Here is a 52,429-nt window from a genome sequence, read left to right on the forward strand (position 1 = left end):
CGACCGCCGAGGGCGAGACCGGCCACGCCCATGGCCATCTCGAATTCCTCGAGGAGACTGGCGATCCGGCGACCGGAGAGCCGATCGGCGACACGATCAAGAACCTCAAGGCGTCGATCGCGGGCGAGACCCACGAATATACCGACATGTATCCGGGCATGGCCAAGTCCGCCCGCGACGAGGGCTTCGACGAGATCGCCGACTGGTTCGAGACGCTCGCCAAGGCCGAGAAGAGCCACGCCGGCCGCTTCACCAAGGCGCTCGAAACGCTGGCGTGATGCCTTTGCCCTAGTTCCTCCCCGGTATGGGGAGGGGGACCGCACGAGGTGCGGTGGAGGGGAGGCCGTCGCAGACCGCGCTTACGCGCCACCCCTCCACCATCCTGCGGATGGTCCCCCTCCCCTGCAGCGCAGGGGAGGAATGCCGGCTGTTGCGACACATCCAAAAGGGAGAGCCCATGCGCGAAGGCAGCCTCGAAGCCCCGACCCGCCATCCCATCCCCTGGCAGGAGGAGGGCTATTATGACGAGGCCGCGCTGGATGCCGAGCTGCGCCGGGTGTTCGACATCTGCCATGGCTGCCGGCGCTGCTTCAACCTGTGCGACAGCTTCCCGCGCCTGTTCGACCTGATCGACGAGAGCCCGACCGGCGAGCTGGACAGCGTCGAGTCGAAGGATTTCAAGCCGGTCGTCGATGCCTGCACCCTGTGCGACATGTGCTTCATGACGAAGTGCCCCTATGTGCCGCCGCACGAATTCGATCTCGATTTCCCGCATCTGATGCTGCGCGCCCGCGCGATCGAGTTCGCCAAGGGAGAGACCAGCTTCCCCGACAGGGAACTGGCGAAAACCGATCGCAACGGCCAGCTCGCCAGCCTCGTCGCGGGGCCCGCCAACTGGGCGACGAAGCGCGGCAACATGCTGACCCGGCCGATCCTCCAGGCGGTGGCGGACATCGATGTCCGCGCCGACCTTCCCGCCTTCGCCGACGCGACCTTCGAGGAGCAGGCCGCCGCATCGGGCGCCGCGATCAACGCTCAGGCGCCTGCCTATGGCCGCAAGGCGCTGCTTTATGCGACCTGCTATGTGAACTTCAACACGCCCGGCGTCGGCCTCGCGACCCAGAAGGTGCTCGCGCATAACGGCGTCGACATGGCCGTCGCCCATCCCGGCTGCTGCGGCATGCCCAAGCTGGAGAATGGCGACCTCGCCGGGGTGGCGGCGCAGGCGCGGCTGGTGGCGGCGGCGCTGGAGCCGGCGATCGACGCGGGCCGCGACATCATCGCGCTGACGCCGAGCTGCGCGCTGATGCTCAAGTTCGAATGGCCGCTGATCCTGCCCGAGGATCCCCAGGTCAGGAAGCTGGCCGCGGCGACCTTCGACATCGCCGAATATGTCGTCGACATCGCCAAGAAGGAGGGGCTGGCCCCGGGGCTGGGCGACCTCGCCGGGCCGGTGGCGATGCACTTCGCCTGCCATTCGCGCGCGCAGAACCAGGGGCCCAAGGCGGCGGAGATGCTGCGGATGATCCCCGGATCGCAGGTCTCGGTGGTCGAGCGCTGCTCGGGCCATGGCGGCAAATGGGGGATGTTCACCAAGAATTTCGACGTCGGCATCAAAATCGGCAAGCCTGCCGGCCGGGCGCTGGCGAAGGACACTCCGGCGCATGTCGTGTCCGAATGCCCGCTGGCCGGCGTCCATCTGCGCCAGGTGATCGAGACGATCCCGGCCGCCCCGGTGCCCGATCGGGTGGGCCACCCGATCGAGCTGTTCGCCCGCGCCTATGGCTTCTGAAAGAGTCTGACATGCCCGCCAGCAAGCGCCGAATCGAGCCCAACGACATATTGCCGGCCCGCGACTATGCCGCCCACCGCAAGGACTATCGCGCCGCCCGCATGGCCAACAAGCCGAAGCGCACCCTCCATGTCGGGCCCTATGCGACGATATTGTTCGAAAGCTATGACTCGATGTGGCTGCAGGTGCAGGAGATGCTCTACATCGAGAAGGGCGGCGACGAGCAGCTCGCCGACGAGCTGGCCGCCTATAACCCGATGATCCCCGACGGCACCGAGCTGACCGCGACGATGATGCTGGAGATAGAGGACGCGGGCCAGCGCGCGCGGGTGCTGGCGACGCTCGGCCGGATCGAGGACCATGTCGCGATCCGGATCGGCCCCGATCGCATCGCCGCGCGGCCCGTGGGCGAGGAGGAACGCACCAATGCCTCCGGCAAGACCTCGGCAGTGCATTTCTTCCGCTTCCCGTTCAGCCCGTCGCAGATCGCCGCCTTTCGCGAGCCGGGCACCCCGATCCTGTTCGAGATCGATCATCCGAATTACGGCCATATCGCGATCGTCGGCGATGCGATGCGGGCCGAATTGCTGAAGGACTTCGCATAAGGGGACAGGAGGGCCGGGCATGGTCGAGGAGCAGACACTCGATCCCGCGCGCCGCTGGTGGGTGCCGGCGGTCACGGCGCCCTGCCGCGACTGGGCCGGGCGGCCCGGCTGCCGCAAGGGCGCGCGCTATCTGGTCGGCGAAACCAGCTTCGCCGCGACGACCGAAGGCTATCCGGTGTTCGAGAGCCGCGCCGATTGCCTGATGTGGATCATGCGCCACCGCACCGAACTGGCCCACGCCGCGCCGGATACGCCGGTGCAGGCGGTCGATCTGGCGAAGTGGATGCTGGGGCTGAGCTGAGGCCGTCCGGCGATTCCGGTTGCGCCGGTCCCGAATATCGCCAAGCTCGTTTCATGTCCGATCCGGCCCTCCCCGCCCGCCCGTCGCCGCTCCAGCGGCTGAAGGCCTATGCGGCGCATCCCGATCCGCTGGCGGAAAGCTGCAACTGGATCGCGCTGGTGGTCGCGTCGAACCAGCCCATCTATCCGCTCTATCTGCTGTGGATCGTCGGCGGGGACTGGTGGATATCGGTGTGGACCTTCCTGTCGACGCCCTTCTTCCTTGCCGTCCCGGCGGTCGCGCGGCGCCATGCCGCGATGGGCCGGGCGCTGCTGCCGCTCGCCGGGATCGGCAACGGCATCGTCAGCGCCAAGGCGTTCGGAGTGGCCTCGGGTGTCGAGCTGTTCCTTGTCGCGTGCAGCCTGATCGGGCTGCTCGCTTTCCGCCGGGGCGAGGGGCGCTGGACGCTCGGTATCTTCGCTGCAGCGGCCGCCGCGCTGCTGCTCCACGATCATTATGGACCGCCGCTCGGCCGGTTCGACGCCGGGCAATATGCCGCCTTCTTCCGGCTCAACGCCTATAGCGTCGCGGGCCTTTGTTTCGTCATCCTGTGGAGCCTGGGCCGTCTCCGGCTGGGGAAGGGGAGGCCGGTCAGCGGCTGAGGCGGGCAGCGATACGCCGCGCTGCCTCGCCGGGCGCGGTGGCGGTGGTGTCGATCACCAGATCGGCCGCCGGCATCGCCGCCATGCAGCGCGCGAAATCGCCGTGGAGCGCATCGAACATGTCGAGCGAGCGCAGCTTGCCGAAGGCGGCGCGGCCCTCATCGACCAGCCGGCGGCGCTGCTCCTCGGGATCGATCTCCAGCGCCACGGTCAGCACGCTGCCGCCCCGCCGCCCGACCATGGCGATCAGCCGCTGGGGAAAGTCCGTCGCGACGCTGGGCTCGGGCGCGAAGGTGAAGATCAGCGACCGGCCCTCGGCGGCGGCGGCATCGATCGTCTCCAGCCAGAAGCACTCGCGCAGCGTGACGAAGGAATCACTGCCGAACGGGAAGACCGCCATCACCGCATCGACGACAAGATGGTTGTGGAACAGCGGCAGGCCGGTGATCGCCGCCAGTTCGCGCGCGACGGTGAGCTTGCCCGCCGCCGCCTGGCCATAGAGGAAGACCAGCTGCATCGGCGCGCTCAGCCCTGCCTCGCGCTCGCGCGCAGATTGCCGCCGAGCCGGGTCAGCAATTGCTGGAGGCGGGTCAGGTCGTAGCTCGCCATGCCCGTTGCCTCGAGCAGCTCCGGCGAGATGCAGGCTTCCTCGGCGGCGGCGGCGCGGCCCTTGTCGGTCAGCGAGACGCGCACCACCCGCTCGTCGTCGGTGTCGCGCCGGCGGGTCACGAAGCCGGCCGCCTCGAGCCGCTTGATCATCGGGGTCAGCGTGTTCGATTCGAGGAACAGCCGGTCCCCCAGTGCGCCCACCGTCTGCCCGTCCTCATGGGCGAGCGCCAGGATCAGCAGATATTGGGGATAGGTTAGGCCGAGCCTGTCGAGCAGTGGCTTGTAGACGCGGTTGAAGGCGAGCCCCGCCGAATAGACGGAGAAGCATAGCATCCTGTCAAATGGTCCGGAGGACGTGGTCATACCCGGATTATATATCGCACACGATTAAATCGCAAGGTTGACAACCCCAACTAGCGTCCCTAGATAAATCGTACACGATTTAATTGTGCACGATATAAAATGCCTCCAACTGATAAGGATACTCCCATGGCCACCACCAGAATTCTCTACACCACCACTGCGACCGCCACCGGCGGGCGTGACGGTCGCGCCCGCACCGATGACGGTTTCGAGGTGGTGCTCGGCACCGCGAAGGAACTGGGCGGCAACGGCCAGGGGCATAATCCCGAGCAGCTGTTCGCATCCGGCTACGCCGCCTGTTTCCTGGGCGCGCTGAAGTTCGTCGCCGCGCAGGGGCAGCACGCCAAGGTCCCGGCGGACGCGACCGTCGAGGCTACGGTGGGTATCGGCCCGCGCGCCGACAAGGGCTTCGGCCTGGCCGTCCGCCTCAAGGTCAGCCTGCCCGGCGTCGATCGCGATGCCGCCGAGGCGCTGGTCGCCGAAGCCGACACCATATGCCCCTACAGCCACGCGATCCGGGGCAATATTGCGGTCGAGCTCGGCGTTGCCTGAGCGCGGCACCTGCCGGAAACAAGAAGGGCGGCCCGTCCGGGTCGCCCTTTTCGCGTCAGCGCTGCGGCGGCTTGCCCTTGGGAGGCGCGCCTTCCGGGCGGCCACCGCCTTCGGGACGCGGCTGGCGCGGCGGGCGGCCGCCCCGGACATGGCCGCGTGCCGGGCCCTTCGGCGCGCGCGGCGCGGGCTGGGGCGGGCGGTTGGTCCCCGCCACCTTGGGATTGAGGACGGTATAGCCTTCGGACTGGAGCCGGGTGAAGGCGGCCCGCACGCTCGACTGGATCGACGCCTGCAGGTCGGCCGGCAGGTCCTGGAAGGTGGTGTTGAGGTGGATCGCGCCGATATCGCGCAGCATCGCATTGGGCACGCCCTTCGATGCGGTGCGCAGCGCCCCGAGCCCGTCGATCACGGCGCTGAGGATAACCTCATGCATCACCTCGGCGGCTGACTTGGTCACATCGACTCTCCGGATCACTTTCCACCTGCCGCTATACAGGCTCGGCGATATGGCGGAAGCAAAATGCGATGGCTCCGCGCCACGGTGGAAAATCGGGGCGATATCGCCTATGTGGCCGGCATGAATCACCCGCAGCCTGTCAATATGCCGATTCCCGGCCACATAGATCCTGTGCCCGTCCCGCGCGACCTGAAGCCGCGCCAGGACGGGCGGATCGACCTGCTCGGCCTGTCGCGCGACGATCTGCGCATGGCGCTGGAGACGGCGCAGCTCGAGCCGAAGCAGGCCAAGCTGCGCGCCAAGCAGATCTTCCAGTGGATCTACAATCGCGGCGTCACCGCCTTTGCCGACATGACCGACATCGCCAAGGACATGCGCGCCTGGCTGGAAATGCGCTTCGTCGTCTCGCGCCCCGAAGTCGTCGAGGCGCAGGTGTCGACCGACGGCACCCGCAAATGGCTGCTCCGTTCGGATGACGGCCAGGATTATGAGATGGTGTTCATCCCCGATGCCGATCGGGGCACGCTGTGCGTCTCGTCGCAGGTCGGCTGCACGCTCAACTGCCGCTTCTGTCACACCGGCACGATGAAGCTGGTGCGCAACCTGACCCCGGGCGAGATCGTCGGCCAGGTGATGCTGGCGCGCGACGCGCTCGGGGAATGGCCCAGCCAGCCCGAAGGGCGGATGCTCACCAACATCGTGATGATGGGCATGGGCGAGCCGCTCTACAATTTCGACAATGTCCGCGATGCGCTGAAGCTGGTGATGGACGGCGATGGCCTCGCCCTCTCCAAGCGCCGCATCACCCTGTCGACCGCCGGCGTGGTGCCGATGATGGCGCGCGCGGGCGAGGAGATCGGGGTCAACCTCGCCGTCTCGCTCCACGCGATCACCAAGGAGGTGCGCGACGAGATCGTGCCGCTCAACCGGAAATACGGGATCGAGGAGCTGCTCCAGGCCTGCGCCGATTATCCGGGCGCCAACAATGCGCGGCGTATCACCTTCGAATATGTGATGCTCAAGGACAAGAATGACAGCGACGACGATGCGCGCGAGCTGGTCCGCCTGATCAGGAAGTACAAGCTGCCGGCCAAGGTGAACCTGATCCCGTTCAACCCCTGGCCGGGTGCCGCCTATGACTGCTCCGATCCCGAGCGGATCGCGCGCTTCTCGGACCTGATCTTCAAGGCCGGCATCTCCGCGCCGGTGCGCACCCCGCGCGGCCGCGACATCATGGCCGCGTGCGGCCAGCTCAAGTCGGCCGCCGAGAAGAAAAGCCGCGCCGAGCTCGACCGCATGGCCGCCGAAAAGCAGGCCGCGCTGGGCTGATCCGGCCGCGATCACCGACAGCGCGTTTAACGGTTAAATCCGTAGCGCTAAGCCACTTGCAAGACGGGATAAACCGGGTTTCTATGCACCTTCCCCGAGGGTGCATCCAATGTCGCTATTCGATCGGTTCGTCGGCCACCTCTTCAAGCGCGGCGAGATCACGATGATCCTGGCCGACGGGACCGCCAAGGTCTTTGGCAGCCCCGATGCGGCGCTGAAGCCCGTCACCATCCGTTTCGTGGACAAGGGGGTGCCCGCCTTCATCGCGCGCAACCCCCATCTTCATGCCGCCGAAGCCTATATGGACGGCCGGCTGGTGATCGAACAGGGCGACATCCGCGACCTTGTCGATCTGGTGCGCGCCAACGGCAAGTGGGAGGAGGGGCGGGTCACGCTGCGCGGCACGCTGTCCAGCCTCGTCCGCGATCGGCTGCGCGCCCGCATCCAGGCGTTCAACGACGCCCGCCGCGCCAAGGCCAATGTCGCCCATCACTACGACCTGAACGACCGGCTCTACGATCTCTTCCTCGACGTCGACCGCCAATATAGCTGCGCCTATTTCACCGATCCGGCCAACGACCTCGATACCGCCCAGGCCGACAAGAAGGCGCACATCGCCGCCAAGCTGCATCTGAAACCGGGCCAGCGGGTGCTCGACATCGGCTGCGGCTGGGGCGGGATGGCGCTCTATCTGAACCGCGCCGCCGACGTCGACGTGCTCGGCGTCACCCTGTCCGAGGAGCAGCTGAAGGTCGCGCGGCAGCGGGCCGAGGCGGCGGGCGTTTCCGGTCGGGTGAAGTTCGAGCTGATCGACTATCGCGCACTGGACGGCCGGTTCGACCGGATCGTCTCGGTCGGCATGTTCGAGCATGTCGGCGTGCCGCAATATGAGGCTTTCTTCCTCAAATGCCGGGAGCTGCTGGCCGATGACGGTGTGATGCTGCTCCACACGATCGGGCGGTTCGGCGTGCCGGGCAAGACCGATGCCTTCACGCTCAAATATATCTTCCCGGGCGGCTACAACCCGGCGCTGTCGGAGATCGTCTCCGCCAGCCAGCAGGCCAAGATGATCGTCGCCGATGTGGAGACGCTGCGGCTCCACTACGGCCTGACGCTCGATCGCTGGTATGATCGCACCATGGCGGCAAAGGACGCGATCGTCGCGCTCTACGACGAACGCTTCTTCCGGATGTGGACCTTCTATCTGGCCGGTGCGCGCGCGGCCTTCATCCACGGCAATCTGTGCAACTACCAGATTCAGTATATCCGCGATCGCCGCGCACTGCCGATCACCCGCGACTATATGGCGGAGGCAGAGAAGGCCCTGCCGCGATGATCGCGCCTCAGCGCGTATAGGGCACGAACTTGCCCAGCCCGCACGCCCCATAGGTGATCGGCGAATCCGCCTCGGCGATGGTGATCAGGTCGTTGCCGCACAGCTGGCTCGAGGGGGTTCGGGTGATGATGATGCGGCGCGGGTTGAGCATGTCGCAGCGGCCGCCGTCAGGCTGGTTGACGTACCAGCGGCGCGCGCTTTCCTTGTAGATCACCGCGGTCGCGTCGACGATCTCGGACGATCGGATGCGGGTCAGCCGGATGCAGCTGACAGGTTCGCCGGCGGTGCGCCCGGCCAGCTCCTTCATAGCTTTCGGCGACAGCGGCGCGGGCGCGTCCGAAGCGCCGAGCAGCAGCGGCAGCGCGAGCAGGGGCAGCAGCGATCGGGCCGGGATCATGGCAGCTCTCCTCATCCGGATATCACGCCCACAACGCAACCGGCAGCGACTCGGCTTCACGGCCAAGACGGATGGCGATGATATCGCGATTCAGCCCTTGAACACATCCTTGGCGGCGCGGCGCTCCGCCAGCTCCCCGGCCGAGCCCGCGCGCATGAAGGGATTGGTCGCGCGTTCCAGCGCGATCGTGGTCGGAACCGTCGCCTCGCCCGCCGCGCGGGCCGCGTCGACCTCAGCCATGCGCTGTCTCAGCGCGGCATTGTCGGGCTCGGCGACCAGCGCGTAGCGGCCGTTGCTCTGGGTATATTCATGCGCGCAATAGACGCGGGTCTCGGGCGGCAGCTGCTCCAGCCGCTTCATGTTGCGGAACATCTGCTCGGCCGTCCCTTCGAACAGCCGGCCGCAGCCCATCGCGAACAGCGTGTCGCCGACGAACGCGGCCCCGGCCTCGGGCAGGTGGATCGCGATATGGCCGGCGGTGTGCGCGGGCACCTCCATCACCCTGCCCTCGACCGCGCCGATATGGACGTAGTCGCCTTCCTTCAGCGCGACGTCCAGGCTGGGAATCTTCGCGGCCTCGGCGGCCGGCGCGCTCACCGTCGCCCCGGTCGCCGCCTTGATCGCGTCATTGCCGCCGATATGGTCGGCGTGCCAGTGGGTGTTCCAGATCTGGCCGATCGTCCAGCCGCGCTTCTCCGCCTCGGCCAGCACCGGCTCGGCCACCGCCGGATCGACGGCCACCGTCTCTCCGGAGGCGTCGTCGTGGAGCAGCCAGACATAATTGTCGCTGAGCACCGGGATACGGACAACCTCGACCGCCATCACCAGACGCCTATGTTCGGCATCGATGCCCAGGGCTCGGCCGGATCGAGCCGGCCGTCCTGCAGCAGCTCGATCGAGATATTGTCGGGGGTCCGGACGAAGGCCATGTGCCCGTCGCGCGGCGGCCGGTTGATCGTCACGCCGGCGTCCATCAGCCGCTGGCAGGTCTCGTAGATATTCTCCACCTGATAGGCGAGGTGGCCGAAATTGCGGCCGCCGTCATAGCCCTTCTCGTCCCAGTTGTGGGTGAGTTCCACCTGCGCGCCCTCGTCGCCGGGCGCGGCGAGGAAGATCAGGCTGAAGCGCCCCGCCTCATTGTCGAGGCGCTTGATCTCGCGCAGCCCGAGCAGCTCGAAGAAGCGGATGGTGGCCTCGGGATCCGAGACCCGGATCATGGTGTGGAGATATTTCATGGAGCGAGAGATAGGGCGGTGGCCGTCCCCTCTCAACCCTCCCCACGACGTCGCCCCAGCGCAGGCTGGGGCCCATGTCTGTCACCTCATGCGATGATCCTCAGATGGAGATCAGCCCATTCCGGATTGGTCACGCCGATCGGGTCGAGGTTCCAGTCCCGCTTCCACGTCTGGTCATGATCGACGTAGCCGCCTTCCATCGGGCGGCACCACGCGTGATGACAGACATGGATGCCAGCCTTCGCTGGCATGACGGTCAGGGTTTCACGGGTGCTTCCCCACTCTGCAACGCCAGCGCTGCCGCCTTGCCCGCATTGCTCTCGGGTGCCGTCTGCGCTGCCCTGGTCCAGGCCGCCTTCGCGTCGGCGATATTGCCGGAGGCGGCGGCGATGTTGCCGGCTTCATAGGCGATCGACGGATCGCTGGGGGACAGTGCGGCGGCCTGGCGGATCGCGCTGAAGGCGAGCGGAAGGTCATTCATGCGCCGGGCGAGATTGGCGCGCAGCAGCCAGCCGAGCGGGTCGGTCGGCACCAGCTTGGTCGCCTCGGCGAGGTCGGCCTTCGCGCCGGGCAGGTCGTTGACGTCGACCCCGGCGCGGGCGCGGTCGAGATAGACCTCGCCCTTCATCTCGTTGGACAGGCCGGGCAGCGACAGCGCCTTGTCGAAGGCGGCGCGGGCGCGGGCCGGCTCGTCGCCCGCCAGCGCGGCGTTGCCGGCCTGCATCCACAGCACCACCGCCATCGGGCTCTGCCCGATCTGGGCGTCCTTGGCGGCGCCCTCGAAGGTGGCGGCGGCGGCGGGCCATTGCTCCTGCGCGGCCTGGGCGATGCCGAGGCACTGGCGCGCCGCCATGCCGCCCCCGGCGATGCCCCAGGCGCGGGCCTCGTCGATCGCGCGGGCGGGATCGCGCTTGGCGAGCGCCGCGCAGCGCTGGCCGCGCGCGCTATGCTCGGCCTGGCTGGGGGGCGCGGGGGGTACGACGGTGGCGGCCGCGGCCGCGGCGGCGAGCAGGGCGAACATCAGGGCTCCATCAGCTGCGCGACGGTCGCGATCAGCAGGGCGATGTCGCCGGGCCGCGACAGCCGGTGGTCGCCGTCCTTGACGAGGATCGTCTGCACATCGGCTGAACGCAGCGCCCGGCCGAGCCGGAGCGCGATCGACACCGGCACCGTTTCGTCCAGCTGGCCCTGGAGCAGGCGCACCGGCATATCCAGCGCGATCTCGCCCTTCTCTCCTTTGGCGAGCAGCAGGTTCGCCTGCCCCGATTCCCAGAAGGCCAGCGTCGTCACATAGGGTTCGTCGTCATAGGGCGTGGGCCGCTCGATCCGGGCTTCCTCGCGCAGCAGCTCGATCTGGTCCTCGGTGAAGCCCCATTCGGTGAAGTCGGGTGCGGCGGCGATGCCGACCAGTGCGTGGCACCGCTCCGGCAGCGCCAGCGCCACCAGCAGCGCCAGCCAGCCGCCCATCGACGACCCGACCAGCACCAGTGGCCCCTGCGCCGCGAAGGCCGCGATCATGTCGAGCGCGTCGTCGCGCCAGTCCGCCAGGGTGAAATCGGCGAAGCGCCCTTCGCTGGCGCCGCAGCCGGCATAGTCGAAGCGCAGCATCGCCCGCCCCTCGCGCCCCGCCCAGGCGTCCAGCGCGGTCGCCTTCTCGCCCTCCATGTCGGACATGTAGCCGGGGAAGAAGACGATCGTCGGCGCCCGGCCGGGGCGGTAGCGATAGGCGAGGGCGGGCTTGTCCGGGCGGGTGAGAAGGGCGGTCATGGATCGCGCTTTACAGCGGCCGGGTTCAGAATCGAAGGCTGAAGTCCCTGTCCGGTTTCGCCTTGCCGCACATCGCGCGCACCGCCGCCCATTGTTCGGGGTCGAGCGCCGGCCGGGTCGCCCCCATCGCCTTCGCCGCCGCGTCGAAGCGCCGGCGCCGCTCGGCCGAGGGCGGGTGGCTCGCCATATAGGCGAGGACGCCGGGCATGCCCGCCTCCTCCTTGCCCAGCCGTTCGAACAGCTTCGCGGTGGCGGCGGTGCTGATCCCGGCGGCGCGCATATGGTCGATCGAATAATCGTCAGCCTCGCTCTCGGCGGCGCGGCTGTAGCGCGAATCGATCAGCGCCTGGCCATAGTCGGCGGCGGTGCCGCCCGATCCGATCAGCAGCCCGATGCCGAAGCGGCGCAGCAGCGCGACCAGCACATGGCGATGCTCGACATGGCCGATCTCGTGCGCCAGCACCCCGGCCACCTCGTCGGGCGACCGCGCCTCGTCGATCAGCCCCCGGAAGATCAGGATGCGCCCGCCCGGCAGCGCCACGGCGTTGACGGCGGGGATGTTCACCACGCCCACCCGGATCGGCCGGCTAAGCGGGGAGAGCCGGCGGGCGAGCCCGTCGAGCGCCGCCTGCCCGGCCGGCGCGCGGCAGGCATATTCGCCGAAATCGCCGCTGATCGCGTCGCCCAGTCTCTGTTCCCAGCCATAGGGGATGGCGCGGGCGAGCAGCCCGAAGCCCTGGATCGCGGCGACCAGCACGGCCGCCGACAGCAGCAGAAGCACGATCGCCGCGCGCCAAAGCCCGATCCGGTCGATCAGCCCCCCATAGTGCGCCGCGGCCGGCAGCCGCCACAGGATCGCGGAGGGCGGCTCGACATCGAAGCCCAGCCGCCAGCCGGCCAGATCCCTGCGGCCATAGAGCAGCCCCGCCCCGTCTAGCCGGCGCAGCGAAGCGAGCGGCACCGGATCGAACCCCTCGATCGCCAGCCGGTCGCCATCGATCGCGACGGTGACGTCGTGGCGTAGCGCCGACCGGCCGTCATGCAGCCAGGCCGGTGCGCGCCGGTCTTCGGGATCAGAAGGCGCCGACATCGAAGGCGTCGAGCAGCCCCTCACCCTGCTTGGGTTCCTCGGTTTCGGACTGCATCAGGCTCGCTAGCTCCACCTCGCCGCTCGCTTCCATATGGCGGATGAAGAAGGCCCAGTGGCGATAGCTGAGGAAGACGAAGCCGAGGCCCAGCGTGCACACCAGCAATGCGAGATCGCCGAGCAGCAGCTTGGCGATGTCGAACGATCGGGCGGTGAAGGCGAAGTCGATCCGGTTGAGCGTCATTCCGCCGATGGCGAGGCGCAGGAACAGCGCATAATAAACCGTGAAGAGCACGAGCAGACCGACGGCCAGCGCGAATGGCAGCAGGAAAACCGCCAGCCACCCGGAAATGGCCGTCAGGCCTCCGATCAGCAAAGCTGCCACGATCGCTACTCCAAAACAGATCAGCAGCCGCATCAGCAGCGGCTTATATTCCGCCCCCGCCGTAAAGCTGTGCGAACCAAAGCTCATCTCGTTCCAGCGCTGATTCCACAGCTCGATCATCGACCAGGGCAGCATCAAGCCGAAGAACAGGCCGCCGACGATCGATTTCCAGAGATAGGACCAGCCATAGGCCAGCCCCTTCTGGTCGCAGCCGCCGCGAATGCCGTGCCAGTGCGTTCGGCTCAGCCGGTATCGCAGCGCGCGGAAGCGGGCGACGCCCATCACGAACAGCAGCGCGAAGGGAAAGAAAAATGCGGTCAAGCCGACAAGCCAGATCTGCCCCCGGAAGATCAGCCCTTGGATGACGAGCTGCATCACGAACAGCGGCACGCCGAAGATCAGGATCGCCATGACGAAGCCGATGAACAGCTCCTTGCCCGTCCCCGTCCACTCCAGCGGATCGCCGATGAAATCGGTGCGGCTCCACAGATAGCGGCGCTCGCGGGCCTTGGCCCAGAAGCGGTAGATGCCCAGCGTGACGATGATCAGCAGCAGGTTGGTGAAGGCGATCGGCGCGAACTCGCGCCAGTGGCCGTTGAACCGGAAGGCGCTGCCGGCCTGTTCGTCGCTCATGTCCCCGTCTCCCCCTTGCCCCGGCGGGATCGGACAATGTGCGGCGCGCGCCGTCAAGCGCAGATCGCTCCGATGTGATGCGAAGCCTTCCCCTCGCCTTCTATCGCGGGCATAAGCCGCGCTCCGCAAAACCGAAGGATTCAGCTTTTCCCATGTCCGATCTTCTCACCATCACGCTTCCCGACGGCTCGGTGCGCGAAGTGAAGACGGGCACTACCCCGGCGGAGATCGCCGCCGCGATCGGTCCGGGCCTCGCCAAGGCGGCGCTCGCGGCGAAGGTGGACGGGGAACTGCGCGACCTCGATCGGCCGCTTGTAGCGGATGCTACGCTGGCGCTGGTGACGGGCCGCGACGAGGCCGAGGCACTCGATCTCGCCCGCCACGACTATGCCCATGTGCTGGCGGAGGCGGTGCAGAGCCTGTTCCCCGGCACCCAGATCACCTTCGGCCCCTCGACCGACGACGGCTTCTATTACGACTTCGCGCCCGCGCCCGATCGCGGCCCCTTCACCGATGAGGAGCTGCCGGCGATCGAGGCCGAGATGCGCCGCATCATCGCCGCCGACAAGCCGCTGCGCCGCGAGGAATGGAGCCGCGAGCAGCTGATCTCGCGCTGGAAGCAGCAGGGCGAGAGCTTCAAGGCCGAATGGGCCGCCGAACTGCCCGGCGACGAGCCGCTGACGGTCTACTGGTCGGGCGACGACTGGCTCGACATGTGCCGGGGCCCGCACCTTCCCTCCACCGGCAAGCTCGATCCCGCCGCCTTCAAGCTGACCCGCGTTTCGGGCGCCTATTGGCGCGGCGATCAGAGCAATGCGATGCTCAGCCGCATCTACGGCACCGGCTGGCTCAACAAGAAGCAGCTCGACGCGCACCTGACCCGGCTGGAGGAGGCCGCCAAGCGCGACCATCGCAAGCTGGGGCAGGAGATGGGCCTGTTCCACCTCCAGTCCGAGGCGCAGGGCTCGGTGTTCTGGCATCCCAAGGGCTTCCGCCTGTGGCGGGTGCTGGAGGCCTATATGCGCCGCAAGCTCGACGCCGCCGACTATGTCGAGGTTAAGACGCCGCAGCTGATGGACGCGCGCCAGTGGGAGCAGTCCGGCCACTGGGGCAAATATCGCGAGAACATGTTCGTCGTTCCCGACGAGATACCGAGCACCGAGGATGAGGGGCCGGTGCTGTCGGGCGAGGGCGATCTGATGGCGCTCAAGCCGATGAACTGCCCCGGGCACATCCTGATCTTCAAGCAGGGGATCAAGAGCTATCGCGACCTGCCGATCCGCATGGCCGAGTTCGGCTGCTGCCACCGCAACGAACCGCATGGCGCGCTGCACGGCATCATGCGCGTGCGCCAGTTCACCCAGGACGACGCGCATGTCTTCTGCCGGGCCGACCAGCTGGTCGACGAGGTGCGGATCTTCTGCGACCTGCTCGACTCGATCTACAGGGATCTCGGTTTCGAGAAATATGCGATCAAACTGGCGCTGCGGCCTGAGAAGCGCTTCGGCAGCGATGAGATGTGGGACTGGTCCGAACAGTCGCTGCGCGATGCGGTCGCCGCGACCGGCCGCGCGACGGAAGAATATGGCTGGGACGAACTGCCGGGCGAGGGCGCCTTCTATGCGCCGAAGCTCGAATTCCACCTGACCGACGCGATCGGCCGGACCTGGCAGTGCGGCACCTTGCAGACCGACACGGTGCTGTCCGAACGGCTCGACGCCTCCTATGTCGGCGAGGATGGCGAGCGGCATCGCCCGATCATGCTCCACCGCGCGATCCTCGGCACCTTCGAGCGCTTCATCGGCATCCTCATCGAGCATCATGCCGGCCGCTTCCCGCTGTGGCTGGCGCCGGTGCAGGCGGTGGTCGCCACCATCGTCTCCGAGGCCGACGATTATGCGCGCGAAGTCGAGGCGAAGCTGGCGGCGGCGGGGCTGCGCGTCGAGAGCGACCTGCGCAACGAGAAGATCAACTACAAGGTGCGCGAGCATTCGGTGGCCAAGGTCCCCGCGCTGCTGGTGGTCGGCAAGCGCGAGGCCGAGGAGGGCACCGTCGCGATCCGCCGCCTTGGCGAACAGGCGCAGACCGTGCTGCCGATCGACGAGGCGATAGCCGCGCTGCTGGCCGAGGCGACCCCGCCCGACCTTCGCCGATGACCGTAACGCGGCGCGAGGCGATGGCCGGCGGCGTCGCCATCGCCATGCTCGCCGCCGGGCCCGGCTTCACCGCACCGCAGGAGAATGCGACCATGTATGGCCTGATCGGCAAGATGACCGCCAAGGAGGGCCAGCGCGACGCGCTGATCGCGATCCTGACCGAGGGATCGGGCAGCATGCCCGGCTGCCGCTCCTATATCGTCGCGAAGGACGCGAAGGACCCGAACGGCATCTGGGTGACGGAGGTGTGGGACCGCAAGGAGGATCACGCCGCCTCGCTCAAGCTGCCGTCGGTCCAGGCGGCGATCGGGCGGGGCAGGCCGCTGATCGCCGGCTTCGACAGCTATTTCGAGACCGAGCCGGTCGGCGGCACCGGCCTGGGCGGCTAAGTGATTTCCAGGCGGATTGAAAATCCGCCGGCTCGGAGATCATGGCGAGAAAAGGAATTTCAGACCTGATCCGATTCGATCTGAAACGGATCGGGTCCGATCGCCCCGTCCGGGCGATGGGAAATATTGCGCGCGTCCCCCCCACAGGCTACTCGCCCGCCCATGCTGCCCGCCCTCGGCCATATCGACGCCTGGATCTTCGATCTGGACAACACGCTCTATCCGGCGTCGGCGGACCTGTTCGGGCTGATCGACGCCAAGATGGGCCTTTATGTCGAGCGGCTACTCGGCGTCGATCCGGTCGAGGCGAAGCGCATCCAGAAGCAGATGTTCCGCGAACATGGCACCACCCTGTCGGGCCTGATGCGGAGCCACGCGATCGACCCGCACGAATTCCTCGCCTTCGTCCATGATATCGAGATGGACGTGCTGGCGGAGGACCGGCTGCTCGTCGAGGCGGTGGCGAGGCTTCCGGGCCGCAAGCTGATCTTCACCAATGGCGACGCCGATTATGCCGGGCGGGTGCTGGCGCGGCTGGGCCTGTCGGAAAGCTTCGAGGCGATCCACGACATCCACGCCTGCGCCTATCAGCCCAAGCCGCATGTCGCCTCCTATGAATCGATGGTCGCCGCCTTCGGCATCGATCCCACCACCTCGCTGTTCGTCGAGGACATGGCGCGCAACCTGAAGCCCGCCAAGGCGATCGGCATGACCACCGTCTGGGTGAACAACGGTTCCGAGCTCGGCAATCACCAGGCCGATGCGAGCTTCATCGACTATGAGATCCACGATGTCGGCCAATGGCTGCACGAAATCACGGGGGAATGACATGAGCACCGATCTTCAGACCATCATCGAAAAGGCCTGGGAGGAGCGCGACGGCATCACCTTCTCGACGAAGGGCGAGGTCCGCGACGCGGTCGAGGCGGCGCTGCTCGCGCTCGATTCGGGCGAGCGCCGCGTGGCCGAGAAGGGGCCGGCCCAAGACGGCAAAAGCACCTGGACCGTCAACCAGTGGCTTAAGAAGGCGGTGCTGCTCAGCTTCCGCCTCAACGACATGGAGCTGATCCCCGGCGGCCCCGGCGGCGCGAGCTGGTGGGACAAGGTGCCGTCGAAGTTCGCCGGCTGGGGCGAGGCGCAGTTCCGCGCCGCCGGCTTCCGCGCGGTGCCCGGATCGATCGTCCGGCGCGGCGCCCACATCGCCAAGGGCGCGGTGCTGATGCCCAGCTTCGTCAACCTCGGCGCCTTCGTTGACGAGGGCACGATGGTCGACACCTGGACGACGGTCGGCAGCTGCGCGCAGATCGGCAAGAATGTCCACCTGTCGGGCGGCGTCGGCATCGGCGGCGTGCTCGAGCCGCTCCAGGCCGGGCCGGTGGTGATCGAGGACGACTGCTTCATCGGCGCCCGCTCGGAAGTGGCCGAGGGCGTGCTGATCGAGCAGGGCGCGGTGCTGTCGATGGGCGTCTATCTCGGCGCCTCGACCAAGATCGTCGACCGTGCGACCGGTGAGGTGTTCGTCGGCAGGGTGCCGAGCTATTCGGTGGTGGTGCCGGGCACCCTGCCGGGCAAGGACGGCGGGCCGGGCCTCTACTGCGCGGTGATCGTCAAGCGCGTCGACGCGCAGACCCGGTCGAAGACGGGGATCAACGAACTGCTGCGCGATTGAGGCGATTCGGCGGATGGCTGCTGCCGTCCGCCGGCCCCATCAGGCGGCGAAGCGGGAGGCGAGGCCCAGGATCGAACGGGCCGAACGCAGCAGATAGCGGCGCGGGCTTTTCGCGGGCCGGCCGACCGACGCATGGTTGATCCGCGATGCATAGCGGTCGGCCTGGTCGATGAAGGCCCGTCGCGTCTCGTCGGATGATGCCGACCCCGCGCTCATCAGGCTCAGCTGGTGGCGATAATAGAGCTGGTTCAGATCCATGGCGGGCTCTCCTTCCTGCCAGCGGGAACACAATAACCTTACGTCATCGCGGGCTCTCTGCCTCATCGACGACGACTCCTGCTTAGCAGAAGCGGGCGGCGGAGTCGCAATCAATCGACTCCGGACCGGGCACGCGACACCGCAAAGGACCGGGCCGTCGCCGGGGGCCGGGCGCCGCCCGTTGCTCCGCACGGAAGAGGCCCCGGCGCGACGTCAATGGACTTTTCCCGGTACCGCGCTATAATCGGCGGCGCTAAAGTCGCCTGCTGCGGACTCGACGCCCGGCACGGGCATCCCTTCCTCTTCACGCCTCCTGGCCTCGAACGGCACGTGCCGCTCGAGAACCCTGTTTCGTGAAAGGAACATCCCATGCCGATCGGCACCGTCAAATTCTTCAACACCGACAAGGGCTATGGCTTCATCGCCAACGAGGACGGCTCGGGCGACAGCTTCGTCCATATCTCCGCGGTCGAGCGCGCCGGCATGGCGACGCTGAACAAGGACCAGCGGGTCAGCTACGAGCTGGAGACCGACCGTCGCGGCAAGCAGTCTGCGGTGAACCTGCAGTCCGCCTGACATGGCCAAGGAGGACTTGATGGTCCTCGACGGGCAGATCGAGGAAATCCTGCCGGACGGCAGGTTTCGCGTTCTCCTGGAGAATGGCCACCGCCTGATCGCCTATACCGCCGGCAAGATGCGGCGTTTCCGTATCCGCTCGGTCGCCGGGGATCGCGTTCAGGTGGAGATGACGCCCTATGATCTCGACAAGGGGCGGATCATCTATCGCGAGCGGACGCCGGGCACCGGAATGGGCCAGCGCCGCCGATGAGCCCGGTGCGACGGCCGCACCGGATCATCACCGATCAATAGCCACAAAACCGGCGGGCATGCCGGACATGCCCGCCCCTTCGGGAGGACCGCCGATGTCCGCGACCAGCAACCATTATATAACCCAGGCCGACGCCTGCGCGCGCGAGGCCGCGGCCGCGACGCTCGACAATGTCCGCGAGCGCTGCCTGCGTTCGGAGAAATCGTGGCGGGACATGGCCGATCGGCAGTTGCGCGCCGAGGCGATGCGCGTCCGCCTGGCCGAGGAAAAAGCGGAGCGCGACCAGCTGGTCTGATCGCCGCCGGCGCCCTGGACCTCGATCAGTCCATCCCGATCAACGTGCCGGCGCCGCGCTTCGTGAAGGCCTCGATCAGCATCGCGTGGGGCACCCGCCCGTCGAGGATCACCGCCGCGTCGACGCCGCCCTCGACCGCATGGACGCAGGTTTCCAGTTTCGGGATCATCCCGCCCAGGATGGTGCCGTCCTCACGCAGCGCGGCGATCTGGCCTGGCGTCAGGTCGCGGATCAGCTTCTTCTGCTTGTCGAGCACGCCGGCCACGTCGGTCAGCAGGAACAGCCGCGCCGCGCCCAGCGCGATCGCGATCGCCCCCGCCATGGTGTCGGCGTTGACATTGTAGGTGTGGCCGTCCTCGCCGATCGCGATCGGCGCGACCACCGGGATCATCCCGGCCTTGGAGATGGTGTCGATCACGCGCCGGTCGATGTCGGCCGGTTCGCCGACGAAGCCGAGGTCGACCGCCTTTTCGATATTGCTCTCCGGATCGCGCTGGGTGCGGCGGACCTTCTCGGCGACGACCATGCGGCCGTCCTTGCCCGATATGCCGACCGCGCGGCCGCCCGCCTGGGCGATCCACGAGACGATCTCCTTGTTGATCGATCCGCACAGCACCATCTCGGCCACCCGCGCCGTCTCCGCATCGGTGACCCTCAGGCCGTCGACGAAGCTGCTCTCGACGCCCAGCGTCTTCAGCATCTTGCCGATCTGCGGGCCGCCGCCATGGACGACGACCGGGTTGATCCCCACCGCCTTCAGCAGGACGATATCCTCGGCGAAGTCGCGCGCCGCCTCCGGGTCGCCCATCGCATGGCCGCCATATTTGACCACGAAGGTCTCGCCCGCATAGCGCTGCATATAGGGCAGCGCCTCGACGAGGGTCTCGGCCTTGGCGAGGAGGGCGGGATCGGGATGGTGATCGGTCGACATGGGCGGGCCATTAGCCCAGGCGCGCGTGGAGTCAAATCATCCTGTCACGGGATCGTCGCCCCGGCGGAGGCCGGGGCCGTCAGCATCTCCTGCGCACCGCGATTCTCTTGCGGCCCCGGCTCCGCCCGGGCGACGATTATCGCTTCGCGTCCAGCTTCCGCCCCAGCGCCACGAAAGCGGTGATCAGCGGCGGCACCAGCACCACCGACAGCACCACCTTCGTCACCATCTGCCCGCCCATCAGGCCCAGTATCTCGCGCTCGCCATAGAAGCTGATCGTGATGAACAGCACCGTGTCGAATATCTGGCTCACCACGCTGGCGATCATCCCGCGCAGCCACAGCATCCGCCCCGCCCCGCTGCCGCGCAGCTTGTCAAACACCAGGACGTTCAGCGTCTGCGACAGGCCATAGCTGATCAGCCCGGCGATCATCATCCGCGCACTCTGCCCGACGACGATCGGGAAGGCCTCGATCGCGGGCGGATACATGCCCGGATCGGTCGGCAGGATCAGCACCAGCCGGATCAGCAGAGCGGAGACGATCAGCGGCAGGAAGCCCCAGCGCACCAGCGCGTCGGCGGTGGCGCGGCCGTGCAGCTCGGCGATCGCGCTCGACATGATGACGAGCAGCAGGAAGGCGAAGATGCCCGCCTCCACCGCCAGCGGGCCGATCGCGACCTGCTTCACCCCCAGCACCCCGGCGATGCAGACCATCCCGCCATAGAAGAGCGAGAAGATGAAGAGCGAGCGGCTGGCGATGGGAGAGGCTGTCATGGGTCGATTGCTATCGGCATTGCGGCGCGAGCGAAAGAGCGCTTGACCGGATAGGCGCGCGCGCCATGCTGCGGCTTTCCGACGGGGCTGGGAATCACACCGAATGACGAAATGGCTGACCGGCCTGGCCGGTATCGCGCTGATCCTGCTGGTGGCGGTGGCGCTGTCGTCGGATCGGAAGGCGATCCGCCTGCGCGTGGTCGGCGCCGCCTTCGCGCTGCAGGCCGGGATCGCGGTGATGGTGCTCTACCTCCCCTGGGGCAAGGCGGCCCTGGCGGGGCTTTCGGCCGGCGTGTCGAGCCTGCTGGGCTATGCCCAGGTCGGCACCAACTTCCTGCTCGGCCCGCTGGTCAAGCCCGAGATCGGCGGCACCAGCTTCGCGATCGCGGCGCTGCCGGTGATCATTTTCTTCGCCTCGCTGGTCTCGATCCTCTATTATCTCGGCATCATGCAGCTGGTGATCCGCTGGGTCGGCGGCGGCATCGAGAAGGTGATCGGCGTCTCCAAGGTCGAATCGCTGTGCGCGGCGGCAAACATCTTCGTCGGGCAGAGCGAATCGCCGCTGGTCATCCGCCCCTATCTCGCCGGGCTCGCGCCGCACCAGCTGTTCGCGGTGATGACCTCGGGCATGGCCGGGGTCGCGGGGACGATCCTCGCCGCCTATGCGTCGATGGGTATCAGCATCGATCTGCTGCTCGCGGCCAGCTTCATGGCGGCGCCGGGCGCGCTGCTGATGGCCAAGATCATCATGCCCGATCCGATCGCCACCGACGAGCAGGGCGAGAAGCCCGAGGACGAGGTGATCGCGCTGGCCGAGGCGCATGAGGCCGAGGAGCGGCCCGCCAACCTCATCATGGCCGCCTCGGTCGGCGCGCAGACCGGCGTCGCGATCGCGGTCGCGGTGGGGGCGATGGTGCTCGCCTTCGTCGGTCTCGTCGCGATGGCGAACGGGCTGCTCGGCATCGCCGGCGGCTGGTTCGGCTGGCCCGACATCAGCTTCCAGCAGATTTTCGGCTATCTGTTCGCGCCGGTCATGTACCTGCTCAACATCCCCTGGGATCAGGCGCAGCTGGCCGGAGGCCTGTTCGGCGAGAAGGTCGTGCTCAACGAGTTCGTCGCCTATATCCATCTCGGCCAGATCAAGGAGACGCTGAGCGCGCACAGCGTCGCGGTGATAACCTTCGCGCTGTGCGGCTTCGCCAATTTCTCGTCGATCGCGATCCAGATGGCGGCGACCGGCAGCCTCGCCCCCAACCAGCGCCCGATGATCGCCAAGCTCGGCATCAAGGCGCTGGTGGCGGGCAGCCTCGCCAATCTGATGTCGGCGGCGATGGCGGGATTGCTGATCCCCAGCTAGAGCATCGCGCGGAAAGATGGACACCGGTTTTCCGCAAAAAGCGATGCGATAACAGAAGCTTAGAGCAATGTGTCTGATTCAGGAATCTGGCACATTGCTCTGATCACAGCAGCCTACGCCCGAAAGGGAGAAGGCCCGGGACTCTCGCCCCGGGCCTTCCCGTTCCTCTCCGAAGAAGCCGATGTCGTCGCGGTTATGCCGCGAACTGGTTCATCGTGTTGTGGACGCCGCCGGCCTTGAGGGCCGCTTCGCCGGCGAAATATTCCTTGTGGTCGTCGCCGATGTCGGAGCCCGACATGTTCTGGTGCTTCACGCAGGCGATGCCCTGGCGGATTTCCTGGCGCTGCACGCCCGCGACATAGCCCAGCATGCCCGCCTCGCCGAAATATTCCTTGGCGAGGTTGTCGGTCGACAGCGCCGCGGTGTGGTAGGTCGGCAGGGTGATCAGGTGGTGGAAGATGCCCGCCCGCTTCGCCGCGTCGCGCTGGAAGGTGCGGATCTTCTCGTCGGCCTCGGTGGCCAGCTCCGAGCCGTCATAGTCGACGCTCATCAGCCTGGCGCGGTCATAGCCCGACACGTCCTTGCCGGCTTCGGCCCAGGCGTCGAACACCTGCTGGCGGAAGTTCAGCGTCCAGTTGAACGACGGCGAGTTGTTGTAGACCAGCTTGGCGTTCGGGATCACCTCGCGGATGCGGTCGACCATGCCGGCGATCTGCTCGATATGCGGCTTCTCGGTCTCGATCCACAGCAGGTCGGCGCCGTTCTGCAACGAGGTGATGCAGTCGAGCACGCAGCGGTCGGCACCGGTCCCCTCGCGGAACTGGAACAGGTTCGAGCGCAGCCGCTTCGGGCGCATCAGCTTGCCGTCGCGGTTGATGATGACATCGCCGTTGATGCTGCGGATGTCGGTGATCTCCTCGCAGTCGAGGAAGCTGTTATACTGGTCGCCGATGTCGCCCGGCTCGGCCGAGAAGGCGATCTGCTTGGTGAGGCCCGCGCCCAGCGAGTCGGTGCGGGCGACGATGATGCCGTCGGTGATGCCCAGTTCGAGGAAGGCATAGCGGCAGGCGCGGATCTTCGCGAGGAAGTCCTCGTGCGGCACCGTCACCTTGCCGTCCTGGTGGCCGCACTGCTTCTCGTCGGACACCTGGTTTTCGATCTGTAGCGCGCAGGCGCCGGCCTCGATCATCTTCTTGGCGAGCAGATAGGTCGCCTCGGCATTGCCGAAGCCGGCGTCGATGTCGGCGATGATCGGCACGACATGGGTCTGGTAATTGTCGATCGCCTGGATCAGCCGCTGCTCCTCGACCTGGTTGCCGGTCTCGCGGGCCTTGTCGAGCTCGCGGAACATGCCGCCCAGCTCGCGGGCGTCGGCCTGGCGCAGGAAGGTGTAGAGTTCCTCGATCAGCGCCGGAACGCTGGTCTTCTCATGCATCGACTGGTCGGGCAGCGGGCCGAAGTCGGAGCGCAGCGCCGCGACCATCCAGCCCGACAGATAGAGGTAGCGGCGCTTGGTGGTGCCGAAATGCTTCTTGATCGAGATCAGCTTCTGCTGGCCGATGAAGCCGTGCCAGCAGCCCAGCGACTGGGTGTAGTTGGCCGGGTCGGCGTCATAGGCCGCCATGTCCTCGCGCATGATCTTCGCGGTGTAGCGCGCGATGTCGAGACCGGTCTGGAAGCGGTTCTGCAGCCGCATGCGGGCGACCGCCTCGGCGCCGATCCCGGCCCAGGGCGACCCCTGCCTGCTGATCAGCTGCTCGGCCTGTGCGATTTCGTCCTGGTAGCTCATGATCGGTCCTCGACTGTACAAATAGTGCAGCCGGAGAACCCCGAATCCCGGGCAAAGTCAGCCCTGCTTTGTCAGAAAATCGGGTGAAGCCGTGGACCGACGGACGGTTTGCGTCGAAAAGTTGTAAGGTTCTTACATTGCGGCAAGGGGCCAAAGAGAAGGGGCCGGAGGCATAGCCCCCGGCCCCACACTCTTGCTCGCCGTGACGATCAGCCGAGATTGGCGGCGATCATCGAATAGAGCATCGGCAGCGACAGCAGCGTGTTGGTGCGCGAGAAGATCATCGCGGTGCGCGCGGCCTTCGCCTTGGTGTCGGCGTCGGCCTCGACCAGGCCCAGCGCCTTCTTCTGCGCCGGCCAGATCAGGAACCAGACGTTGAAGGCCATGATCAGCGCCAGCCACATGCCGATCCCGATCAGCCGGTAGGCGGGATCGAGCGTCAGCGCGGCGACCAGATAGCCGGCCGACGAACCCTCAGGGGCGTTGTGCGATGTGGCCGCGATCGCGAGGCCGGTCAGCACGGTGAAGGCGGCGCCCCAGCGGAAGAAGAACAGCGCCTTCGGAGCGATATATTTGCTCACGCCCGGCTTCAGCTCGGCGGGCACCGCCGGCATGGTCGGGATCTGCACGAAGTTGAAATAATAGAGCAGACCGATCCAGGTGATGCCGAAGAAAAGGTGCAACCAGCGCAAGATCTGCGCATGATCGGCGAAGCCACCCGAATAGCCGATCAGCGCGATCGCGGCGACCAGGCCGACGACCAGCACCAGGTGCAGATTTCCGAAAAACTTGTCCATGGCGTTCCCCTGCAGTTGCGTCCGCCCCCTTCGCCGTGCGGACCGCTTCTGCCGGCCACTGTAGGAATCTGGCGGGGATTTGTCACATATTTATGCAGCGGCGCCGCAGGCCGCGACAAGCGACGTCATGCCGCAGAAATGCGACGATTCCGGCACGGAAGGGGGAGCCCGGACGGCGGCGGTTCGTTAAAGGACGATCCCGATCATCGCCAGAATGGAGATTCCCATGGCTTTCGTCCTGCCCCCGCTGCCGTTCGACAAGGCGGCGCTTGAGCCCGTGCTGTCGGCCGAGAGCTTCGATTATCACCATGGCAAGCACCACAAGGCCTATGTCGACAAGGTCAATGGCTGGATCGAGGAGAAGGAACTGGCGGGCAAGTCGCTGGTCGAGGTGATCGACCTCGCGCGCGACCGCGCGGACAAGCCGCTGCTCAACAATGCCGGCCAGATCTGGAACCATGATTTCTTCTGGCAGTGCCTGGCGCCCGAAGGGTCGACCCGGCCGTCGGAACGGCTCACCCGGCTGATCGAGGCGAGCTTCGGCAGCCAGCAGGCGCTGGTCGAGAAGCTGGCGGCCGAGGCCGTCGGCCATTTCGGCAGCGGCTGGGCCTGGCTGGTGCTGGCCGGCGACGCGCTCAAGATCATGTCGTTCCATGACGGCGAGACGCCGCTGGGCCATGAGGGCCTCAAGCCGCTGCTGACCCTCGATGTGTGGGAACATGCCTATTATATCGACTATCGCAACGCGCGGCCCAAATTCGCGGAAGCGGTGCTCGGCAAGGTGGTGAACTGGGACTTCGTCTCGCGCAACATCGACGAGGATGCCGCCGCCAAGGGCGATCTGGTGCCCGAGGCGGCGTAATGCGACCGGCCTTTCCGTTCAGGGGAATGGCATTCATTTGATCACGTCATCCCGGGTCGGGCCCGGGATGACGAGATATCGGCATCACGCCGCCTCTATCTCCTCGAGGAAGCGCCCCAGCCGGCGCTGCAGGCGGTCGGCGCCGACCGTCAGCGAACGGGCGATCCCCGTCATCGCGGCGGAGCCCTGCGCCGCGTCGGTGGCGGTGGCGCTGATCTCGGCGGCCTGCTCGCGGATATGGTCGTTGCGCCGGCCGCGTCGCGGACATTGGCGCTGATCCGCTCGCCGGCGGCGCGGTTGCGCGCGACGGTGCCGTCGATCGTCGAGGCGATCCCGTCGAGCGTGGCGATGGCGGTCTCGATGCCGGCCTGGCCGGCGGCGACGCTGCCGACCCCGCTCTGCACGCCGGCGATGCGGGGGGCGATGCGGCGCGCCGCGTCGCGGGTCTGCTGGGCCAGCGTCTTCACCTCGGCGGCGACCACCGCGAAGCCGCGTCCGGACTCGCCGGCGCGTGCCGCCTCGATCGTGGCGTTGAGCGCCAGCAGGTTGATCTTGCGGGCGATGGCGTCGATCGCCTCGACCACCTCGCCGATCTCGCGGGTCGCCTCGCTCAGCTGGCGCGCGCGCAGGCCGCCCTGCTCGATCAGCGCGCCGACCCGGGCGGTCGAGGCACGCGCCTGGCCGACCTCGCGGCCCAGCCCTTCCAGCTCCTCGACGAGCTGGCGGCCCTGGGTCGCAATCTCCCCGACATTGTCGGCGGCCTGCGCGGCGGCGGCCATCACCGACAGCCCCTTGGCACCGACATCGCCGGCCTGGTCGTTCATCGTCCGGGCGGCGTTCTGAAGCTGGTTCGAAGCACCCTCGATCTCGCTCGACATCAGCGCCGCCTCGGCGCGCATCGCCTCCGACGCCTCGGCGATCTTGCGCAATTGCCGCGCGCGCCGCGCCGCCACCGCCGCCTCGCGGTCGGCCGCCATGCGCAGCAGCGTCCGCCCGCTGATCGCGCCGAGGAAGCGGCCCCGCTCGGTCAGGATCAGCGCATCATGGCCGCCGCCATCGGCGATCAGCGCGAAGAGATGGCCGAGCCCGGCGTCGAGCTCGGCCACCGGCACGTCGCTCACGAACCCGTCGAGGCTGCGATAGAGGCTGCGATTGTCGAGCAGCGCATGGCCGAACGGATTGAGCAGCAGCCGGCGGACATCGCGCTCGAGCACCGCGCCGACCGGCCGGCCGTCGCCATCGACCACCGGCAGCGCCTCCAGCTCCGGCTGGGCGCGGAAGCGGGCGATCACCTCGCGCAGGCCGGCGTCGGCGGCGATCGTCTGGGCGGTCATCGCGGCCCGCAACGCATCATCCTGCGTCAGACCGGGCACGATCGCGAAATGGCGGCTCATCATCAGGCTCCTCGAACGGAGCCCTAGGCCCTGCCTGGTAAACAGGGGGTAAGCCGGGCGTGACAGTTTGATGAAAGTTCGATGAAATTCAGTTGCTTATCCCTGCGGGGGCAGGGCGGCGTCCTCGGCCTTCTCGGTGGTCAGGCCGTGCTTCATCAGCATCGGCACATTGGCCAGCGCGAACAGCAGGGTCGCCGGCATCGCCCCCCACAGCTTGTAGCCGAGCCAGAATTCCATGCTCGTCGTCCGCCACACCGCCTCGTTCGCCACCGCCATCGCGACGAAGAACAGGCACCAGTTGCGGGTCAGCTTGGTCCAGCCGAGATCGGTGAGGCCGGGATAGGCCTGGCCCAGCACCAGCTTGAGAGTCGGCCGGTCGGTGATCAGGCCGAAACCCAGGATCGCGGCGACCATCAGATAATAGACGGTGGGCTTCATCTTGATGAAGGTGGCGTCGTGCAGCCAGACGGTCAGCCCGCCGAACACCAGCACCATCGCCCCGGAGAAGAGCAGCATCGCCGAGACCTTGCGGACCATGATCCAGGACGCGGCGATCGCGGCGAAGGTAGCGGCCATGAACACGCCGGTCGACAGCACGATATTCTTGGTCAGCCAATAGGCGACCAGATAGACCAGCAGCGGGCCGAGATCGATCGCCAGCTTTATCCCGGCGGGAGGCTCGCGGCCCTTGTCGGCCGGCTTCAACGCAACATCACCCATTATCTGGCAATCCTCTCGACGCCCGCGATCGCGCGGGCCACCTCGGCGGGGTCGAACGGCTTGAGATCGTCGATGCTTTCCCCCAGCCCGATCGCGTGGACCGGCATGCCGTAGCGCTCGGCCGCCGCGACCAGCACGCCGCCGCGCGCGGTGCCGTCCAGCTTGGTCATGATCAGGCCGGTCACGCCCGCCGTCTCCTTGAATATCTCGATCTGGCTCAGCGCATTCTGTCCGGTGGTGGCGTCGAGCACGAGCAGAACGTCGTGCGGCGCCGCCGGGTTCAGCCGGCCAAGCACCCTCCTGATCTTCGCCAGTTCGTCCATCAGGCCAGTCTTGTTCTGCAGACGACCGGCGGTGTCGACGATCAGCACGTCGATGCCCTTCTCGGTGCCCTGCTTGACCCCCTCGAACACCAGGCCGGCGGCGTCGCCGCCCTCCTTACCGCTGATGATCGGCACGCCGATGCGGTCGGCCCACACGGTGAGCTGGCCGATCGCGGCGGCGCGGAAGGTGTCGCCTGCCACCAGCATCACCGCATAGTCCTGCTCCTGAAGCATATGGGCGAGCTTGGCGATGGTGGTGGTCTTGCCCGATCCGTTGACGCCGATGACGAGGATCACCTGCGGGCGCGGAAAGGCCTCGATCTCCAGCGGCTTGGCGACCGGGGCCAGCACCTTCTCGATCTCCTGCGCGACGATCTCGCGCAGGGTGCGTTCGTCCAGCCCCTTCTCGAACAGCTCGCCGTCCAGCCGCGCGCGGATGCGGCCGGCGGTGGCGGGCCCCAGGTCGGAGGCGATCAGCGCCTCCTCGATCTCGTCGAGCGTCGCCGCGTCGAGCGCGGCCTTGCCGCCGCCCAGCAGCCCGGTGAGATTCTCACCGAGCCGGTCGGAGGTCTTGCGGAAGCCCCCGAACAATTTCTCGTGCCAGCGCGCTTCGCTCATGAAATCCTGCCGATGAGGCCGTCGCTATCGAGGCCGGTGATGATGGTGTCCGCGATCACGCCCGGGGCGGGTGCGGCGCCCCCGAAACGCACGGGCGCGAAATTGGGCGCATGGCCGGTGCCGCCGCGCTCGGCCAGCACCGCCTGGGTGGTGCCGATCAGGGTGCCGAGCCAGGCCGTGCGCCGCGCCTCGGCGCGCTCGCGCAGGAGCGCGGCACGGCGGCGGATCGTCGCCCGGTCGAGCTGCGGCATCCGCGCGGCCGGGGTGCCGGCGCGCGGCGAATAGGGGAAGATGTGGCCGAACACGATGTCGCAATCGTCGATCAGCGCGGCGCTGTTCGCGGCCATCGCCTCGTCCTCGGTCGGGAAGCCGGCGATCAGGTCGGCGCCGATCGCGATCTCGGGCCGCGCCGTCTTCAGCCGTTCGACCATCGCTACCGCCTGGGCGCGGCTGTGGCGGCGCTTCATCCGCTTGAGGGTCAGGTCGTCGCCGGCCTGGAGCGAGAGGTGGAGGTGCGGCATGATCCGCGCCTCCTGGGTGAGCAGCGCGAACAGCCGGTCGTCGATCTCGACAGAATCGAGCGAGGACAGGCGCAGCCGCTCGAGCTCGGGCACATGGGCCAGGATGCGCTCGACGAGCTGGCCCAGGCTGGGGCTGCCCGGCAGGTCGGGGCCGTAGCTGGTCAGGTCGACTCCGGTCAGCACCACCTCCCGGTGGCCCTCCGCGACCAGTGCGCGGATGCGGTCGATCACCAGCCCGGCGGGGACCGAGCGGCTGTTGCCGCGTCCATAGGGAATCACGCAGAAGGTGCAGCGATGGTCGCAGCCATTCTGCACCTCGACGAAGGCGCGGGCGTGGTTGCCGAACGCGGCGGCCATGTGCGGCGCGGTCTCGTGGACGGCCATGATGTCGGAGACATGGATGTCCGCCCGCGCGGGCCGTTCGAAGGCGAGCAGGTCGGCGCGGCCCTTCTCGGCATTGCCGATCACGCGCGCCACCTCGGGCATGGCGGCGAACATCGCCGGGTCGGTCTGCGCCGCGCAGCCGGTGACCACGATCCGCGCATCGGGGCGGCGCCTGGCCGCCTGGCGGATCGCCTTGCGCGCCTGCTTCACCGCCTCGGCGGTGACGGCGCAGCTGTTGACGATGATCAGGTCGTCCGCGTCGCCCGCCGCGTCGCGCATCGCCTCGCTCTCGGCGATGTTGAGCCGGCAGCCGAGGGTGATCAGCTCGGGGCCGCTCATCCGAACCGGCTCAGGTCCGTCTCGGCGGTGAACACATGGGTGGCGGGGCCGGTCATGCGGATCGGCCTGCCCGGCGCCCAGTCGATCGTCAGCGGGCCGCCGGGCAGCGTCACCGTCACCGGCGAATCGACCAGCCCGGCGCGGATCGCCGCGACGGCGGTCGCGCAGGCGCCGGTGCCACAGGCGTCGGTCAGGCCGACGCCGCGTTCCCAGACGCGCAGGCGGATGTTGCCGCGATCGTCGACGCTCGCGACATTGACGTTGATCCGGGCGGGGAACAGCGGATCGGTCTCGATCAGCGGGCCCAGCCGGTCGAGCGGCACCGCGTCGGTCTCGGGCACGAAGAAGATGACGTGCGGATTGCCGACATTGACGGCGGCGGGCGATTCCAGCTCCTCCCAGCCGACCGGCATCGCGCGCGTGTCCATCGCATAGGCCAGCGGGATCGCATCCCATTCGAAGCGCGGCTCGCCCAGATCGACCGACACCTGATCGCCGATGCTGGTGCCTTCGAGCATCCCGCCCAGGCTCTCGATCGTCGCGGTGCCGCCGAGCAGGCTGACCACACAGCGTGTCGCGTTGCCGCACGCCTCCACCTCGCCGCCATCGGCGTTGAAGATCCGCATCCTGGCATCGGCTATGTCGGAGCGCTCGAGCAGGATCAGTTGGTCGCAGCCTACCCCGGTCTTGCGATCGGCAAGCGCCCGCGCCCGCCGCTCCGTGATCTCCACGGGCGCCGCGCGCGCATCGATCACGACGAAATCATTGCCGAGACCGTGCATCTTGTGAAAGCGGACCTGCATCGCCCGCGCGACTTAGGGATTTGGGGGTGGGAAGTCCATAACGGCCCTGAAGATCCTCCCCGCCCTCTGGGCAGGGAGGATTTGGAGCCTTTCACGATCCGATTGCATCGGCTCGTCCGCTCTAGTTCATTGTTTTACCGCGATTTCCGAGTCGGCAGATGTTTCCATCTGCCTAGAAATCGCTCGAGTCACGCCCGCTTGCGCCGTGCCGCCTGGCGCATCGTCAGCGCGCCGGCCTTGGCGCTGGGGCTGGCCGCGTTGAGCAGGCCGCGTTCGGCGAGCAGCGCGCGGGTTGCGCGGGCGGGGGCGGGGCGGCCGAAATGCCAGCCCTGCGCGGTCGGGCATGCGATCGAGCCCAGCATCGTCGCGATCTCGGCATTCTCGACGCCCTCGGCCATCGCCGGCACGCCCAGGCTCTGCGCGAGCGAGACGATCATGCGGACCAGCGCGGCCGCGTCGGCATCCTCCGCCATGCGCAGCACGAAGCTGCGGTCGATCTTGATCCGGTCGAGCGGCAGCGCGCGCAGATGGGTGAGGCTGGAATAGCCCGTGCCGAAATCGTCGAGCACCACGCGGACGCCCTGGTTGCGCAGGCTGCCGACGATCGCGGAGGCGAAGCCGAGATTCTCGAACAGCGCCGCCTCGGTGATCTCGACTTCCAGCCGCTCGGCGGGGAAGCCGCGCTCGGACAGCAGCTTGACGATCTTCTGCGCCAGCCAGGAGTCGCGCATCTGCGACGGGCTGATGTTGACGCCGAGGCGCAGCGACGGGTCCCAATGGCGCGCTTCCTCTATGCCGGCGCGCATCACCGACATCGAAAGCTCGCCGATCAGGCCCGATTCCTCGGCGATCGGGATGAACAGCGACGGCTCCAATATGCCCAGCTCGGGATGTTCCCAGCGGGCCAGCAGCTCGAAGCCGATCAGCGCGCCGGTGGCAAGGTCGACCTGTGGTTCGAACCAGGGGACGATCTGGCCGGCGGGAATGCCCGCGCGCAGGCCCAGCTCGATCTCGTTCCTCAGCTCCAGCTCGCGCTCCATGCTGGCGTCGAACCAGGCGCGCTGGTTCCGCCCCGCGCGCTTGGCGGCATAGAGGGCGATGTCCGAGCGGCGCATCAGCGTATCGACGGTGCGGCAGCCGGGCTCGGTGCGGGCGATGCCCATCGATGCGCCGATCCGCGCCTCCACCCCGCCGATCAGGAACGGCTGGGCCATCCGCGCCAATATGTCGTCGGCGATGCGGTCGATCGCCATCGGCTGCGACGGATCGAACAGCACCGCGCAGGCGAACTCGTCGCCGCCCAGCCGGGCCGCCAGCGCATCGGCGGGCAGCGGCGCGACGATCGCGTCGGAGGCGGCGCGGAGCAGCTGATCGCCGGCGAGATGGCCGTGCAGGTCGTTGACCGACTTGAAATGGTCGAGGTCGATCATCAGCATCGCGACCGATTTGTCGCGGCCCAGCGCGCGCTCGATCAGCCGGGTGCCGCCCTCGGCCAGCGCGCGGCGGTTGAGCAGGCCGGTCAGCGGATCGCTGGTCGCCAGCTCGCTCGCCTTCGCCTCGGCGGCGCGGCGCAGGGCCACCTCGCCCTTCAGGGCGCGGTAGCGCCGCCAGCCGAGCAGGCTGAGCGCGACGTTGAGCAGCAGCACCGAGATCATCAGATTGTCGTTGACCGACAATTCGCCGCGGAAGGAGCGGAGCAGCGATCCCGCCACGGTAAAGCCCGAGGCGACGACCAGCACGACGGCGGCCAACGTGACTCCGGCGGTGAGCAGGTCACGCCGATCTTTCGGGGGGCGCGCGGAGGTGCCCTCCCTGATCGTCTTGCCTCGCATCGCCTACTCCGGATTACGCAGAAGCCCGATCCTAGGAAGGATGCGGTTTCCAAGCCTTTAACGGGGCAGGTGCCGCAATCGATTTCGGCTAAAAGAAATTGGTCCGGTTCTGGTCCAAAACGGACAGACTTTCGTTACGGAATCAGGCCAGCCGCCGAATCAGGGCGCGGCGCAGCGCGCGCAGCGGCCGCCGGAGCGGGGCGGGAAGCCGGTCGAGCGGGCCGGGCGGGGCGATATCGGTGCGCGACGGGCGCTGGTGCGCAAGCCGCGGTGCCGCCAGCCAGCAGACGAGATCAGGGCGGGAGGCCCGGAACCAGCCATAGGCGCCGTCGACATGCATCGGCCCGCCCTCGGCGCTGCGTGGCGCACGATCGAGCATCGCCTCCAGATAGGGCACCAGCCCCTCGATCGCGGCGCGGCCGAAGCCGATGCAATGGGTGGTGCGGATCACGAGATCGGGGCCGGCGCGCAACAGACGTTCCTCCCCGGGACGGGGAGGGGGACCATCCGCAGGATGGGGGAGGGGGAACGAAGCGCGCGCGACTTCAGGGGACCAGCGGAGACTGCCCACCTCCACCGGCTTAGCCGGTCCCCCTCCCCGTCCCGGGGAGGAACTCAGCTCGTAACCGCCGTAGAAGATGTCCCAGCTACTGGCATCCAGCCTGTCCAACACCGCCGGCAACCCTGCCTCGAACCCCCGGGCGAAATCGCAATCATCCTCCAGGATCAGGATGCGTCCTAACCCCTCGTCGCGCGCCTCGCGCAGCATGGCGAGATGGCTGAGGAAGCAGCCCCGTGCGCCGATGCTGGGGAAGCCGCCCGGATCGTCGGGGCGGATCGCGGGAAACAGCCGCACGCGCGGGTCGCCATAGCCGGTGCCGATCCGCGCCAGCTCGCCCGCCATCTCGGCGCGGCGGTCGGCGCGGTCGGGCAGATTGAGGACGTAGACCCGGTCGAAACTCCGGAACAGCCGTTCGGCCGGCGTCATGCCTGCCGGTCGAGCAGGTCGTGGCGGCGCAGCGCGTGGCGCAGCTGATCATAGCTGAGCTTCAGGGCCAGCGCGGTGGCGCGCTGGTTGAAGCGGCAGCGCTTCAGCGCGGCTTCGAGCAGCGCCTTCTCATGGGCCAGCACCGCCGCGCGGAAATCGTCGCAGTCGAGATTGGTGGTGGCAGTCGGGGGCGCCACCGGCTCGATCCGCGCAGGGAGCGCCGCCGTCTCCTCGGCCGCCCGCAGGGTCGATGCGGCGGCGGGCCGCCAGGGGCTGTCGAACGGATCGAACTGGATCGCATCCACCGGGGTCTCGGGGTCCTCCCAGCGATAGACCGCGCGCTCGACGACGTTGCGCAGCTCGCGGACATTGCCGGGCCAGGGATGGGCGGCAAGCTGCCGTGCGGCCTCGGCCCCGAATCCGGGCCAGTAGGGCCAGCCAAGTTCGGCGGCCATGCGCCGGCCGAAATGATCGGCCAGCACAGGTATGTCGCCCTCGCGCACGCGCAGCGGCGGCAGGGTGATGACCTCGAAGCACAGCCGGTCGAGCAGGTCGGCGCGGAAGCGGCCCTTGTCGACCAGATGGGGAAGATGCTCGTTGGTCGCCGCGACGATGCGGACATCGACCCGCACCGGGCGCGACGCGCCGATCCGGGTGACCTCGCCATATTCGACCGCGCGGAGCAGCCGCTCCTGCGCGCCCATCGACAGGGTGGCCAACTCGTCGAGGAACAGCGTGCCGCCATCGGCTTCCTCGAAGCGGCCCTGGCGCGCCTTGGTGGCGCCGGTGAACGCGCCCGCCTCATGGCCGAACAGCTCGGCCTCGATCAGCGTCTCGGGCAGCGCGGCGCAGTTCATGGTGACGAGCGGCCCGTCCCAGCGCTGCGACAGGCGATGGAGCCGCTCGGCGACCAGTTCCTTGCCGGTGCCGCGCTCGCCGATCACCAGCACGGGGCGGTTGAGCGCGGCCGCCCGGCTCGCCCGCTCGACCGAGTCGAGGAAGGCGTAGGACTGGCCGATGAACTGGGCTTCGCGCTCCATGGCGGATAGTTGGCGTATTTTCCCAAGTCTTGGCAATGACAAAATGCGCCGAGTACATCCGCAGCGGTCGAAAGCCCCGGAAAATCGTGGAATTGGAAATTGGCACACTTCCTGCTGAGATGATCAGCAATTGCCGTATCGAGCGTTACAAGGAGCCTGACCGATGGGAATCTTCTCCCGCACAAGAGACATCATCGCCGCCAATGTCACCGACCTGCTCGACAAGGCGGAAGACCCGGCGAAGATGATCCGCATGATCATCCTCGAGATGGAGGAGACGCTGGTCGAGGTCCGCGCTTCGGCCGCCCGCACCATCGCCGACCAGAAGGAACTGCGCCGCCAGATCACCAAGCTGGAGACGGTCCAGGCCAACTGGCTGGAGAAGGCGGAACTGGCGCTGTCGAAGGACCGCGAGGACCTGGCCAAGGCCGCGCTGGTCGAAAAGCAGAAGGCCGCCGATCTGGGCGAGCAGCTGCAGGACGAGATCGCGCTGCTCGACGAGTCGCTGAAGGCGTCCGAGGCCGACATCGCCAAGCTGCAGGGCAAGCTGCGCGAGGCGCGCGCCCGCCAGAACAGCATCGTCACCCGTCTGGAATCGGCCAACAACCGCGCCCGGATGCGGGAGATGTATGCCGGCGCCAAGGTCGACGAGGCCTTCTCGCGCTTCGAGGTGCTCGAGCGCCGGGTCGACTATGCCGAGGGCCGCGCCGAGGCGGCGGGCATGGGCGCCGCGCCCAAGACGCTCGACGAGGAGATCGCCGAACTGCGCTCGTCGGACAAGGTCGATGCCGAACTGGCCGCGCTGAAGGCCAGGACCCAGGGCAAGGGAGCCTGATAGATGGAAGATACGCTCGTCCCGATCGTCGTCGTCGGCATCCTCTTCCTGGGTCTGCCCTGGATCATCTTCCACTATGTCACCCAGTGGAAGAAGAACGGCAGCCTGACCGTCGAGGACGAGAATCTGCTCGACGAGATGCACGTCCTGGCGCGCCGGCTCGATGAGCGGCTGGGGACGCTGGAACGGATCCTCGATACCCAGGATCCCGCCTGGCGCCCCCGCACCGCCGACCGCACCCGTGATGAAGAGTGGCGCCGCGACAACTGAGGTCGCAGGCCGCCCCACAACAGGAAGGAGTTTGCAATGTCCGCCCGCCGCACGAAATTCTATCTCGACAAGCGCAACCGCAAATGGCTGGGCGTCTGTGCCGGGATCGCCGACTATACCGGCGTCGACGTCACCCTGGTCCGGGTCGGCACCGTGCTGCTCACCCTGATCGGCGGTTTTCCCTGGACGGTCGTGGCCTATCTGATGGTCAACTGGCTGGCCAGCGACAAGCCCGGCGAATTCTACGAGACCAGCCGCGAGGACGAGAAATTCTGGCAGACGGTCCGTGCCCGCCCCGGTACTTCGGTCCGCGACGTCCGCGCCAAGTTCCGCGACATCGATCGCCGGATCGCCGACATCGAGGCGCATGTGACCAGCCACAACTCGTCGCTCGCCCGCGAAATCGACGCGCTTCGCTGAATATTTCAGACGTCAAGGCCTACGCGACATAATATTACGAGTTTTCGGATTTTCGTCGAAACGGCCATGTCGTTTGTCGAAAAATACGACAAACATGTCTGTAAACAGTCATCGGCTCGCAGTTTAGGGGTCTGAACGATGAACGTGGTCTTCGCCTTCCTTGCGCTGAGCATTCCGATCCTCGCCATCCTCGGCTGGGTCGTCACCGACTGGCTCCGCTTCAAGGAGAAGCAGATCGGGGCGATTTCCTCCGAAGCCGCCGAGAAGGCCGCCCAATATGTGGCCAAGACCGAGCGGCTGGAACAGCGGGTCGCGGTGCTCGAACGCATCATTACCGACCGTTCGGCGGTTCTCGCCGACCAGATAGACGGCCTGCGCGACAAGCCGCTCAACTGAATCGCGCTACGGAGAATCAACGATGAACCCGTTCGAAATGGTGGTGCTGATCGTCGCGATCACCGCGATCGCGAGCATCTTCCGCGCCAAATATGGCGTCGTCCGCCGCAACAAGGGCGAGGATTATGTCCGCCCGCAGGACGATGCCGAGAACCAGCGGCTCCGAGAGGAACTGCGCACGCTCAAGGAGCGGGTCGCGGTGCTCGAGCGGATCGCCACCGAGAATGACCGCGGCCTGTCGCTCGATCGCGAGATCGAGGCGCTTCGCAACCGCGATTGAAACGAGGGAACAGGACGATGACCGATCCCACCACTTTGTTGACGATGAGCGGCGCCGCGCTGATCGGGCTGTGCGTGCTCGCCTGGGCCGCGCTGAGCGGCTGGCGCGGCTGGCTGGAGCTCGAACGGATGAAGTTCGAACGCCGTGGCGGCGCCCCGGTCGAGCCGGCCGCATCGCCGTCGCCGGCCGCGCGCATCGAACTCGCCGACCTGAAGGAGCGGGTCCGCAAGCTGGAGGCGATCGCCGCCGGCGTGGATCTCTGATCGCCGAAACCGCCGTTCGCGCCCGCCCCCGCCGGGCGGCCGGGCCCCGATCATGAGGGGCTTTGGGTTGCGATGCCTCCTTCCGCGCCTTATGGCGGCGCGATGACAGTCTATTTGCATCAGGAAGACCTGCCCGAGGGCGCGCTCGGCCCGGGCCCGGTCGCGGTCGATACCGAGACGATGGGGCTGATCACCCCGCGCGACCGGCTCTGCCTCGTCCAGATCTCGGACGGCGGCGGCGACGAACATCTCGTCCGCTTCATGCCGGGCAGCGACTATGCCTGCCCGAATCTGCGCGCGGTGCTGGCCGATCCGAACCGTCTGAAGCTCTATCATTTCGCGCGCTTCGACCTTGCCGCGATCAAGCATTATATCGGGGTGAACGCCGCCCCGGTCTATTGCACCAAGACCGCGTCGCGGCTGATCCGCACCTATACCGATCGTCACGGCCTGAAGGAGCTGGTCCGCGAGCTGCTCGGCCAGGAGGTGTCGAAGCAGCAGCAGTCGTCCGACTGGGGCGCCGCCGACCTGAGCGAGGCGCAAAAGGAATATGCCGCCTCCGACGTGCGCTACCTGCACGCGATGCGCGCCATCCTCGACGAGCGGCTGGCCCGCGAGGGGCGCACTGCTCTGGCCCAGGCCTGTTTCGACTTCCTCCCCGCCCGTGCCGAGCTCGACCTCGCCGGCTGGCCGGAGATCGACATCTTCGCGCATGTGTGATGCATGACCCACTTGCGTCATTCCCGCGAAAGCGGGAATCCATGGACGCGGGTATGTAGAGGTTCCTGAATGTCCGAACTCGCCGATCGCGCGCGCAGCCAACGCCAGCTCTGGGCCGCGAGCGGCAGCAGCCATGACCGGGTCATCGCGATCCTGCGGATCGTGCTGCCGGCGGCGATCGGTGTGCTCGTCGTGCTGCTCGCGCTGGCGCCGCTGACGGTCGGGCGCGACATCAGCTTCGTGCTCTCCAAGGACCGGGTCGAGGTGGCGCGCGAACGGATGCGGGTCAGTACCGCCACCTATCGCGGCCAGGATTCGAAGGGCCAGCCCTTCCAGCTCACCGCCGGATCGGCGGTCCAGGTCAGCTCGCGCGATCCGGTTGTGCGGCTCCAGACCCTCGCCGCGGAGATCCAGCTGCCCGAGGGGCCGGCGAAGATCGTCGCCGGCCATGGCCGCTACGACATGGACAGCGAGAAGGTGGCGATCGACGGCCCGGTACGCTTCCGATCGGCCGACGGCTACAATATCGAGACCCGCGACGTCGGCATCGACCTCAAGACCCGCCAGGTGGCCAGCCAGGGTCCGGTCGACGGGCGGATGAACATCGGCCGCTTCTCGGGCGATCGCTTCACGGCCGATCTCAACAGCCGGGTGGTGGTGCTGGAGGGCCGTGCCCGCTTGCATATCGATCAGCGGCAGGCCAGAGCGGCACCGAAGCAGAGTCGGAGGATCGGTTGATGAGGCGTGTTCGGCTGGCGGCGTTGATGCTGGCTGTGGCCATGACCGGCGCCATCGGCCCGGTGGCGGCGCAGACCGTGAATTCGCTGAAAAACCATGATTCGAACGCCCCGGTGGATTTCGCCGCCGACCGGATCGAGCTGCAGGACCGCGCCGACCGCGCGGTGCTGACCGGCAATGTCGACGTGACCCAGGGCGACATGCGGCTGCGCGCGGCGCGGGTCACCATCGCCTATTCGGGCGGCGGCCAGACCCAGGTCAACCGGATGGACGCCTCGGGCGGGGTGGTGCTGACCACCGCGACCGAGACGGCGCGCTCCTCCTACGCCATCTATGATCTGCGCACCCGGCTCGTCACGATGATCGGCAATGTCGTGATCAGCCGCGCCGGCAAGGGCGAAACCCGTGGCAACCGGCTGGTGCTCAACATGAACAGCGGCCAGGCCAGCCTCAACGGCGGCGGCACCGGCGGCCGCGTGACCGGTCGCTTCACGCCCCCGCCGCGCCCGGCGGGCAAGAACTGACTCCAGCGCGCCGCCCCGGCGGAGGCCGGGGCCGTAACCGGTTCCTGTGATAGCGGGATGGCAAACTCTCGCGGCCCCGGCCTCCGCCGGGGCGGCGGCTGGCACAGCGTCTCATTTAAGCAACTTGCCGTCTTCGAAATCGGCATGCACGAAGCTTGCCAGTTTTCATCGGGCGCGGGCTTCGCTAAATCCTTCCATCAAGAACACGCCCTCGGGACGACCACGCATGAACGATACCGCCACGATCGAACGCCCGGCCGGCCCTGACGGGACCGGGGTGGTGCGCGGGCTTTCGGTCGTCTCGATCGCCAAGACCTACGACAAGCGGCAGGTGCTGACCGACATCTCGCTCGATGTCGCGCGCGGCGAGGTGGTCGGGCTGCTCGGCCCCAATGGCGCGGGCAAGACGACCTGCTTCTATTCGGTGATGGGCCTGGTTCGCCCCGATGCGGGCCGCATCCTGCTCGACGGCGACGACATCACCACCCTGCCGATGTACCGCCGCGCGATCCTCGGCCTCGGCTATCTGCCGCAGGAAACCTCGATCTTCCGCGGCCTCACCGTTGCGCAGAACATCTCGGCGGTGCTCGAACTGATCGAGCCCGACAAGGCGGTGCGCGCCGAGCGGCTCGACGGGCTGCTGGCCGAATTCCACCTGACCCATCTGCGCGATTCGGCAGCGATGGCGCTGTCGGGCGGCGAGCGGCGGCGCTGCGAGATTGCCCGCGCACTGGCCGCCGATCCGTCGATCATGCTGCTCGACGAGCCCTTCGCCGGCATCGATCCGATCTCCATCGCCGACATCCGCGAGCTGGTGCGCGATCTCAAGAGCCGCGACATCGGCGTGCTGATCACCGACCATAATGTCCGCGAGACGCTCGATATCGTCGATCGCGCCTGCATCATCTATGATGGCAAGGTGCTGTTCCAGGGCAGCCCGGCGGCGCTAGTCGCCGATCCCAATGTGCGCCGCCTCTACCTGGGCGAGGGCTTCTCGCTCTGACGATGGCGCAGCAAGCCACATCGGGATCACACGCACCGCATCGGCACGCTATTGCCGTCATGCTGAACTTGTTTCAGCATCCACCCATCATCCTGACGGTCCACGCCCGTGGCACGGTGGATGCTGAAACAAGTTCAGCATGACGATGTGGGTTGATCAGCGGCGCCAGGGCAACAGGTAGCGCCATGGCATTAGGCCCCCGCCTCGATCTTCGGCAAAGCCAGTCGCTGGTGATGACGCCGCAGCTCCAGCAGGCGATCAAGCTGCTGGCGCTCTCCAATCTCGAGGTCGAGGCGTTCATCGCCGAGGAGATCGAGAAGAACCCGCTGCTCGACGGCGGCGGGGAAGCGGCCGAGCGCGAGCCCGGCGACACGCCCGACGAAGGCCATGACGACGATGGTTTCTCGGCCGATGGCTTCGGCGGCGATGACGAGGAGTGGGACGGCCCCACCGCCGACCGGCTGATCGAGGCCGGCGACGCGGCGGCCGATGCGCCGCTCGACGCCGATTACGATGCCGAGACCTTCCACCATGACAGCGCGGCCGACAGCGCGCGGGGCCCGGAAGGGCCCGGGCTGGACGGCGTGGGAAGTGGCGGCGGATCGGAGGAACGGCCCGATCTGGACGAATATGCGACCGCCACCCTCTCGCTCCACGATCATCTCACCGCACAGGCGGGCGAGCTGCTGTCGGGCCATGAAATGGCGATCGCCGCCCGGATCATCGACCTGATCGACGAGGCCGGCTATTTCGAGGGCCAGACCCTGGAGATCGCCCAGTTACTCGATGTGCCGCTGTTCCATGTGGAACGCATCCTGTCGGTCATCCAGACGCTCGATCCCAGCGGGGTGGGCGCCCGCACCCTCGCCGAATGCATCGCGATCCAGGCGCGGGAGGCGGACCGCTACGATCCGGCGATGGCGAAGCTGATCGACAATCTCGACCTGCTCGCGCGCGGCGCCATCCCCCAGCTGCGCCGCCTGTGCGGTGTCGACGAGGAGGACATGGCGGACATGATCCGCGAGCTGCGCGATTATGATCCGAAGCCCGGCCTGCGCTTCGGCGGCGAGCCGGCGGCGCCCGTCACCCCCGACATCTTCGTCCACCGCACCGCCAATGGCTGGGCGGTCGAGCTGAACAACGCCACCCTGCCGCGGCTGATCGTCAACCGCAGCTATTATAGCGAATTGTCGAGCGGGCCGCAGGACAAGGGCAGCAAGGCCTGGCTGAGCGAATGCCTCGCCTCGGCCAACTGGCTGGTCAAGGCGCTCGACCAGCGCGCGCGGACGATCGTCAAGGTGGCGCGCGAGATCGTCAAGCAGCAGGAGGCCTTCTTCCTTCACGGGGTCGAGCATCTCCGCCCGCTCACCCTGAAAGCGGTGGCCGATGCGATCGGCATGCACGAATCGACGATCAGCCGGGTCACGTCGAACAAATATCTGATGTGCGAGCGCGGCCTGCACGAGCTCAAATATTTCTTCACCAGCGGCGTCGCGGCGGCCGATGGCGGCGACGCGGTCTCGGCCGAGGCGGTCAAGAGCCAGATCGCCAAGCTGATCGCCGCCGAGGGCGACGATATCCTCTCCGACGACAAGCTGGTCGAGCTGCTCAAGGAGAAGGGCTTCGATCTGGCGCGGCGGACGGTCGCCAAATATCGCGAGGCGATCGGCCTGGGGTCCTCGGTGCAGCGCCGCCGGCAGCGCGCGATGAAGGCGGCTTAGCGGTCCAGCGCGGCCTTTACCTTGCCGAGATCGACGACGACATGATGGGTCTGCGGCGCCGGATCGGCCGCGCGCCCGCTCGGCAGCGCCATGATCGGTCCCGCCACCAGCAACGCCGCCCCGATCGCCCAATAGAGTTTCATCGTGATGTTCCCTGCGTAACGATGGGGCTGCAACGCATGGCGGGGCGGAAGGTTCGCCCCGTGCCGCCTCCATCGACCCGGTGGGATCATGGCCGCCCTTTTCCTTGCCTTTTCCGCCGTCCGCGCGTAGAGGCGCGCTCGTCTTGCAGACAAAACAGCATTGGGCGCGTCCACGGACGCACGCTGGCCGGCGAGGTTTCGCCCGCCGGCGCGTTTTGCGTTTTGCACCTGGAAGACGGGATTTTCGGCGCTTCGGCGCACCTGGAGTGAACGCATGTTCGAGAGTCTGAGCGAAAGGCTGGGAGGGGTCTTCGACCGCCTGCGTGGCCGTGGCGCGCTGAACGAATCGGACGTGCGCGAGGCGATGCGCGAAGTCCGCATCGCGCTGCTCGAGGCCGATGTCGCGCTGCCCGTCGTCCGCACCTTCGTCGAGAAGGTCACCGAGCAGGCTGTCGGCCAGAATGTCCTGCGCTCGGTCACGCCGGGCCAGCAGGTCGTCAAGATCGTCCATGACGCGCTGGTCGACACGCTCGGCGCCGAGGCGTCGGACCTCGAGCTGGAGGTCACGCCGCCCGCGATCGTGATGATGGTCGGCCTGCAGGGCTCGGGCAAGACCACCACCACCGCCAAGATCGCCAAGCGCCTGACCGAGAAGGGTCGCAAGAAGGTCATGATGGCGTCGCTCGACGTCAATCGCCCGGCCGCGCAGGAACAGCTCGCCACCCTCGGCGCCCAGGCCTCGGTCGCGACCCTGCCGATCGTCCCCGGCCAGCAGCCGGTCGACATCGCCCGGCGCGCGCTCCAGGCCGCGAAGCTGCAGGGCTTCGACGTGCTGATGCTCGACACCGCCGGCCGTCTCCATGTCGATCAGGCGTTGATGGACGAGATGAAGGCGGTCGCCTCGGTTTCCGAGCCCGATGAGATCCTGCTTGTCGTCGACGCGCTGACCGGCCAGGACGCGGTCAACGTCGCCAAGAGCTTCTCCGAACAGGTGGCGCTGAGCGGCGTGGTGCTGACCCGGATGGACGGCGACGCGCGCGGCGGTGCCGCCCTGTCGATGCGCGCCGTCACCGGCAAGCCGATCAAGTTCGTCGGCACCGGCGAGAAGCTGGACGGGATCGAGCTGTTCCAGCCGAGCCGGGTCGCCGGCCGCATCCTCGGCATGGGCGACGTCGTCAGCCTCGTCGAGAAGGCCGCCGAGACGATCAAGGTCGAGGAGGCCGAGGCGCTTGCCGCGCGCATGGCCAAGGGTCTGTTCGACATGAACGACCTCAGGAACCAGCTGAACCAGATGAAGCGGATGGGCGGCCTGTCGGGCCTTGCCTCGATGCTGCCCGGCATCAAGCAGGTGAAGCAGGCGATGGCGTCCGGCGCCGCCGACGACAAGGTGCTGGTGCGCATGGACGCGATCATCGGGTCAATGACGCCCAAGGAGCGCGGCAAGCCCGAGCTTATCAACGCCAAGCGCAAGATCCGGATCGCCAAGGGCTCCGGCACCACGGTGCAGGACGTCAACAAGCTCCTGAAGATGCATCAGGAGATGGGCACCGTGATGAAGAAGATGAAAAAGATGGGCGGGCTCAAGGGCCTCGCCGGCCTGCTCGGCGGCGGCGGCGGTGGCCTGCCCCCGATGCCGGGCGGAAGCGGGCTTCCGGGCCTCCCCTCCAACCCGCAGGGGCTGCCCCCCGGCTTCCAGAATTTCCTGAAGAAACGCTGATTTTATACCGATCCGAATACCCAGAAAGGAATTACCATGTCCGTTGCAATCCGTCTCGCCCGTGGCGGCGCCAAGAAGCGTCCTTATTATCGCATCGTCGTCGCCAATTCGCGCAGCCCGCGCGATGGCGCCTTCATCGAGAAGATCGGTGCCTATAACCCGCTGCTCGCCAAGGACGATCCCAAGCGCGTCGTGCTCGATACCGAGCGCGCCAAGCACTGGCTGTCGGTGGGCGCGCAGCCGACCGACCGCGTCGCCCGCTTCCTCGACGCCGCCGGCGTCCAGGAGCGCGCCGCCCGCAACAACCCGAAGAAGGCCGAGCCGGGCGAGAAGGCCAAGGAGCGCGCCGAGGAGCGTCAGGCCAAGATCGACGCCGCCAACGAGGCTGCCGCCGAGGCCGCTGCCGCCCCGGCACCCGCCGAGGAGGAAGTGACCGCCGAGGCCCCGGCCGAGGAAGCCGCCGCCGAGGCGCCCGCCGAGGAAGCCGCTGCCGAGGAAGCTCCGGCCGCCGAGGAAGAAGCCCAGGGCTGAGCCCCGGCATGACCGATAATCGCACCGTCACGCTGGCCGTCATCATCGGCGCGCATGGCGTGACGGGCGAGGTCCGCCTGAAATTGTTCAGCGAGGACCTGAAGCCCTATCCGTCGCTCCAGGGCGGCGGACGGACCTTCACCCTCAAGACGATCCGCCCCGGCTCGAACGGGGCGGTTGCCCGTTTCGCCGAGATCGCCGACCGCAACGCCGCCGAGGCGCTGCGCGGCACCGAGCTAACCGTGCCGCGTTCGGCGCTGCCGCCGCTCGAAGAGGGCGAATATTATCATATCGACCTGATCGGCCTGCCCTGCCTGGTCGGTGCCGATGCGATCGGCCGGGCCGTGCTGGTCGAGGATTTCGGCGCGGGCGACGTGCTCGAGATCGAGAAGCCCGACGGCAAGCGCTTCATGGTCCCCATCGCCAAGGCGGTGACGATCGAGCCTGACCGGCTGCTGATCGATCCGGAGTTCGTCGAATGAATGCCGCCGCCATCTTCCTGCTGATCGGCTCCATCTATCTGGTGATCGTCGCCTATGGTGTCGTCCGCACGATGAAGAAGGGCCTGCCCCCGCGCGCCCGCCTCGCTTCGGCGGCGGCGCAGGTTGTCGTGCCGCCGGTCGCCCTGTTCGCGGCGCTGCTGACGACCGGGGATGCCTTCGCGATCGGCGGCTGGGGCGTGATGCTCGGCATGCTGCTGGTTGCGGGCACCCTGCTCGCCATCTGCACCGACATGATCGCGCGGCGGCTGTTGTAATAGCTGGGCGTATAAAGTATATACATGCTGTATATACGGAGCCGGTCATGAGCGAGGAATATCGCGCCAAGGTTTTCAAGTCGGGCAATTCGGTGGCGTTGCGCCTCCCGAAGGCGCTTGGCCTGAAAGAAGGCACCGAGGTGATCGTCCGCGAAGAGCGGGGCGAGTTCAGCTTCAAGCCGGCGGATGAGAAGCCGAAGAAGATCGATCTGACCGGCATCTACGGAACGATCCCCGGCCTCAAGCCGCGAACCCCCGAAGAACGTCAGTTCGATGATCCGCCGCGGCCCTGGCATCTGCTCGACCGGCCGAACGAAAGCTGAGTGCGCTACCTCATCGATACCAATTGTTGCATCTTCCTGTTCGCCGGCGGCTATCAAGCGCTGGCGGACAGGATCAGCGCGCTAGACAAGGACGAGGTCGGCCTTTCGGCCATCGTCTATGCCGAACTCGCGCTCGGCAGCGCAAACGGAAAGGAGCCGTCTCCGTCGGCGCTGGATCGGCTCATCCGTATATTTCCGGTCCTGCCATTCGATGAGGCTGCGGCCCGGGCTTATGCGCTCCTGCCTTTCAAGCGAGGCAGCTTCGATCGCCTGCTCGCCGCCCATGCACTGACGCTCGACCTCACTCTTATCACAAACAATGAGCGCGACTTCGCCGACATCCCCGGCCTGAAGGTCGAGAACTGGACGATCTGATGATCGAGTTACTCCTTATTCTGGCGGCTCTGGCGATTCCGGCTTTCCTGGGCCACCTCCTCCGTCTGGTGCGGCCCCAGTGGACTGCGAGGCGAATCAGCTACATAGCCGCATCGCCCATCCCGTTGCTCATCGCGGTTGCATGCGTTTTCATCATCGTTGAGGCCAGCATGACGCCGTCCGAAAAATGTGGGGTCGACGCGTGCGGGATGGCGATGGCCATGTCTGTCATCACGCTGGTAATCGCATTCGCGCTGTTCGTGATCGGGGCAATCATCGTCGCGCTTTGGCTTCGCCACACGGAAAAACCATGACCTTCGCCGCCACCATCCTGACCCTCTATCCGGAGATGTTCCCCGGGCCGCTCGGCGCGTCGCTCGCCGGGCGCGCGCTGGCGGAGGGGAAATGGTCCTGCGATCCCGTCCAGATTCGCGATTTCGCGATCGACCGGCACCGCTCGGTCGACGACACACCGGCGGGCGGCGGGGCGGGGATGGTGATGCGGGCCGACATATTGGCGCGCGCGGTCGATCATGCGCTGGAGAAGCGGCCCGACGCGCCGCTGCTGGCGATGACGCCGCGCGGACGCCCGCTCACCCAGGCGCGGGTCCGTGAACTGGCGGCCGGCGCCGGCGTCACGATTCTCTGCGGCCGATTCGAGGGAATCGACGAGCGGCTGTTCGAGGCGCGGCCGATCGAACCGGTTTCGATCGGCGATTATATCCTTTCGGGCGGGGAAATGGGCGCTTTGACCCTGCTCGATGCTTGCATTCGCCTGCTCCCCGGCGTAATGGGCGCCCCCGATAGCGGGGATGACGAGAGCTTCGAAAGCGGCCTTCTCGAATATCCGCATTATACCCGACCTGCTGAGTGGGAAGGGCGCACGATCCCCGAGGTGCTGCGATCTGGGGATCATGCGAGGATCGAGGCTTGGCGAAAGGCCATGGCCGAGACCGATACAAGGCTAAGGAGGCCGGACCTTTGGGAGCGTCATGAGGGCGCTCGGGTGCAGTCTCCCTCTGGCGCGCGGCGACAGAAGAAGGAGCGATGAGCATGAACCTCATCCAGCAGCTCGAAGCCGAGCAGATTGCCAAGTTCAAGGAAGCGAAGTCGATTCCCGACTTCCGCCCCGGTGACACCCTGCGCGTCGGCGTGAAGGTCGTCGAAGGCGAGCGCACCCGCGTCCAGGCCTATGAGGGCGTCTGCATCGCCCGCGCCAACAAGGGCATGGGTTCGTCGTTCACCGTCCGCAAGATTTCGTTCGGCGAGGGCGTCGAGCGCGTCTTCCCACTCTATTCGCCGAACGTCGAGTCGATCGAGGTCGTCCGCAAGGGCGTCGTCCGTCGCGCCAAGCTCTATTACCTCCGTGGCCGCCGCGGCAAATCCGCGCGTATTGCGGAGCGTCGCGACCATAAGCCGGCCGCCGAGGCCCAGGAAGCCTGATCGCAGGCGCTCCATAGCAAACCTCGCAGGCGGCCGGCTCCCCAGGGAGACCGGCCGTTTGCTTATCCAGCGCTACCGATACAACAGAAACGGCACGTCGCCCCGGCGGAGGCCGGGGCCGCAAGAGGTTCCAGCGACCCCGGCCTCCGCCGGGGTGACGTCCCAGCAAACGGAAAGAAGTGAAGATGGGCTATCGTGTCGTCGTCGCGGGTGCCACCGGCAATGTGGGCCGTGAAATGCTGAACATCCTGGCCGAGCGGGAATTCCCGATCGACGAGATCGCCGTGCTTGCCTCGGCGCGCAGCCAGGGCGACATGATCGAGTTCGGCGAGACCGGCAAGACGCTCAAGGTCCAGAATATCGAGCATTTCGACTTCGCCGGCTGGGACATGGCGCTGTTCGCGATCGGCTCGACCGCGACCAAGATCTACGCGCCCAAGGCGGCGGCGGCGGGCTGCACCGTGATCGACAATTCGTCGCTCTACCGGATGGAGCCCGATATCCCGCTGATCGTGCCCGAGGTGAACCCGGAGGCGATCGACGGCTACAAGGCCCGCAACATCATCGCCAATCCCAACTGCTCGACCGCACAGATGGTGGTGGCGCTGAAGCCGCTCCATGACGCCGCGACGATCAAGCGGGTGGTCGTCTCAACCTATCAGTCGGTGTCGGGCGCCGGCAAGCAAGGCATGGACGAGCTGTTCGAGCAGAGCCGCAACATCTTCGTCGGCGATCCCGCCGAGCCGAAGAAGTTCACCAAGCAGATCGCCTTCAACGTGATCCCGCATATCGACAGCTTCCTCGACGACGGCTTCACCAAGGAAGAGTGGAAGATGGTCGTCGAGACCAAGAAGATCATGGACCCCAAGGTGAAGGTGGTCGCCACCTGCGTCCGCGTCCCCGTCTTCGTCGGCCATTCCGAAGCGATCAACATCGAGTTCGAGAATGAGCTGTCGGCCGCCGACGCGCAGAAGATCCTGCGGGAAGCGCCGGGCGTGATGCTCGTCGACAAGCGCGAGGACGGCGGATACGTCACCCCGATCGAGTGCGTCGGCGAGTTCGCGACCTATGTCAGCCGCGTCCGCGACGATCCCACCGTCGACAACGGTCTGGTGTTGTGGTGCGTATCGGACAATCTGCGCAAGGGCGCGGCGCTGAACGCGGTGCAGATCGCCGAGCTGCTCGGCCGCCGGCATCTCAAGAAGGCGTAAGCTCTCAACTCCTCTTGACCGTCATTCCTGCGAAGGCAGGAATCCATGTCTGTCACCTCAAGCGGCATCGTTCGTTGAGAAAGACATGGACCCCAGCCTTCGCTGGGGTGACGTGGAGGGTAGATGTCCCGGACCATGACCGGCGGCTGCCAGTGCGGCCGCATCCGCTACGCCGCCGAGGTCGGCTCGGACGACGCCTATCTGTGCCATTGCCGGATGTGCCAGCGCGCGACCGGCGGGGTGTCGATCGCCTTCGTCAACCTGCCCAAGGCGGCGGTGGTCTGGGAAAGCGAGCCGGACTGCTATGCCAGCTCGCCGATCGCGCGGCGGCCCTTCTGTTCGGCCTGCGGCACGCCGCTCGGCTTCGAATATCCCGACAGCGACAAATGCGACCTGACCGTGGGCAGCTTCGACGATCCGTCGCGCTTCCGCCCGACCAGCCATTTCGGGGCGGAGGCGATCCACGAAGCCTGGATCGACACGCGCGCCCTGCCGCGCTACCGCACCGACCAGCATGACGCCCTCACCGACCGCTGGATGAAAGCCCTTGGCAAGCTCCCCGACTGACGCCACCCGCCACCATTTCGACGGCGCGGACGGCGCGCCGATGGTCTGGCACGGCATGGGGCCGGAGGATGGCCGGCCGGTGATCCTGATCCACGGCCTCTTCTCCAACGCCTTCACCAACTGGGTGCGTTATGGCCATGCCGCCAAGCTCGCCGCGAAGGGCCGCCGGGTGATCATGCCCGATCTGCGCGCCCATGGCGAAAGCGCCAAGCCGCACGATGCTTCGGGCTACAGCCCCGACATATTGGCCGACGACAATCTGGCGCTGATCGAGCAACTGGGTCTGCTGCCCGGCGGCTATGATCTCGGCGGCTATTCGCTGGGCGGACGCACGACCGCGCGGATGCTGGTGCGTGGCGCCCGGCCGGGCAAGGCGCTGCTGGCGGGCATGGGGCTGGAAGGCCTGCTGGACCTCGGCGGCCGCGTTGGCTTCTTCCGCAAGGTGCTCGAAGGCGTCGGCACCCACGCCAAATTCTCGCCGGAGTGGATGGCCGAGGGTTTCCTGAAGACAACGAAGGGTGATCCCCGCGCGCTGCTCCTGCTGCTCGACAATTTCCCCCGCATCCCCCGCGCCGCGCTGGCCGATCTCGACGTGCCGATCCTGGTGCTGACGGGCAGCGAGGACAAGGACAACGGCTCGGCCCGGGCGCTGGCGGAGGCGCTGCCCAACGCCGCCTATGGCGAGGTGCCCGGCAACCATATGAGCGCCGTCACCCTGCCCGAACTGGGCGATGCCATGGCGGCGTGGTTCCAGAGCGATTTCTAGGCGGATGGAGACATCCGCCGACTCGGAAATCGCGGCAAACCAGAGAATTGGGGCGGTCCGATCCGATGCAATCGGATCGTGAACCGCTCTGAGGGCGGCCGGCGGCCCCCCACAGCCGTATCGCTCGCGCAATACACGGGCTTGACCCGTTCCCTCGGGCATGGTGACACTGGTGTCAGCATAAAGACTCCGAGGAACTCCCCATGAGATACCCGATCAAGGCGGCCACATCGGCGCTCGCCATCGCAACCCTGTTCGCCGCCACCCCCGTCCTGGCGAAGAAGAAGGACAAGCCGGCCGATCCCGCCCCCGTCGCGGCCCAGGCGGCTCCGACCGTTGCCGAAGCCGACGCCTTCGTCGCCAGGGCCGAGCAGGAATTGAACGATCTCGGCATCTATGGCGCGCAGGTCGCCTGGATCAATTCCACCTATATCACCGACGACACCGACGCGGTGAACGCGCGGGTCGGCGCCGAATTCACCGAGCTGCAGGTCCGCCTCGCCAACGGCGCAGCGCGCTTCGACGGGCTCGATGGGCTCAGCTACGACACGAAGCGCAAGCTCGACGCGCTCAAGCAGAGCATCGTCCTGCCCGCGCCCTCCACCCCCGGCGCGGCCAAGGAGCTCAACGACCTCGCGACCCGGCTCCAGTCCGCCTATGGCAAGGGCAAGGGCACGCTACGCGGCAAGGAGATCAACGGCTCGGACATCGAGGCCGAGATGGGGACCAACCGCAACCCGGCCGAGCTGAAGGAGATGTGGCTGAGCTGGCACGATCAGGTCGGCAAGCCGATGGCGGGCGACTATGCCAAGCTGGTCGAGATCGCCAACCAGGGCGCGATCGACCTTGGCTACAAGGATCTCGGCGCGATGTGGCGTTCGGGCTATGACATGCCCGCCGACGATTTCGCGAAGATGATGGACCGGCTGTGGGTGCAGGTGAAGCCGCTTTACGACGCGCTCCACTGCTATACGCGGACGAAGCTCAACGCGAAATATGGCGATGCCGTCCAGCCCAAGGCCGGCCCGATCCGCGCCGATCTGCTTGGTAACATGTGGGCGCAGGAATGGGGCAATATCTATGACATCGTCGCCCCCAAGGGTGCTGGCGACATCGGCTATGATGTCGAGGAACTGCTCAAGGCCAAGCAATATGATCCGGTGAAGATGGTGAAGACCGGCGAGGGCTTCTATTCCTCGCTGGGCTTCGCGCCGCTGCCCGACAGCTTCTGGACCCGCTCGCAGATCACCAAGCCGCGCGACCGCGAGGTGGTGTGCCACGCCTCGGCGTGGGACATCGACAACAAGGACGATCTGCGCATCAAGATGTGCACCAAGGTGAACTCCGACGACTTCGTCACCATCCACCATGAACTGGGCCATAATTACTATCAGCGCGCCTATAACAAGCAGAGCTACCTCTACCTCAACGGCGCCAATGACGGCTTCCACGAGGCGATCGGGGATTTCGTCGCGCTGTCGATCACGCCCGACTATCTGGTGAAGATCGGCCTGCTCGATCCCGCCAAGGTGCCGAGCGCGGACAAGGATATCGGCCTGCTGCTGCGCCAGGCGATGGACAAGGTGGCTTTCCTGCCGTTCGGCCTGCTGATGGACAAGTGGCGCTGGGGCGTGTTCAACGGATCGATCCGGCCCGCCAATTACGAGAAGGCGTGGACCGACCTGCGGCTGCAATATCAGGGCATCGTGCCCCCGGCCGATCGGCCCGACGACGCCTTCGATCCGGGCGCCAAATATCATATCCCGGGCAACACGCCCTATGCGCGCTATTTCCTCGCCCGCATCCTCCAGTTCCAGTTCTACAAGGCGGCGTGCGACCAGGCGGGCTGGAAGGGCCCGCTTCACCGCTGCTCCTTCTACGGCGACAAGGAGGTCGGCAAGAAGCTCGACGCGATGCTGGCGATGGGATCGTCCAAGCCCTGGCCCGATGCGCTGGAGGCCTTCACCGGCAGCCGGGAGATCGATGGAACGGCGATGATCGCCTATTTCCAGCCGCTGATCGGCTGGCTCGAACAGCAGAACAAGGGCCAGCGCTGCGGCTGGTGAGAATCGGACGGGGGCGGCGCCGAATCGTTCGGTGCCGTCCCCGATGTCCGCGCCAATAAGCTGAATAAAGATGACGATCCTGATGGGGGACGATTCGCGCTCGGGAGCGGAAAGCCGAAGGAATCGCGTCGAATAGCTTCCAAAACGGATCAACTGCTCGGAAACGGTACGGTTTCCGATCCTTTTACTATTGATTTTTGAAGCCCCCCGCTCCAGTGCGGCGGCCCAATCGACAGGGGGTGGCCGGCATGCCGGCGGCGGATTGTCCGCCGCTGTGGTCGGGCCGCGACGGCTGGGGCGTCCGGGGGATATGACGGCAGCGATTGTCATCATCACCGTGCTGATCTTCATCGCGGCCATGCTGTGCGCGGTGATGCTGATCGCGTGGCGCAGCTTCGGGCGCCCGCGCCATGCGCTGGTGTGGGCGCTCGCCTTCGCGGTCGCCACGGCGCAGTGGTTCTCCAACCTGGCGCTGCGCCTGCAGGCCGACGACAATACCGCGCTCCATGCCCTTACCGCCGCGCTGGGCTGCCTGTCCAACGCGCTGATCGCGGTGGGCTTCGTCCAGCGCAACCGCGCGCCGCGCCGGGTGCGGCCGCTGCTGGCCGCCGCGCTGGTGGCATCGCTGCTGATCGGCGTCGCCAATTTCGTCGAGCCGGTGATGGGCATACGCTATTCGACCGGGCTCGGCTTCGGCGGGCTGATGATGCTGGTCAGCGCCTTCAACGTCGCGGGCGGCTTCCGCCAGGCATCGCTTCCCGAACGCGCGGTGATGGTGATGCTAACGCTTTTCGCGGCCATC

The 52,429-nt window shown here is 67.2% G+C and carries 66 protein-coding genes (2 of these 66 running past the window's edge); 42 read left to right on the top strand and 24 right to left on the bottom strand.

Annotated elements, in window-relative coordinates:
* The 5 genes from CMV14_RS02120 to CMV14_RS02140 form a co-directional block, all read left to right on the top strand.
* Positions 1 to 278, top strand: partial view of a rubrerythrin family protein gene (locus tag CMV14_RS02120; RefSeq protein ID WP_066960205.1) — the 3' portion only. Its footprint begins 139 nt before the window's first position; 278 of the gene's 417 nt are visible here — the last part of the coding sequence; its start codon lies beyond the left edge, outside the window; it ends in the stop codon at positions 276 to 278.
* Between the two features lie 179 nt (positions 279 to 457).
* The gene (locus CMV14_RS02125) at positions 458 to 1,792 is read left to right on the top strand and encodes a heterodisulfide reductase-related iron-sulfur binding cluster (protein WP_066960207.1); all 1,335 of its coding nucleotides are present in this window, start codon (positions 458 to 460) and stop codon (positions 1,790 to 1,792) included.
* A gap of 11 nt (positions 1,793 to 1,803) precedes the next feature.
* A complete protein-coding gene (locus tag CMV14_RS02130) occupies positions 1,804 to 2,397 on the top strand; it encodes a DUF3501 family protein (protein ID WP_066960210.1) in 594 nt (197 codons plus the stop codon).
* Positions 2,398 to 2,416: 19 nt separating this feature from the next.
* Complete coding sequence (locus CMV14_RS02135; RefSeq protein WP_066960212.1) at positions 2,417 to 2,698, top strand: hypothetical protein; 282 nt, start codon at positions 2,417 to 2,419, stop codon at positions 2,696 to 2,698.
* Between the two features lie 53 nt (positions 2,699 to 2,751).
* Complete coding sequence (locus CMV14_RS02140; RefSeq protein ID WP_066960214.1) at positions 2,752 to 3,339, top strand: hypothetical protein; 588 nt, start codon at positions 2,752 to 2,754, stop codon at positions 3,337 to 3,339.
* Here the strand turns inward: CMV14_RS02140 and CMV14_RS02145 are convergent.
* Together CMV14_RS02145 and CMV14_RS02150 are read right to left on the bottom strand one after the other, a co-directional pair.
* Positions 3,329 to 3,856 (bottom strand): phosphotransferase-like protein, encoded by a 528-nt coding sequence (locus tag CMV14_RS02145; protein ID WP_066960219.1) that lies wholly within the window; start codon positions 3,854 to 3,856, stop codon positions 3,329 to 3,331. The genes CMV14_RS02140 and CMV14_RS02145 overlap by 11 nt on opposite strands.
* 8 nt (positions 3,857 to 3,864) lie before the next feature.
* Positions 3,865 to 4,311 (bottom strand): MarR family winged helix-turn-helix transcriptional regulator, encoded by a 447-nt coding sequence (locus tag CMV14_RS02150; RefSeq protein ID WP_066960221.1) that lies wholly within the window; start codon positions 4,309 to 4,311, stop codon positions 3,865 to 3,867.
* Positions 4,312 to 4,437: 126 nt separating this feature from the next.
* Between CMV14_RS02150 and CMV14_RS02155 the strand changes: the two genes are divergently transcribed.
* Positions 4,438 to 4,863, top strand: a complete 426-nt coding sequence (locus CMV14_RS02155) for an organic hydroperoxide resistance protein (RefSeq protein ID WP_066960223.1) — start codon at positions 4,438 to 4,440, stop codon at positions 4,861 to 4,863.
* A 55-nt stretch (positions 4,864 to 4,918) separates the two neighbouring features.
* Here CMV14_RS02155 and CMV14_RS02160 read toward each other — a convergent pair whose 3' ends face one another.
* On the bottom strand, positions 4,919 to 5,320 hold the full coding sequence (locus CMV14_RS02160) for a hypothetical protein (protein ID WP_066960437.1): 402 nt from the start codon (positions 5,318 to 5,320) through the stop codon (positions 4,919 to 4,921).
* Positions 5,321 to 5,440: 120 nt separating this feature from the next.
* On the opposite strand from CMV14_RS02160, the gene rlmN reads away from it, so the two are divergent.
* Together rlmN and CMV14_RS02170 are read left to right on the top strand one after the other, a co-directional pair.
* Complete coding sequence (rlmN, locus tag CMV14_RS02165) at positions 5,441 to 6,649, top strand: dual-specificity RNA methyltransferase RlmN (protein WP_066960440.1); 1,209 nt, start codon at positions 5,441 to 5,443, stop codon at positions 6,647 to 6,649.
* 109 nt (positions 6,650 to 6,758) lie between these two features.
* Positions 6,759 to 7,985 (top strand): SAM-dependent methyltransferase, encoded by a 1,227-nt coding sequence (locus CMV14_RS02170; protein WP_066960225.1) that lies wholly within the window; start codon positions 6,759 to 6,761, stop codon positions 7,983 to 7,985.
* Positions 7,986 to 7,992: 7 nt separating this feature from the next.
* Here the strand turns inward: CMV14_RS02170 and CMV14_RS02175 are convergent, their stop codons facing one another.
* From CMV14_RS02175 to CMV14_RS02205, 7 genes are all read right to left on the bottom strand, one after another.
* Positions 7,993 to 8,382: a hypothetical protein gene (locus CMV14_RS02175; protein WP_066960232.1), complete on the bottom strand. Its 390-nt coding sequence runs from the start codon at positions 8,380 to 8,382 to the stop codon at positions 7,993 to 7,995.
* Between the two features lie 90 nt (positions 8,383 to 8,472).
* Complete coding sequence (gloB, locus tag CMV14_RS02180) at positions 8,473 to 9,204, bottom strand: hydroxyacylglutathione hydrolase (protein ID WP_066960233.1); 732 nt, start codon at positions 9,202 to 9,204, stop codon at positions 8,473 to 8,475.
* Positions 9,204 to 9,617, bottom strand: coding sequence for a VOC family protein (locus CMV14_RS02185; RefSeq protein ID WP_066960239.1), 414 nt, complete (start codon positions 9,615 to 9,617; stop codon positions 9,204 to 9,206). The genes gloB and CMV14_RS02185 overlap by 1 nt, the downstream gene beginning before the upstream one ends.
* 256 nt (positions 9,618 to 9,873) lie before the next feature.
* Positions 9,874 to 10,638, bottom strand: a complete 765-nt coding sequence (locus CMV14_RS02190) for a tetratricopeptide repeat protein (protein WP_066960240.1) — start codon at positions 10,636 to 10,638, stop codon at positions 9,874 to 9,876.
* Positions 10,638 to 11,384 (bottom strand): alpha/beta hydrolase family protein, encoded by a 747-nt coding sequence (locus CMV14_RS02195; protein WP_066960241.1) that lies wholly within the window; start codon positions 11,382 to 11,384, stop codon positions 10,638 to 10,640. The genes CMV14_RS02190 and CMV14_RS02195 overlap by 1 nt, the downstream gene beginning before the upstream one ends.
* Positions 11,385 to 11,409: 25 nt before the next feature.
* The gene (locus tag CMV14_RS02200) at positions 11,410 to 12,474 is read right to left on the bottom strand and encodes a M48 family metallopeptidase (RefSeq protein ID WP_066960243.1); all 1,065 of its coding nucleotides are present in this window, start codon (positions 12,472 to 12,474) and stop codon (positions 11,410 to 11,412) included.
* Entirely contained in the window at positions 12,458 to 13,489 is a 1,032-nt protein-coding gene (locus CMV14_RS02205; protein WP_066960246.1) for a YjgN family protein, read from the bottom strand. Before CMV14_RS02205 ends, CMV14_RS02200 begins: the two co-directional genes overlap by 17 nt.
* A 152-nt stretch (positions 13,490 to 13,641) precedes the next feature.
* On the opposite strand from CMV14_RS02205, the gene thrS reads away from it, so the two are divergent.
* From thrS to dapD, 4 genes are all read left to right on the top strand, one after another.
* Entirely contained in the window at positions 13,642 to 15,645 is a 2,004-nt protein-coding gene (gene thrS, locus CMV14_RS02210) for a threonine--tRNA ligase (RefSeq protein WP_066960249.1), read from the top strand.
* Positions 15,642 to 16,034, top strand: coding sequence for a putative quinol monooxygenase (locus CMV14_RS02215; protein ID WP_176488970.1), 393 nt, complete (start codon positions 15,642 to 15,644; stop codon positions 16,032 to 16,034). The genes thrS and CMV14_RS02215 overlap by 4 nt, the downstream gene beginning before the upstream one ends.
* Positions 16,035 to 16,196: 162 nt before the next feature.
* The gene (locus tag CMV14_RS02220) at positions 16,197 to 16,862 is read left to right on the top strand and encodes a pyrimidine 5'-nucleotidase (protein WP_066960252.1); all 666 of its coding nucleotides are present in this window, start codon (positions 16,197 to 16,199) and stop codon (positions 16,860 to 16,862) included.
* A gap of 1 nt (position 16,863) precedes the next feature.
* Positions 16,864 to 17,703, top strand: a complete 840-nt coding sequence (dapD, locus tag CMV14_RS02225) for a 2,3,4,5-tetrahydropyridine-2,6-dicarboxylate N-succinyltransferase (RefSeq protein WP_066960254.1) — start codon at positions 16,864 to 16,866, stop codon at positions 17,701 to 17,703.
* A 39-nt stretch (positions 17,704 to 17,742) separates the two neighbouring features.
* Here dapD and CMV14_RS02230 read toward each other — a convergent pair whose 3' ends face one another.
* The gene (locus tag CMV14_RS02230) at positions 17,743 to 17,961 is read right to left on the bottom strand and encodes a hypothetical protein (protein ID WP_066960257.1); all 219 of its coding nucleotides are present in this window, start codon (positions 17,959 to 17,961) and stop codon (positions 17,743 to 17,745) included.
* A 369-nt stretch (positions 17,962 to 18,330) separates the two neighbouring features.
* Here CMV14_RS02230 and CMV14_RS02235 point away from each other — a divergent pair, with 369 nt between their 5' ends.
* From CMV14_RS02235 to CMV14_RS02245, 3 genes are all read left to right on the top strand, one after another.
* Entirely contained in the window at positions 18,331 to 18,537 is a 207-nt protein-coding gene (locus CMV14_RS02235; RefSeq protein ID WP_066960260.1) for a cold-shock protein, read from the top strand.
* Position 18,538: 1 nt separating this feature from the next.
* On the top strand, positions 18,539 to 18,790 hold the full coding sequence (infA, locus tag CMV14_RS02240) for a translation initiation factor IF-1 (RefSeq protein ID WP_066960263.1): 252 nt from the start codon (positions 18,539 to 18,541) through the stop codon (positions 18,788 to 18,790).
* Positions 18,791 to 18,884: 94 nt separating this feature from the next.
* Positions 18,885 to 19,085, top strand: a complete 201-nt coding sequence (locus CMV14_RS02245; protein ID WP_066960266.1) for a hypothetical protein — start codon at positions 18,885 to 18,887, stop codon at positions 19,083 to 19,085.
* Positions 19,086 to 19,110: 25 nt separating this feature from the next.
* On the opposite strand, the gene argB is transcribed toward CMV14_RS02245, so the two are convergent.
* Both argB and CMV14_RS02255 read right to left on the bottom strand, forming a co-directional pair.
* Positions 19,111 to 20,016, bottom strand: a complete 906-nt coding sequence (gene argB / locus CMV14_RS02250; RefSeq protein ID WP_066960268.1) for an acetylglutamate kinase — start codon at positions 20,014 to 20,016, stop codon at positions 19,111 to 19,113.
* A 136-nt stretch (positions 20,017 to 20,152) separates the two neighbouring features.
* Positions 20,153 to 20,791: a queuosine precursor transporter gene (locus CMV14_RS02255; protein ID WP_066960270.1), complete on the bottom strand. Its 639-nt coding sequence runs from the start codon at positions 20,789 to 20,791 to the stop codon at positions 20,153 to 20,155.
* A 103-nt stretch (positions 20,792 to 20,894) separates the two neighbouring features.
* Here CMV14_RS02255 and CMV14_RS02260 point away from each other — a divergent pair, with 103 nt between their 5' ends.
* Positions 20,895 to 22,148 carry a NupC/NupG family nucleoside CNT transporter gene (locus tag CMV14_RS02260; RefSeq protein ID WP_066960272.1) on the top strand — a complete coding sequence of 418 codons (1,254 nt, stop codon included), beginning with the start codon at positions 20,895 to 20,897 and terminating at the stop codon, positions 22,146 to 22,148.
* A gap of 193 nt (positions 22,149 to 22,341) precedes the next feature.
* Here the strand turns inward: CMV14_RS02260 and CMV14_RS02265 are convergent, their stop codons facing one another.
* Both CMV14_RS02265 and CMV14_RS02270 read right to left on the bottom strand, forming a co-directional pair.
* Entirely contained in the window at positions 22,342 to 23,937 is a 1,596-nt protein-coding gene (locus CMV14_RS02265; RefSeq protein WP_066960274.1) for an isocitrate lyase, read from the bottom strand.
* Positions 23,938 to 24,146: 209 nt separating this feature from the next.
* The gene (locus CMV14_RS02270) at positions 24,147 to 24,734 is read right to left on the bottom strand and encodes a urate hydroxylase PuuD (RefSeq protein WP_066960276.1); all 588 of its coding nucleotides are present in this window, start codon (positions 24,732 to 24,734) and stop codon (positions 24,147 to 24,149) included.
* 226 nt (positions 24,735 to 24,960) lie between these two features.
* Between CMV14_RS02270 and CMV14_RS02275 the strand changes: the two genes are divergently transcribed.
* The gene (locus tag CMV14_RS02275; RefSeq protein WP_066960279.1) at positions 24,961 to 25,596 is read left to right on the top strand and encodes a superoxide dismutase; all 636 of its coding nucleotides are present in this window, start codon (positions 24,961 to 24,963) and stop codon (positions 25,594 to 25,596) included.
* A 170-nt stretch (positions 25,597 to 25,766) separates the two neighbouring features.
* On the opposite strand, the gene CMV14_RS02280 is transcribed toward CMV14_RS02275, so the two are convergent.
* From CMV14_RS02280 to pspF, 8 genes are all read right to left on the bottom strand, one after another.
* The gene (locus CMV14_RS02280; protein ID WP_238147169.1) at positions 25,767 to 26,990 is read right to left on the bottom strand and encodes a methyl-accepting chemotaxis protein; all 1,224 of its coding nucleotides are present in this window, start codon (positions 26,988 to 26,990) and stop codon (positions 25,767 to 25,769) included.
* A gap of 96 nt (positions 26,991 to 27,086) precedes the next feature.
* Positions 27,087 to 27,713 (bottom strand): septation protein A, encoded by a 627-nt coding sequence (locus CMV14_RS02285; RefSeq protein ID WP_066960280.1) that lies wholly within the window; start codon positions 27,711 to 27,713, stop codon positions 27,087 to 27,089.
* Positions 27,710 to 28,651 carry a signal recognition particle-docking protein FtsY gene (gene ftsY, locus CMV14_RS02290; protein WP_066960282.1) on the bottom strand — a complete coding sequence of 314 codons (942 nt, stop codon included), beginning with the start codon at positions 28,649 to 28,651 and terminating at the stop codon, positions 27,710 to 27,712. Before ftsY ends, CMV14_RS02285 begins: the two co-directional genes overlap by 4 nt.
* The gene (gene mtaB, locus CMV14_RS02295; RefSeq protein ID WP_066960284.1) at positions 28,648 to 29,895 is read right to left on the bottom strand and encodes a tRNA (N(6)-L-threonylcarbamoyladenosine(37)-C(2))-methylthiotransferase MtaB; all 1,248 of its coding nucleotides are present in this window, start codon (positions 29,893 to 29,895) and stop codon (positions 28,648 to 28,650) included. The genes ftsY and mtaB overlap by 4 nt, the downstream gene beginning before the upstream one ends.
* Positions 29,892 to 30,698 carry a diaminopimelate epimerase gene (dapF, locus tag CMV14_RS02300; protein ID WP_066960285.1) on the bottom strand — a complete coding sequence of 269 codons (807 nt, stop codon included), beginning with the start codon at positions 30,696 to 30,698 and terminating at the stop codon, positions 29,892 to 29,894. The genes mtaB and dapF overlap by 4 nt, the downstream gene beginning before the upstream one ends.
* A 188-nt stretch (positions 30,699 to 30,886) precedes the next feature.
* Complete coding sequence (locus tag CMV14_RS02305; RefSeq protein ID WP_066960287.1) at positions 30,887 to 32,530, bottom strand: putative bifunctional diguanylate cyclase/phosphodiesterase; 1,644 nt, start codon at positions 32,528 to 32,530, stop codon at positions 30,887 to 30,889.
* A gap of 142 nt (positions 32,531 to 32,672) precedes the next feature.
* Complete coding sequence (locus CMV14_RS02310) at positions 32,673 to 33,518, bottom strand: glycosyltransferase family 25 protein (RefSeq protein ID WP_066960290.1); 846 nt, start codon at positions 33,516 to 33,518, stop codon at positions 32,673 to 32,675.
* Positions 33,515 to 34,558 (bottom strand): phage shock protein operon transcriptional activator, encoded by a 1,044-nt coding sequence (gene pspF / locus CMV14_RS02315; RefSeq protein WP_066960292.1) that lies wholly within the window; start codon positions 34,556 to 34,558, stop codon positions 33,515 to 33,517. The genes CMV14_RS02310 and pspF overlap by 4 nt, the downstream gene beginning before the upstream one ends.
* A gap of 163 nt (positions 34,559 to 34,721) precedes the next feature.
* On the opposite strand from pspF, the gene pspA reads away from it, so the two are divergent.
* The 11 genes from pspA to rpoN all read left to right on the top strand — a co-directional run bounded on the left by pspA (position 34,722) and on the right by rpoN (position 41,728).
* The gene (gene pspA, locus CMV14_RS02320; protein WP_066960293.1) at positions 34,722 to 35,393 is read left to right on the top strand and encodes a phage shock protein PspA; all 672 of its coding nucleotides are present in this window, start codon (positions 34,722 to 34,724) and stop codon (positions 35,391 to 35,393) included.
* 3 nt (positions 35,394 to 35,396) lie between these two features.
* Positions 35,397 to 35,663, top strand: coding sequence for an envelope stress response membrane protein PspB (gene pspB / locus CMV14_RS02325; RefSeq protein WP_066960294.1), 267 nt, complete (start codon positions 35,397 to 35,399; stop codon positions 35,661 to 35,663).
* Between the two features lie 36 nt (positions 35,664 to 35,699).
* Positions 35,700 to 36,083, top strand: coding sequence for an envelope stress response membrane protein PspC (gene pspC / locus CMV14_RS02330; RefSeq protein WP_066960296.1), 384 nt, complete (start codon positions 35,700 to 35,702; stop codon positions 36,081 to 36,083).
* Between the two features lie 138 nt (positions 36,084 to 36,221).
* On the top strand, positions 36,222 to 36,479 hold the full coding sequence (locus tag CMV14_RS02335; RefSeq protein WP_066960298.1) for a hypothetical protein: 258 nt from the start codon (positions 36,222 to 36,224) through the stop codon (positions 36,477 to 36,479).
* 22 nt (positions 36,480 to 36,501) lie between these two features.
* Positions 36,502 to 36,759: an MreC domain-containing protein gene (locus CMV14_RS02340; protein WP_066960300.1), complete on the top strand. Its 258-nt coding sequence runs from the start codon at positions 36,502 to 36,504 to the stop codon at positions 36,757 to 36,759.
* 17 nt (positions 36,760 to 36,776) lie between these two features.
* The gene (locus tag CMV14_RS02345) at positions 36,777 to 37,022 is read left to right on the top strand and encodes a hypothetical protein (protein ID WP_066960302.1); all 246 of its coding nucleotides are present in this window, start codon (positions 36,777 to 36,779) and stop codon (positions 37,020 to 37,022) included.
* Positions 37,023 to 37,124: 102 nt separating this feature from the next.
* Positions 37,125 to 37,742, top strand: coding sequence for a ribonuclease D (locus CMV14_RS02350; protein WP_066960447.1), 618 nt, complete (start codon positions 37,125 to 37,127; stop codon positions 37,740 to 37,742).
* Positions 37,743 to 37,811: 69 nt separating this feature from the next.
* Positions 37,812 to 38,480, top strand: a complete 669-nt coding sequence (lptC, locus tag CMV14_RS02355; protein ID WP_066960304.1) for an LPS export ABC transporter periplasmic protein LptC — start codon at positions 37,812 to 37,814, stop codon at positions 38,478 to 38,480.
* The gene (locus tag CMV14_RS02360) at positions 38,480 to 39,004 is read left to right on the top strand and encodes an LptA/OstA family protein (RefSeq protein ID WP_066960306.1); all 525 of its coding nucleotides are present in this window, start codon (positions 38,480 to 38,482) and stop codon (positions 39,002 to 39,004) included. Before lptC ends, CMV14_RS02360 begins: the two co-directional genes overlap by 1 nt.
* 226 nt (positions 39,005 to 39,230) lie before the next feature.
* The gene (gene lptB / locus CMV14_RS02365) at positions 39,231 to 40,007 is read left to right on the top strand and encodes an LPS export ABC transporter ATP-binding protein (protein WP_066960308.1); all 777 of its coding nucleotides are present in this window, start codon (positions 39,231 to 39,233) and stop codon (positions 40,005 to 40,007) included.
* Positions 40,008 to 40,192: 185 nt separating this feature from the next.
* A complete protein-coding gene (gene rpoN / locus CMV14_RS02370; protein WP_066960311.1) occupies positions 40,193 to 41,728 on the top strand; it encodes an RNA polymerase factor sigma-54 in 1,536 nt (511 codons plus the stop codon).
* On the opposite strand, the gene CMV14_RS26660 is transcribed toward rpoN, so the two are convergent.
* Positions 41,725 to 41,871, bottom strand: a complete 147-nt coding sequence (locus tag CMV14_RS26660; protein ID WP_176488971.1) for a hypothetical protein — start codon at positions 41,869 to 41,871, stop codon at positions 41,725 to 41,727. The two genes, rpoN and CMV14_RS26660, sit on opposite strands and share 4 nt — an antisense overlap.
* A 274-nt stretch (positions 41,872 to 42,145) precedes the next feature.
* Between CMV14_RS26660 and ffh the strand changes: the two genes are divergently transcribed.
* The 14 genes from ffh to CMV14_RS02440 form a co-directional block, all read left to right on the top strand.
* Entirely contained in the window at positions 42,146 to 43,588 is a 1,443-nt protein-coding gene (ffh, locus tag CMV14_RS02375; RefSeq protein ID WP_066960314.1) for a signal recognition particle protein, read from the top strand.
* 36 nt (positions 43,589 to 43,624) lie between these two features.
* A complete protein-coding gene (gene rpsP, locus CMV14_RS02380) occupies positions 43,625 to 44,119 on the top strand; it encodes a 30S ribosomal protein S16 (protein WP_066960317.1) in 495 nt (164 codons plus the stop codon).
* 8 nt (positions 44,120 to 44,127) lie between these two features.
* Positions 44,128 to 44,601 carry a ribosome maturation factor RimM gene (rimM, locus tag CMV14_RS02385; protein ID WP_066960319.1) on the top strand — a complete coding sequence of 158 codons (474 nt, stop codon included), beginning with the start codon at positions 44,128 to 44,130 and terminating at the stop codon, positions 44,599 to 44,601.
* The gene (locus tag CMV14_RS02390; protein WP_066960320.1) at positions 44,598 to 44,876 is read left to right on the top strand and encodes a hypothetical protein; all 279 of its coding nucleotides are present in this window, start codon (positions 44,598 to 44,600) and stop codon (positions 44,874 to 44,876) included. The genes rimM and CMV14_RS02390 overlap by 4 nt, the downstream gene beginning before the upstream one ends.
* A 47-nt stretch (positions 44,877 to 44,923) precedes the next feature.
* A complete protein-coding gene (locus tag CMV14_RS02395) occupies positions 44,924 to 45,199 on the top strand; it encodes an AbrB/MazE/SpoVT family DNA-binding domain-containing protein (RefSeq protein ID WP_066960321.1) in 276 nt (91 codons plus the stop codon).
* A complete protein-coding gene (locus tag CMV14_RS02400) occupies positions 45,200 to 45,574 on the top strand; it encodes a type II toxin-antitoxin system VapC family toxin (RefSeq protein ID WP_066960322.1) in 375 nt (124 codons plus the stop codon).
* Complete coding sequence (locus tag CMV14_RS02405) at positions 45,574 to 45,888, top strand: hypothetical protein (protein WP_066960324.1); 315 nt, start codon at positions 45,574 to 45,576, stop codon at positions 45,886 to 45,888. Before CMV14_RS02400 ends, CMV14_RS02405 begins: the two co-directional genes overlap by 1 nt.
* Positions 45,885 to 46,625, top strand: a complete 741-nt coding sequence (trmD, locus tag CMV14_RS02410; protein ID WP_066960327.1) for a tRNA (guanosine(37)-N1)-methyltransferase TrmD — start codon at positions 45,885 to 45,887, stop codon at positions 46,623 to 46,625. Before CMV14_RS02405 ends, trmD begins: the two co-directional genes overlap by 4 nt.
* Before the next feature lie 2 nt (positions 46,626 to 46,627).
* Complete coding sequence (gene rplS / locus CMV14_RS02415; protein WP_066960331.1) at positions 46,628 to 47,017, top strand: 50S ribosomal protein L19; 390 nt, start codon at positions 46,628 to 46,630, stop codon at positions 47,015 to 47,017.
* Between the two features lie 185 nt (positions 47,018 to 47,202).
* A complete protein-coding gene (locus CMV14_RS02420; protein WP_066960450.1) occupies positions 47,203 to 48,228 on the top strand; it encodes an aspartate-semialdehyde dehydrogenase in 1,026 nt (341 codons plus the stop codon).
* Positions 48,229 to 48,351: 123 nt separating this feature from the next.
* On the top strand, positions 48,352 to 48,795 hold the full coding sequence (locus CMV14_RS02425) for a GFA family protein (RefSeq protein WP_066960339.1): 444 nt from the start codon (positions 48,352 to 48,354) through the stop codon (positions 48,793 to 48,795).
* Positions 48,796 to 48,835: 40 nt separating this feature from the next.
* Entirely contained in the window at positions 48,836 to 49,561 is a 726-nt protein-coding gene (locus tag CMV14_RS02430; RefSeq protein ID WP_408014385.1) for an alpha/beta fold hydrolase, read from the top strand.
* Positions 49,562 to 49,764: 203 nt separating this feature from the next.
* Positions 49,765 to 51,627 (top strand): M2 family metallopeptidase, encoded by a 1,863-nt coding sequence (locus CMV14_RS02435; RefSeq protein WP_066960345.1) that lies wholly within the window; start codon positions 49,765 to 49,767, stop codon positions 51,625 to 51,627.
* A gap of 310 nt (positions 51,628 to 51,937) precedes the next feature.
* Positions 51,938 to 52,429 carry the 5' portion of a GGDEF domain-containing protein gene (locus CMV14_RS02440; RefSeq protein ID WP_066960348.1) on the top strand. Its footprint extends 678 nt past the window's final position, so the window shows 492 of its 1,170 coding nt (coding positions 1-492); the start codon lies at positions 51,938 to 51,940; the stop codon falls past the right edge of the window.

The sequence above is a fragment of the Rhizorhabdus dicambivorans genome, from assembly GCF_002355275.1.
GTDB lineage: Bacteria > Pseudomonadota > Alphaproteobacteria > Sphingomonadales > Sphingomonadaceae > Rhizorhabdus > Rhizorhabdus dicambivorans.

Bases quoted from the DNA above. Each gene is read 5' to 3' on its own strand.
- infA (WP_066960263.1), top strand. From the start codon at position 18,539: ATGGCCAAGGAGGACTTGATGGTCCTCGACGGGCAGATCGAGGAAATC.
- CMV14_RS02260 (WP_066960272.1), top strand. From the start codon at position 20,895: ATGACGAAATGGCTGACCGGCCTGGCCGGTATCGCGCTGATCCTGCTG.
- rpoN (WP_066960311.1), top strand. From the start codon at position 40,193: ATGGCATTAGGCCCCCGCCTCGATCTTCGGCAAAGCCAGTCGCTGGTG.
- mtaB (WP_066960284.1), bottom strand. From the start codon at position 29,895: ATGAGCGGCCCCGAGCTGATCACCCTCGGCTGCCGGCTCAACATCGCC.
- CMV14_RS02235 (WP_066960260.1), top strand. From the start codon at position 18,331: ATGCCGATCGGCACCGTCAAATTCTTCAACACCGACAAGGGCTATGGC.
- thrS (WP_066960249.1), top strand. From the start codon at position 13,642: ATGTCCGATCTTCTCACCATCACGCTTCCCGACGGCTCGGTGCGCGAA.
- CMV14_RS02145 (WP_066960219.1), bottom strand. From the start codon at position 3,856: ATGCAGCTGGTCTTCCTCTATGGCCAGGCGGCGGCGGGCAAGCTCACC.
- CMV14_RS02220 (WP_066960252.1), top strand. From the start codon at position 16,197: ATGCTGCCCGCCCTCGGCCATATCGACGCCTGGATCTTCGATCTGGAC.
- CMV14_RS02425 (WP_066960339.1), top strand. From the start codon at position 48,352: ATGTCCCGGACCATGACCGGCGGCTGCCAGTGCGGCCGCATCCGCTAC.
- CMV14_RS02140 (WP_066960214.1), top strand. From the start codon at position 2,752: ATGTCCGATCCGGCCCTCCCCGCCCGCCCGTCGCCGCTCCAGCGGCTG.
- CMV14_RS02435 (WP_066960345.1), top strand. From the start codon at position 49,765: ATGAGATACCCGATCAAGGCGGCCACATCGGCGCTCGCCATCGCAACC.
- pspA (WP_066960293.1), top strand. From the start codon at position 34,722: ATGGGAATCTTCTCCCGCACAAGAGACATCATCGCCGCCAATGTCACC.
- CMV14_RS02135 (WP_066960212.1), top strand. From the start codon at position 2,417: ATGGTCGAGGAGCAGACACTCGATCCCGCGCGCCGCTGGTGGGTGCCG.
- CMV14_RS02215 (WP_176488970.1), top strand. From the start codon at position 15,642: ATGACCGTAACGCGGCGCGAGGCGATGGCCGGCGGCGTCGCCATCGCC.
- CMV14_RS02280 (WP_238147169.1), bottom strand. From the start codon at position 26,990: ATGAGCCGCCATTTCGCGATCGTGCCCGGTCTGACGCAGGATGATGCG.
- argB (WP_066960268.1), bottom strand. From the start codon at position 20,016: ATGTCGACCGATCACCATCCCGATCCCGCCCTCCTCGCCAAGGCCGAG.
- CMV14_RS02155 (WP_066960223.1), top strand. From the start codon at position 4,438: ATGGCCACCACCAGAATTCTCTACACCACCACTGCGACCGCCACCGGC.
- CMV14_RS02230 (WP_066960257.1), bottom strand. From the start codon at position 17,961: ATGGATCTGAACCAGCTCTATTATCGCCACCAGCTGAGCCTGATGAGC.
- lptC (WP_066960304.1), top strand. From the start codon at position 37,812: ATGTCCGAACTCGCCGATCGCGCGCGCAGCCAACGCCAGCTCTGGGCC.
- CMV14_RS02265 (WP_066960274.1), bottom strand. From the start codon at position 23,937: ATGAGCTACCAGGACGAAATCGCACAGGCCGAGCAGCTGATCAGCAGG.
- pspB (WP_066960294.1), top strand. From the start codon at position 35,397: ATGGAAGATACGCTCGTCCCGATCGTCGTCGTCGGCATCCTCTTCCTG.
- CMV14_RS02130 (WP_066960210.1), top strand. From the start codon at position 1,804: ATGCCCGCCAGCAAGCGCCGAATCGAGCCCAACGACATATTGCCGGCC.
- CMV14_RS02395 (WP_066960321.1), top strand. From the start codon at position 44,924: ATGAGCGAGGAATATCGCGCCAAGGTTTTCAAGTCGGGCAATTCGGTG.
- CMV14_RS02350 (WP_066960447.1), top strand. From the start codon at position 37,125: ATGACAGTCTATTTGCATCAGGAAGACCTGCCCGAGGGCGCGCTCGGC.
- rplS (WP_066960331.1), top strand. From the start codon at position 46,628: ATGAACCTCATCCAGCAGCTCGAAGCCGAGCAGATTGCCAAGTTCAAG.
- pspC (WP_066960296.1), top strand. From the start codon at position 35,700: ATGTCCGCCCGCCGCACGAAATTCTATCTCGACAAGCGCAACCGCAAA.
- CMV14_RS02345 (WP_066960302.1), top strand. From the start codon at position 36,777: ATGACCGATCCCACCACTTTGTTGACGATGAGCGGCGCCGCGCTGATC.
- CMV14_RS02310 (WP_066960290.1), bottom strand. From the start codon at position 33,518: ATGACGCCGGCCGAACGGCTGTTCCGGAGTTTCGACCGGGTCTACGTC.
- CMV14_RS26660 (WP_176488971.1), bottom strand. From the start codon at position 41,871: ATGAAACTCTATTGGGCGATCGGGGCGGCGTTGCTGGTGGCGGGACCG.
- lptB (WP_066960308.1), top strand. From the start codon at position 39,231: ATGAACGATACCGCCACGATCGAACGCCCGGCCGGCCCTGACGGGACC.
- ffh (WP_066960314.1), top strand. From the start codon at position 42,146: ATGTTCGAGAGTCTGAGCGAAAGGCTGGGAGGGGTCTTCGACCGCCTG.
- pspF (WP_066960292.1), bottom strand. From the start codon at position 34,558: ATGGAGCGCGAAGCCCAGTTCATCGGCCAGTCCTACGCCTTCCTCGAC.
- CMV14_RS02150 (WP_066960221.1), bottom strand. From the start codon at position 4,311: ATGACCACGTCCTCCGGACCATTTGACAGGATGCTATGCTTCTCCGTC.
- CMV14_RS02305 (WP_066960287.1), bottom strand. From the start codon at position 32,530: ATGCGAGGCAAGACGATCAGGGAGGGCACCTCCGCGCGCCCCCCGAAA.
- gloB (WP_066960233.1), bottom strand. From the start codon at position 9,204: ATGGCGGTCGAGGTTGTCCGTATCCCGGTGCTCAGCGACAATTATGTC.
- trmD (WP_066960327.1), top strand. From the start codon at position 45,885: ATGACCTTCGCCGCCACCATCCTGACCCTCTATCCGGAGATGTTCCCC.
- dapF (WP_066960285.1), bottom strand. From the start codon at position 30,698: ATGCAGGTCCGCTTTCACAAGATGCACGGTCTCGGCAATGATTTCGTC.
- CMV14_RS02430 (WP_408014385.1), top strand. From the start codon at position 48,836: ATGGTCTGGCACGGCATGGGGCCGGAGGATGGCCGGCCGGTGATCCTG.
- CMV14_RS02125 (WP_066960207.1), top strand. From the start codon at position 458: ATGCGCGAAGGCAGCCTCGAAGCCCCGACCCGCCATCCCATCCCCTGG.
- CMV14_RS02390 (WP_066960320.1), top strand. From the start codon at position 44,598: ATGAATGCCGCCGCCATCTTCCTGCTGATCGGCTCCATCTATCTGGTG.
- CMV14_RS02270 (WP_066960276.1), bottom strand. From the start codon at position 24,734: ATGGACAAGTTTTTCGGAAATCTGCACCTGGTGCTGGTCGTCGGCCTG.
- CMV14_RS02190 (WP_066960240.1), bottom strand. From the start codon at position 10,638: ATGTTCGCCCTGCTCGCCGCCGCGGCCGCGGCCGCCACCGTCGTACCC.
- CMV14_RS02340 (WP_066960300.1), top strand. From the start codon at position 36,502: ATGAACCCGTTCGAAATGGTGGTGCTGATCGTCGCGATCACCGCGATC.
- rimM (WP_066960319.1), top strand. From the start codon at position 44,128: ATGACCGATAATCGCACCGTCACGCTGGCCGTCATCATCGGCGCGCAT.
- CMV14_RS02185 (WP_066960239.1), bottom strand. From the start codon at position 9,617: ATGAAATATCTCCACACCATGATCCGGGTCTCGGATCCCGAGGCCACC.
- CMV14_RS02405 (WP_066960324.1), top strand. From the start codon at position 45,574: ATGATCGAGTTACTCCTTATTCTGGCGGCTCTGGCGATTCCGGCTTTC.
- CMV14_RS02275 (WP_066960279.1), top strand. From the start codon at position 24,961: ATGGCTTTCGTCCTGCCCCCGCTGCCGTTCGACAAGGCGGCGCTTGAG.
- ftsY (WP_066960282.1), bottom strand. From the start codon at position 28,651: ATGAGCGAAGCGCGCTGGCACGAGAAATTGTTCGGGGGCTTCCGCAAG.
- CMV14_RS02420 (WP_066960450.1), top strand. From the start codon at position 47,203: ATGGGCTATCGTGTCGTCGTCGCGGGTGCCACCGGCAATGTGGGCCGT.
- CMV14_RS02200 (WP_066960243.1), bottom strand. From the start codon at position 12,474: ATGTCGGCGCCTTCTGATCCCGAAGACCGGCGCGCACCGGCCTGGCTG.
- CMV14_RS02245 (WP_066960266.1), top strand. From the start codon at position 18,885: ATGTCCGCGACCAGCAACCATTATATAACCCAGGCCGACGCCTGCGCG.
- CMV14_RS02195 (WP_066960241.1), bottom strand. From the start codon at position 11,384: ATGACCGCCCTTCTCACCCGCCCGGACAAGCCCGCCCTCGCCTATCGC.
- CMV14_RS02170 (WP_066960225.1), top strand. From the start codon at position 6,759: ATGTCGCTATTCGATCGGTTCGTCGGCCACCTCTTCAAGCGCGGCGAG.
- CMV14_RS02205 (WP_066960246.1), bottom strand. From the start codon at position 13,489: ATGAGCGACGAACAGGCCGGCAGCGCCTTCCGGTTCAACGGCCACTGG.
- rlmN (WP_066960440.1), top strand. From the start codon at position 5,441: ATGAATCACCCGCAGCCTGTCAATATGCCGATTCCCGGCCACATAGAT.
- CMV14_RS02360 (WP_066960306.1), top strand. From the start codon at position 38,480: ATGAGGCGTGTTCGGCTGGCGGCGTTGATGCTGGCTGTGGCCATGACC.
- dapD (WP_066960254.1), top strand. From the start codon at position 16,864: ATGAGCACCGATCTTCAGACCATCATCGAAAAGGCCTGGGAGGAGCGC.
- CMV14_RS02255 (WP_066960270.1), bottom strand. From the start codon at position 20,791: ATGACAGCCTCTCCCATCGCCAGCCGCTCGCTCTTCATCTTCTCGCTC.
- rpsP (WP_066960317.1), top strand. From the start codon at position 43,625: ATGTCCGTTGCAATCCGTCTCGCCCGTGGCGGCGCCAAGAAGCGTCCT.
- CMV14_RS02335 (WP_066960298.1), top strand. From the start codon at position 36,222: ATGAACGTGGTCTTCGCCTTCCTTGCGCTGAGCATTCCGATCCTCGCC.
- CMV14_RS02175 (WP_066960232.1), bottom strand. From the start codon at position 8,382: ATGATCCCGGCCCGATCGCTGCTGCCCCTGCTCGCGCTGCCGCTGCTG.